Origin of the sequence: Enterococcus sp. AZ079, from assembly GCF_050547255.1 — a bacterium.
Lineage (GTDB): Bacteria > Bacillota > Bacilli > Lactobacillales > Enterococcaceae > Enterococcus_D > Enterococcus_D casseliflavus.
In genome coordinates, this window is record NZ_CP172955.1 from 1,108,319 (window position 1) to 1,165,989 (window position 57,671).

At 42.1% G+C, this 57,671-nt stretch carries 46 protein-coding genes (2 of these 46 running past the window's edge); 43 read left to right on the forward strand and 3 right to left on the reverse strand.

Annotated elements, in window-relative coordinates:
• From IGJ15_RS05505 to IGJ15_RS05540, 8 genes are all read left to right on the forward strand, one after another.
• A protein-coding gene (locus IGJ15_RS05505) for an LCP family protein (RefSeq protein WP_074535133.1) crosses the window boundary here: on the forward strand, window positions 1-103 show its 3' portion. The gene continues 923 nt to the left of window position 1, outside the view; the window shows 103 of its 1,026 coding nt (coding positions 924-1,026); its start codon lies off the left edge, out of view; it ends in the stop codon at window positions 101-103.
• Window positions 104-510: 407 nt separating this feature from the next.
• Window positions 511-2,631 carry a peptidoglycan D,D-transpeptidase FtsI family protein gene (locus IGJ15_RS05510; RefSeq protein WP_430599331.1) on the forward strand — a complete coding sequence of 707 codons (2,121 nt, stop codon included), beginning with the start codon at window positions 511-513 and terminating at the stop codon, window positions 2,629-2,631.
• A 188-nt stretch (window positions 2,632-2,819) separates the two neighbouring features.
• Window positions 2,820-3,101, forward strand: a complete 282-nt coding sequence (locus IGJ15_RS05515; RefSeq protein WP_010749375.1) for a hypothetical protein — start codon at window positions 2,820-2,822, stop codon at window positions 3,099-3,101.
• 3 nt (window positions 3,102-3,104) lie between these two features.
• Entirely contained in the window at window positions 3,105-5,141 is a 2,037-nt protein-coding gene (locus IGJ15_RS05520) for a cation:proton antiporter (protein ID WP_005229585.1), read from the forward strand.
• 203 nt (window positions 5,142-5,344) lie between these two features.
• The gene (locus IGJ15_RS05525) at window positions 5,345-7,252 is read left to right on the forward strand and encodes an ABC-F family ATP-binding cassette domain-containing protein (protein WP_121260955.1); all 1,908 of its coding nucleotides are present in this window, start codon (window positions 5,345-5,347) and stop codon (window positions 7,250-7,252) included.
• 16 nt (window positions 7,253-7,268) lie between these two features.
• Window positions 7,269-8,216 (forward strand): thymidylate synthase, encoded by a 948-nt coding sequence (locus IGJ15_RS05530; protein WP_010749378.1) that lies wholly within the window; start codon window positions 7,269-7,271, stop codon window positions 8,214-8,216.
• Between the two features lie 44 nt (window positions 8,217-8,260).
• On the forward strand, window positions 8,261-9,007 hold the full coding sequence (locus IGJ15_RS05535) for a hypothetical protein (protein WP_430599332.1): 747 nt from the start codon (window positions 8,261-8,263) through the stop codon (window positions 9,005-9,007).
• A 5-nt stretch (window positions 9,008-9,012) separates the two neighbouring features.
• Window positions 9,013-9,501, forward strand: coding sequence for a dihydrofolate reductase (locus IGJ15_RS05540; protein WP_005229592.1), 489 nt, complete (start codon window positions 9,013-9,015; stop codon window positions 9,499-9,501).
• 64 nt (window positions 9,502-9,565) lie between these two features.
• Here IGJ15_RS05540 and trhA read toward each other — a convergent pair whose 3' ends face one another.
• Window positions 9,566-10,219, reverse strand: coding sequence for a PAQR family membrane homeostasis protein TrhA (trhA, locus tag IGJ15_RS05545; protein ID WP_005229593.1), 654 nt, complete (start codon window positions 10,217-10,219; stop codon window positions 9,566-9,568).
• A gap of 126 nt (window positions 10,220-10,345) precedes the next feature.
• On the opposite strand from trhA, the gene IGJ15_RS05550 reads away from it, so the two are divergent.
• The 7 genes from IGJ15_RS05550 to lepB all read left to right on the forward strand — a co-directional run bounded on the left by IGJ15_RS05550 (window position 10,346) and on the right by lepB (window position 15,847).
• A complete protein-coding gene (locus IGJ15_RS05550; protein ID WP_231434829.1) occupies window positions 10,346-11,188 on the forward strand; it encodes a DegV family protein in 843 nt (280 codons plus the stop codon).
• 211 nt (window positions 11,189-11,399) lie between these two features.
• Window positions 11,400-12,386: an SGNH/GDSL hydrolase family protein gene (locus IGJ15_RS05555; RefSeq protein WP_121260961.1), complete on the forward strand. Its 987-nt coding sequence runs from the start codon at window positions 11,400-11,402 to the stop codon at window positions 12,384-12,386.
• Window positions 12,383-13,033: a YpmS family protein gene (locus IGJ15_RS05560; protein WP_010749381.1), complete on the forward strand. Its 651-nt coding sequence runs from the start codon at window positions 12,383-12,385 to the stop codon at window positions 13,031-13,033. Before IGJ15_RS05555 ends, IGJ15_RS05560 begins: the two co-directional genes overlap by 4 nt.
• On the forward strand, window positions 13,033-13,554 hold the full coding sequence (gene msrA / locus IGJ15_RS05565) for a peptide-methionine (S)-S-oxide reductase MsrA (RefSeq protein ID WP_231434828.1): 522 nt from the start codon (window positions 13,033-13,035) through the stop codon (window positions 13,552-13,554). Before IGJ15_RS05560 ends, msrA begins: the two co-directional genes overlap by 1 nt.
• Window positions 13,547-13,768, forward strand: coding sequence for a YozE family protein (locus IGJ15_RS05570; RefSeq protein WP_005229600.1), 222 nt, complete (start codon window positions 13,547-13,549; stop codon window positions 13,766-13,768). The genes msrA and IGJ15_RS05570 overlap by 8 nt, the downstream gene beginning before the upstream one ends.
• A 68-nt stretch (window positions 13,769-13,836) precedes the next feature.
• A complete protein-coding gene (locus tag IGJ15_RS05575) occupies window positions 13,837-15,267 on the forward strand; it encodes a S41 family peptidase (RefSeq protein WP_430599333.1) in 1,431 nt (476 codons plus the stop codon).
• Between the two features lie 31 nt (window positions 15,268-15,298).
• The gene (gene lepB, locus IGJ15_RS05580; RefSeq protein WP_005229602.1) at window positions 15,299-15,847 is read left to right on the forward strand and encodes a signal peptidase I; all 549 of its coding nucleotides are present in this window, start codon (window positions 15,299-15,301) and stop codon (window positions 15,845-15,847) included.
• A gap of 129 nt (window positions 15,848-15,976) precedes the next feature.
• On the opposite strand, the gene IGJ15_RS05585 is transcribed toward lepB, so the two are convergent.
• Complete coding sequence (locus IGJ15_RS05585; protein WP_430599334.1) at window positions 15,977-17,470, reverse strand: helix-turn-helix domain-containing protein; 1,494 nt, start codon at window positions 17,468-17,470, stop codon at window positions 15,977-15,979.
• Between the two features lie 343 nt (window positions 17,471-17,813).
• Here IGJ15_RS05585 and IGJ15_RS05590 point away from each other — a divergent pair, with 343 nt between their 5' ends.
• The 15 genes from IGJ15_RS05590 to IGJ15_RS05660 all read left to right on the forward strand — a co-directional run bounded on the left by IGJ15_RS05590 (window position 17,814) and on the right by IGJ15_RS05660 (window position 37,686).
• Window positions 17,814-21,389 (forward strand): SpaA isopeptide-forming pilin-related protein, encoded by a 3,576-nt coding sequence (locus IGJ15_RS05590; protein WP_430599335.1) that lies wholly within the window; start codon window positions 17,814-17,816, stop codon window positions 21,387-21,389.
• 54 nt (window positions 21,390-21,443) lie between these two features.
• Window positions 21,444-23,312, forward strand: coding sequence for a SpaH/EbpB family LPXTG-anchored major pilin (locus IGJ15_RS05595; protein WP_231434826.1), 1,869 nt, complete (start codon window positions 21,444-21,446; stop codon window positions 23,310-23,312).
• 19 nt (window positions 23,313-23,331) lie between these two features.
• A complete protein-coding gene (locus IGJ15_RS05600; protein WP_179190642.1) occupies window positions 23,332-24,231 on the forward strand; it encodes a class C sortase in 900 nt (299 codons plus the stop codon).
• 421 nt (window positions 24,232-24,652) lie between these two features.
• Window positions 24,653-25,519, forward strand: a complete 867-nt coding sequence (gene ylqF / locus IGJ15_RS05605; protein ID WP_231434825.1) for a ribosome biogenesis GTPase YlqF — start codon at window positions 24,653-24,655, stop codon at window positions 25,517-25,519.
• Window positions 25,503-26,267 (forward strand): ribonuclease HII, encoded by a 765-nt coding sequence (locus tag IGJ15_RS05610; protein WP_231434824.1) that lies wholly within the window; start codon window positions 25,503-25,505, stop codon window positions 26,265-26,267. Before ylqF ends, IGJ15_RS05610 begins: the two co-directional genes overlap by 17 nt.
• A gap of 68 nt (window positions 26,268-26,335) precedes the next feature.
• Entirely contained in the window at window positions 26,336-27,214 is an 879-nt protein-coding gene (gene dprA / locus IGJ15_RS05615; protein WP_005229619.1) for a DNA-processing protein DprA, read from the forward strand.
• A 142-nt stretch (window positions 27,215-27,356) separates the two neighbouring features.
• Window positions 27,357-29,435 (forward strand): type I DNA topoisomerase, encoded by a 2,079-nt coding sequence (topA, locus tag IGJ15_RS05620; protein WP_005229621.1) that lies wholly within the window; start codon window positions 27,357-27,359, stop codon window positions 29,433-29,435.
• Between the two features lie 151 nt (window positions 29,436-29,586).
• On the forward strand, window positions 29,587-30,888 hold the full coding sequence (trmFO, locus tag IGJ15_RS05625; protein WP_005229622.1) for an FADH(2)-oxidizing methylenetetrahydrofolate--tRNA-(uracil(54)-C(5))-methyltransferase TrmFO: 1,302 nt from the start codon (window positions 29,587-29,589) through the stop codon (window positions 30,886-30,888).
• A 119-nt stretch (window positions 30,889-31,007) separates the two neighbouring features.
• On the forward strand, window positions 31,008-31,433 hold the full coding sequence (locus IGJ15_RS05630) for a hypothetical protein (protein WP_231434823.1): 426 nt from the start codon (window positions 31,008-31,010) through the stop codon (window positions 31,431-31,433).
• A gap of 13 nt (window positions 31,434-31,446) precedes the next feature.
• Complete coding sequence (locus IGJ15_RS05635) at window positions 31,447-32,883, forward strand: flotillin family protein (RefSeq protein ID WP_010749391.1); 1,437 nt, start codon at window positions 31,447-31,449, stop codon at window positions 32,881-32,883.
• Between the two features lie 195 nt (window positions 32,884-33,078).
• Entirely contained in the window at window positions 33,079-34,017 is a 939-nt protein-coding gene (gene xerC / locus IGJ15_RS05640; protein ID WP_081091721.1) for a tyrosine recombinase XerC, read from the forward strand.
• 22 nt (window positions 34,018-34,039) lie between these two features.
• Window positions 34,040-34,582 (forward strand): ATP-dependent protease subunit HslV, encoded by a 543-nt coding sequence (hslV, locus tag IGJ15_RS05645; RefSeq protein WP_005229630.1) that lies wholly within the window; start codon window positions 34,040-34,042, stop codon window positions 34,580-34,582.
• Between the two features lie 14 nt (window positions 34,583-34,596).
• Window positions 34,597-35,994 (forward strand): ATP-dependent protease ATPase subunit HslU, encoded by a 1,398-nt coding sequence (gene hslU / locus IGJ15_RS05650; RefSeq protein ID WP_010749393.1) that lies wholly within the window; start codon window positions 34,597-34,599, stop codon window positions 35,992-35,994.
• 13 nt (window positions 35,995-36,007) lie between these two features.
• Entirely contained in the window at window positions 36,008-36,799 is a 792-nt protein-coding gene (gene codY, locus IGJ15_RS05655) for a GTP-sensing pleiotropic transcriptional regulator CodY (RefSeq protein ID WP_231434822.1), read from the forward strand.
• Window positions 36,800-36,810: 11 nt separating this feature from the next.
• The gene (locus tag IGJ15_RS05660; RefSeq protein ID WP_231434821.1) at window positions 36,811-37,686 is read left to right on the forward strand and encodes an aldose 1-epimerase family protein; all 876 of its coding nucleotides are present in this window, start codon (window positions 36,811-36,813) and stop codon (window positions 37,684-37,686) included.
• 52 nt (window positions 37,687-37,738) lie between these two features.
• Here IGJ15_RS05660 and plsY read toward each other — a convergent pair whose 3' ends face one another.
• The gene (plsY, locus tag IGJ15_RS05665) at window positions 37,739-38,377 is read right to left on the reverse strand and encodes a glycerol-3-phosphate 1-O-acyltransferase PlsY (protein WP_015510003.1); all 639 of its coding nucleotides are present in this window, start codon (window positions 38,375-38,377) and stop codon (window positions 37,739-37,741) included.
• A 284-nt stretch (window positions 38,378-38,661) separates the two neighbouring features.
• Here plsY and parE point away from each other — a divergent pair, with 284 nt between their 5' ends.
• The 13 genes from parE to IGJ15_RS05730 all read left to right on the forward strand — a co-directional run.
• Window positions 38,662-40,689, forward strand: coding sequence for a DNA topoisomerase IV subunit B (gene parE / locus IGJ15_RS05670; RefSeq protein ID WP_074535153.1), 2,028 nt, complete (start codon window positions 38,662-38,664; stop codon window positions 40,687-40,689).
• Between the two features lie 11 nt (window positions 40,690-40,700).
• Entirely contained in the window at window positions 40,701-43,163 is a 2,463-nt protein-coding gene (gene parC, locus IGJ15_RS05675) for a DNA topoisomerase IV subunit A (protein ID WP_016610800.1), read from the forward strand.
• 269 nt (window positions 43,164-43,432) lie between these two features.
• On the forward strand, window positions 43,433-45,661 hold the full coding sequence (gene pflB, locus IGJ15_RS05680; protein ID WP_010749399.1) for a formate C-acetyltransferase: 2,229 nt from the start codon (window positions 43,433-43,435) through the stop codon (window positions 45,659-45,661).
• A gap of 104 nt (window positions 45,662-45,765) precedes the next feature.
• Window positions 45,766-46,521, forward strand: coding sequence for a pyruvate formate-lyase-activating protein (pflA, locus tag IGJ15_RS05685; RefSeq protein WP_010749400.1), 756 nt, complete (start codon window positions 45,766-45,768; stop codon window positions 46,519-46,521).
• 94 nt (window positions 46,522-46,615) lie between these two features.
• Window positions 46,616-47,545, forward strand: a complete 930-nt coding sequence (locus IGJ15_RS05690) for a manganese-dependent inorganic pyrophosphatase (protein WP_086295537.1) — start codon at window positions 46,616-46,618, stop codon at window positions 47,543-47,545.
• An 88-nt stretch (window positions 47,546-47,633) separates the two neighbouring features.
• Window positions 47,634-48,443, forward strand: a complete 810-nt coding sequence (locus IGJ15_RS05695; protein ID WP_081116407.1) for a DUF1803 domain-containing protein — start codon at window positions 47,634-47,636, stop codon at window positions 48,441-48,443.
• A gap of 196 nt (window positions 48,444-48,639) precedes the next feature.
• Window positions 48,640-49,086 (forward strand): hypothetical protein, encoded by a 447-nt coding sequence (locus IGJ15_RS05700; RefSeq protein ID WP_060792226.1) that lies wholly within the window; start codon window positions 48,640-48,642, stop codon window positions 49,084-49,086.
• A gap of 94 nt (window positions 49,087-49,180) precedes the next feature.
• Entirely contained in the window at window positions 49,181-49,588 is a 408-nt protein-coding gene (locus IGJ15_RS05705; RefSeq protein ID WP_060792227.1) for a hypothetical protein, read from the forward strand.
• A gap of 177 nt (window positions 49,589-49,765) precedes the next feature.
• Window positions 49,766-51,712: a 1,4-alpha-glucan branching protein GlgB gene (gene glgB / locus IGJ15_RS05710; protein ID WP_231434841.1), complete on the forward strand. Its 1,947-nt coding sequence runs from the start codon at window positions 49,766-49,768 to the stop codon at window positions 51,710-51,712.
• Between the two features lie 31 nt (window positions 51,713-51,743).
• Window positions 51,744-52,886: a glucose-1-phosphate adenylyltransferase gene (locus IGJ15_RS05715; RefSeq protein ID WP_016610807.1), complete on the forward strand. Its 1,143-nt coding sequence runs from the start codon at window positions 51,744-51,746 to the stop codon at window positions 52,884-52,886.
• The gene (gene glgD / locus IGJ15_RS05720) at window positions 52,876-54,027 is read left to right on the forward strand and encodes a glucose-1-phosphate adenylyltransferase subunit GlgD (RefSeq protein ID WP_016610808.1); all 1,152 of its coding nucleotides are present in this window, start codon (window positions 52,876-52,878) and stop codon (window positions 54,025-54,027) included. The genes IGJ15_RS05715 and glgD overlap by 11 nt, the downstream gene beginning before the upstream one ends.
• Complete coding sequence (gene glgA / locus IGJ15_RS05725) at window positions 54,024-55,457, forward strand: glycogen synthase GlgA (protein ID WP_231434819.1); 1,434 nt, start codon at window positions 54,024-54,026, stop codon at window positions 55,455-55,457. The genes glgD and glgA overlap by 4 nt, the downstream gene beginning before the upstream one ends.
• A gap of 117 nt (window positions 55,458-55,574) precedes the next feature.
• Window positions 55,575-57,671 carry the 5' portion of a glycogen/starch/alpha-glucan phosphorylase gene (locus IGJ15_RS05730; protein WP_430599339.1) on the forward strand. It continues 357 nt past the right edge of the window, so the window shows 2,097 of its 2,454 coding nt (coding positions 1-2,097); the start codon lies at window positions 55,575-55,577; its stop codon lies beyond the right edge, outside the window.

Consider the following 57,671-nt stretch of genomic DNA (forward strand, 5'->3'; position numbering starts at 1 on the left):
CAATCAGCTTTCACAAGGAGATGAACATACGCAAGGCTATGTGAACTATCAGTTCTATGATGACAGTGCAGTGTTTTCCGATGGTGAGGATGCGAGTGAATAAAACCATATAGCTGTCTTTCGATCATTTGAGGGTGTGTCGCTTTACACATCTCCTTCAACTGTTTGATAGGATAGCGGAATCGATACATGGGCAACTGCTTGTGTGTCGATTTTTCGTTTATATGAAAGATCCCATCGCTTCAATCGATCTAGTTTTCCACAAAAACTGAAATGTATATCTTGTTTCACGAAATCAACAAATGAAAAAACAGAAGAAAGCTTAAAAAAACAATTTTTTCATGAAAGAGTGAAAATGAAACAATCTATCTGTGAAACATTCAGGCAGATATCGTTGAGTTTTTATAGTTTTTTCTAAGGATTAATGGATATTTTTTGTTTTTTCTGTTTCAGATCGAATTTTTTGGTAAAATAGGACAGTAGTCATTATAGATTGGAAGGATAGATGAGATGAAGAATTTGAAAGATAAAGTTGTCCAAGGGATACGTAAGGGGCCAGAAGAACCAAAGGCCAAATCGTATCGCAAATCTCATGTTCCATTTCGATTGAACTTTTTGTTTTTTATTATATTTGCTTTGTTTGTATCATTGATTGTCCAATTAGGCTATCTACAGATCGTCAATGGCGAAAATATTGAGCAGCAATTGAAAGCTTCATCTGTAGTGGAAGTAAAAGGAAGTGCCCCTCGGGGTATGATTTACGATGCTTCTGGGAAAGCTTTAGTGGAAAATCAAGCCAATGCAGCAATCACTTTTACCCGTGGAAACAAAATGACCGCTCAAGATCTTTTAGAAACGGCCAAAAAATTGAGCGAGTTGATCGAAATGCCAGTCGACAAAAACTTGTCTGATCGAGATCTTAAGGACTTTTGGTTGGCAGATGAAGACAATCTTGAAAAAACAACTGAACGATTGAGTGATGAAGAGCGTTCTTTAGGTACTTCTGAACAATATGCGGCAACCGTTGAGAAAGTGACTGAAGAAGAAATCAATTTTTCCGATGCCGAATTAGAAGCAGCCACGATTTTCAAGCGGATGAACAGCGCACAATCCTTGAGTACGGTCTTTATTAAGACGTCGGATGTGTCTGACCAAGAATTGGCAGTTGTTGCTGAAAACATGGTCGATTTACCAGGAATCTCCACCGGGACCGATTGGACACGAAAGATCGTTGAAGGAAGTTCTCTGGCTAGTTTGATCGGAACGGTGACTAGTGAAGAACAAGGAATACCTGAAGAAGTTCTAGACGAATTCTTAGAAAAAGGTTACGCACGTAATGATCGCGTTGGACGTAGTTATTTAGAACAGCAATATGAAGAAGTTTTACAAGGAACAAAATCCATCTCTGAAATATCGCTTGACAACAACAACAATATTGAAAGTCAAAAAGAAACCTTTGCAGGCGCAAAGGGGGATAATCTGGTTTTAACACTCGATGCTGAATTTCAAGCGAAAGTTGACAAGATTTTGCAAGACAATTTTCAAAAACTGATTGATTCTGGTGCTGCAGAGTATTCCCCAGGGGTATACGCAGTGGCGTTAAATCCGAAAACCGGCGGTGTCCTTTCCATGTCCGGGTATCATCATGACACGGGATCAAATGAAATGCAGGAAAATGCCATTGGTACCTTTATTAATTCCTTTGTACCAGGGTCCGTCGTCAAAGCAGGAACCTTGGCTGCCGGTTGGGAAAATGGCGTCTTAAACGGCAACGAAGTGCTGCTGGATCAACCAATCAGAATCGGCTCCGATGTAAAAGCCTCTATTTTCAACCCAACTGGGGCAAATAATCGCAATCTTTCTGCGGAGCAGTCATTGGAAGTTTCTTCTAACTCCTATATGATGCAAGTCGCTTTACGTTTGATGGGCATCAATTATCAGTCAGGCATCTCGATTCCAACAGTGGATCGTCAAGGGGATGTCTACGAAAAACTCCGTTCCTCTTTTGCCTCTTTTGGTATGGGAACTGAAACAGGTATCGATTTACCAGGAGAAGCAACTGGTATCAGCACATCCATTGAGAACATGGATCCTGTCAGTGATGGCGGAAAGATCCTCGACTTAGCATTCGGCCAGTTTGATACTTATACGACACTGCAACTGGCACAATATGCAGCAACTGTTGCTAATGGTGGCAAAAGATTGCAGCCTCACATCGTTGACGGAATCTACGACAATGATGAAACAGGCGGACTAGGTTCGCTGATTGAGGACATCGAACCAACGGTATTGAACGAGGTTGGTTTATCAGATGCGCAAATGCAAATTATCCAAAATGGTTTTTACGATGCGGTTCATGGAACGGATGCTTGGGCAACTGCCAAAGGCTTGGCTTCTGCGAAAATGGAAGTCTCTGCCAAAACAGGTACTGCCGAAACACCCATCGTGGATAGTAATGGCAATACCATCAGCTTAGTTAACTTAAACATCGTTGCCTACGGTCCAAGTAGTGATGCGGATATTGCGATTGCGATCGTGATGCCTCAATTAAAAGGAGACACCGATACGCATCCAAATATTCAAATCGCGAAAGAGATCATGGATGCTTATTACGACTTGTATATGAAATAAACAAAAAATCGCAGTGAAAGCTGCGGTTTTTTTAGTTTATAAGAATGCGGATAGAAAATCATCTTTTAGTGAGAAAGGCTTGCTATTTTTGAATGATTGGCTTAGAATACTAGCGGTCAAGAGATAATTTTGATTTATACGATAAATAAAAAGATAAACTGATAATAAAAGGGGCCCAAAGCACAATCATGAACAAGGAATGTTTAAGCAAACAAGAACTGATGAAACAGTTGGGACAATTTACACCAGCTGAAAAAAAAGAGATTCGTGAGTACTTGCAACGGAAAAATCCATTGCTTTTTCGTAAATTTGAGCGAATGAAACACGATCTTTACCGCTTGGAATCACGGCGTGTCCAATGCGAAATTGAAAATAACGAAAAGGAGTTAGATCTTTTAAACGATAAGATCCTTTTGAAAAAAGAAGATTTTCTTGAGCTGTTATTAGCTATTCGAAAGAAAAGAGGGTAATGGATGGAATTTATTGAACTCGTCATTATCATTGCAATTCTCGTCACGTTATCAAATGTGGCGAGCAAAATATTACCCTCGGTACCGATCTTTTTTATTCAAATCATCTTAGGAATTTTACTAGGTTTAACAGAAATGGGACAGGAAATCGCTTTTGAACCGGAAATGTTTTTAGTAATGATCATTGGACCATTGCTGTTTCGTGAAGGAGAACGAGCAGATGTACCTGAAATCCTCAAAAACAGCAAGATCGTATTGTTTTTGGCTTTTGGCGGCGTTTTAATGACACTGTTTGCTGTCGGCGGAACGCTCCATTGGTTGATGCCCACGATTCCTCTGGCTGCTTGTTTCGCTTTTGGTGCTGCGTTAGGACCAACTGATGCAGTGGCAGTCTCCTCATTAGCAAAACGTTTGAAAATTTCCAAAAACATTATGCACATTCTGGAAGGCGAGGGCTTACTGAACGATGCTTCAGGGGTTACCGCATTGCAGTTTGCTATCGTAGCTTTGACCACCGGGAGCTTTTCAGCAGCCAACGCAGGGTTCCAGCTCCTATTCTCTAGTATCGGCGGCGGGCTTGTCGGTTACTTGATCGTGTGGCTGAAACGCCGAATTTTGCGCTTTATTGAAAAAATCTCGGCACAAGATGTCACAGTATACTTATTGATTGAACTGCTCTTGCCATTTGCAGCCTATTTGCTGGCAGAAATGATTGGCGTCTCAGGGATTATCGCAGCAGTTGTGGCAGGTGTAGCCCAAGCCCAAAGAAAACGCCGGATCTCATTGTTTGATGCAGAGCTGGCGAACATTTCAGAAAGTACTTGGTCGACCATTGTCTTTACATTGAATGCATTGGTGTTTCTTTTTCTAGGAATCGAGTTGTCACAAGTATTTTCACCAATCTGGGAGAGCAATAATTATGCAAACTGGCATCTAGTGATTACGATTTTGGTGATCACGGCGGTGATCTTCCTTGTTCGTTTTCTCTTTTTGTTGTTTTACTATTGGTTTTTACAGTCAAAAAAACAAGTATCAATGAATCAAGTCGCCTTGTTGACTTTTGGCGGAGTCAAGGGAACAGTCAGTTTGGCAGCCATCTTTATTTTGCCTGTGATGGTGCATGATGCACCCTTTCATGAAAGAGGCTTGCTTCTGTTTTTGACCGCTTGTGTGATCTTACTGACATTGATCATCAGCGTGATGGTCTTGCCATACTTGGCAGATGGGGAAGCTGCCGAAAGCGTCGACTTCAATCACTTGCTGATCTTAGAAGACGTCATCGAACAATTGGAAGCAGAAGAAAAGCAAGAACTCTCGGATAAAGGCCGTTTAGCGATCGATGCTGTCATCAATTCCTATGAAAATCGGCGCTGGGAGTTGTATCGCAATAGTTTGACTGATTCAGAAAAACAAGAAATCCAAGAAATTCAAGGATTGATCCTATCGATCGAACAAGACGGCTTGGATGAAGCTTATCGAAATGGGAAAGTCAGCTTAAATGGCTACCGTTTTTATTCACGGTTTATTTCTCAGCAACAGCATTCCCTCGCAAAACAAATTCTCTCATTCTTTAGTTTTTGGCTCTTCTTTATTCAGCGATTTATCCGTATTTTGATTCATCCTCGCTTGTTTTTACAGCGACAGCAGCAGCTAAAAGCTGCCTTGAAGCAACGAGACATTTCTGAAGTACAAAAAATTTACTTAAAGAACAGTGAATATATTTTTCATAGTTTGAGCAATTTAGAAGATGTCTATGATTCCTCGCTGATCAATTTCTTTATTCGTCAACGAGAAATGAGCATCAAACGATTTGAACACAGCAATTTCATTGAAACGATCATGATCGAGCAAGACCCGATTTTTGTTAAGAAAGTCCTTTGGGGCTATTACCTTGAGCGCAAGACGATCGATGAATATGAAGTGGCGGAAAAAATCTCAACGATTTCTGCAAATGAATACCGACGCAATGTCAATCTGTTAGAATCGTATGCGATGTCTCGAGCAGAAGAACAGCCGAAGCAGCGAATGTTTCGCCGATAATACGTCTCAAGAGGCGCACAACTTGAGGCACGTTTTATGGAGTGTCTTCGTCAGGTTATTCCTAAAAGATGATCAACAGCGATGATCAGAAGGAGTAGACTGACGAAGGCATTCTTTTTTTACAAAAATTGATTTTTTTCTCTCATCGTTTCCGCTGATGAAATGTGGTACAATGAGCGAAGAAAAAACTCAGGAGGGATTCTGTGAAAGAATTAAAAGTAAGTGAATTAACCAAAACATATGGTGAAAAAACACTGTTTGATCAGCTTTCTTTTCTGATACATGAAAAAGATCGAATCGGTTTGATCGGTGTCAATGGCACGGGTAAATCGAGTTTGTTACGGATCTTGGCCGGTTTGGATCGCGGTGATGGCGATCGCCAAACGGTATTTGCCGCCCAAGATTATCGCATCGGTTTCTTGACTCAAGACAATCAGTTACAAGAAGAATTATCTGTTGTAGATGCTGTTTTTCAAGGCACCAGTCCGCTGATTCGCGTTGTTCGTGACTATGAAAAAGCGCTGATTGCCTTAGAGAATAATGGCTTGGATCAACAAACGCAACGGAATTATCAGTTGGCAGAAGAAGCGATGAATAAAGCCGATGCTTGGAATACAGATACAACTGCCAAGATCATTTTACAAAAACTTGGGATCAATGAGTTAGAAAAAAAGGTCAGTGAATTATCTGGAGGTCAAAAGAAACGAGTAGCTATGGCTCAAGTATTGATCGATGAACCAGACCTGTTGTTATTGGATGAACCGACTAACCACTTAGATTATGATGCGATTCAATGGTTGGAAGGCTATCTAAAAAATTATCGGGGTGCATTATTGATGGTGACCCATGATCGCTACTTTTTGGATCGAGTCGTTAATCGGATCTTTGAATTGTCCTTTGGTAAGCTACATGAATATCAGGGCAATTACGAGACGTATCTTCATGCTCGAGCAGAAAGAGAACGTGTGGAGGAGACGCAAGAAGACAAGCGCAAGCAGTTGTACAAACATGAGTTGGCTTGGATTCGCACTGGTGCGAAGGCCCGTACAACGAAACAACAGGCCCGGATCGATCGTTTCGATGATTTAAAAGAAAACCTACATCAAGTAAAACGGAACGGCGAAGTGGCCATCGATGTTGCTACGACACGCTTAGGCAAACAAGTCTTAGAGCTAAAAGATGCGAGTTATCAGATTGAAAACAAAACGATTTTGTCTCACTTTGATTTGTTGATTCAATCAAGAGAACGCTTAGGGATCACAGGAGAAAACGGAGCGGGTAAATCAACGTTGCTCAATATTTTAGCTGGACGCCTGCCTTTAGAAGAAGGAGAGCGTACGATGGGCGTGACTGTGAAAATGGCTTATTATACGCAAACGATTGAAGCGATGAACCCTGATCAGCGAATGATTGCTTATTTGCAAGAAGCGGCCGAGGAAGTGCAAAAAGTGGATGGCTCCCAAGTCAGTGTCGCAGAAATGCTGGAACAGTTTTTGTTTCCGCGATCCATGCATGGCACCAAGATCGGCAAGCTGTCTGGCGGGGAAAAACGACGACTATTTTTACTCAAGCTATTGATTGGACAGCCAAATGTTCTCTTGTTAGATGAACCGACCAACGATTTGGATATTGATACCTTGACGATTTTGGAAAGTTATTTGGAAACATTTCCAGGTGCAGTCATCACGGTTTCCCATGACCGCTACTTTTTAGATAAAGTTGCCCAAAAATTGCTGATCTTCGAAGGAAATGGCAGGATTACGTCCTACTTTGGTTCCATCAATGAATATCTAGCAGCCAACACCAATAAAGCTAGTTCGAGTGTACTAGAGGCAAAAGAAACAAAAACCGATTCACTTTCTGCTGAAAGTGAGGCGTCTGCTGCAGCGCCTGTCAAAAAGAAACTGAGTTATATGGAACAAAAAGAGTGGGCGACGATTGAAGATGATATCGCGGCATTAGAAGAAAAAGCAGCCGCTTTGACCGAAGAAATGAATCATCAAGGCGCGGACTTTACTAAGCTGCAAAAATTACAGCAAGAAATCAGCGAGGTTGAAACGCAACTGGCAGAAAAAATGGATCGTTGGGAATATTTGAGCGAATTTGTGTAGAGTAAAGGAGAGAACGATGGAACAAGCATATTTAGATCTAGGAAGAAAAATATTAGCAGAAGGCAATGATAAAAGTGATCGTACAGGAACGGGAACACGCAGTGTCTTTGGTCATCAAATGCGTTTTGATCTGTCCCAAGGCTTTCCTTTGCTGACAACAAAAAGAGTTCCTTTTGGCTTGATCAAGAGCGAATTATTGTGGTTTCTAAAGGGAGATACCAATATCCGCTACCTGCTGGAACATAATAACCACATTTGGGATGAATGGGCGTTTGAACGCTACATTAAAAGTGATGCTTATACAGGTCCTGATATGACAGACTTTGGTCGCCGTTCATTAGTGGATGAAGCTTTCAATGAACAGTATCAACATGAGTTGAAACTATTTTGTGAAAAAATCTTAGCCGATGATGCTTTCGCTGAAACTTTCGGCGATTTGGGCCATGTATATGGGTATCAATGGCGGCATTGGGAAAAAAGTACGGGCGGGTTTATCGATCAAATCAAAGAAGTGATCGACATGATCAAAACGACGCCGGATTCTCGCCGTCTGATCGTCTCCGCATGGAATCCTGAAGATGTACCGACGATGGCGTTGCCACCTTGTCACACAATGTTTCAATTTTATGTTCATGAGGGTCGCTTAAGCTGTCAGCTGTATCAACGCAGTGCCGATGTCTTTTTAGGCGTTCCCTTCAATATTGCTAGTTATGCGCTATTAACGCACCTGATTGCTCATGAAACTGGATTAGAAGTCGGGGATTTTGTCCATACATTAGGCGATGCTCATCTGTACAGCAATCATATGGAACAGATGAAGGAACAGTTGACTCGTTCGGTACGTCCGGCGCCAACCTTACAGTTAAATCCTGAAAAACAGTCGATTTTTGATTTTGAAATGGAAGATATTACCTTGGCAGGGTATGATCCGCATCCAACGATCAAAGCACCGATCGCAGTTTAAGTGGTTGTTTGGGTTTCATTTCATAAAGAAAGGAATGAGGCGTAATGGTAAATACCCACAAGCGAGGCTTTGCGGCGACCTTTCATCAGAGACATGCTGGATCGATTAATGCATCGCTCATTGAGCAAGTCATCGATTTCTTGCTTCAGCACTATGATGCAGTTTGGCTATCCGTATCCGAAGAAACAGTGCCAGAGCTAAAGGAAGCCATTCGATCAAATCAGCAGTGTACTGCCATTTTTATACCAGCAAAAGGAGCAGCGGATGCCCGCAGAAGGCTTGTTTTTGCTGCCCAGCACCACCTGCCAGCTCTGGATTCGCTGCATATTTGTGATTTTGATCGCGTAGTGACGTGGATTCAGACCTATCCAGAAGAACTAGTGGCTATAAGCAAAAAGCCTTTACCTGCGAATACGTATTGTATCCTAGGACGAACTGCAAGGGCGTTTGCGAGTCATCCGCAAACGTGGCAAAGAACGGAGCGCTTGATCAACGAGATCGCTGCTGACTTCTTTCAAATAGAAGACATTGATGTCGCAGCTGGCAGTGCTCTCTTTCCTATCTCCCTGATACCGACCTTGCTGAAAAACAACAACGCGCGTTTAAATGATGGGGAATGGCCGCGAAATGTCCAAAGAAGCGGCGGCACAATTGTTTACCAAGCCTGTGATGGCTTGCGCTTTGAGGAGCGCAACAAAGATCCATTTGAGCATGAATCAGCTTTTCAGCTGATGCGGCGGCTGCAGGTTGCTGCTATTATTTCGGAATCATTTTATACAGAAGGGATGTAATTTTTATGTTGATCGCACTTTGGGCACAAGATCAAAAGGGGTTGATCGGAGCGGATGGTACACTGCCGTGGCATTTGCCGAATGATTTGAAATTTTTTAAAGAGCAAACCATCAATAATACGATTATAATGGGGCGCAAAACCTTTGAAGGCATGGGAAAAAGATTACTGCCACAGCGTACGACGATCGTTTTGACGAGTGATCGGGATTATCAAGCCAACGGCGCCTTAGTGATGCATGACCGTGAGGAAATTTTGGCGTATGTGAAGCAGCAAGAGCATCCCGTTTTCTTAACTGGTGGAGCAGGTGTTTTTGAAGCGATGATTGACGATTGCGATCAATTGTACCGTACAGTGATCGCTGCGGAATTTAACGGAGATGTGTATTTCCCAGAGATTGATTGGACGCAATGGAAACTTGATCATGTGATCGATGGGATCGTCGATGAAAAGAACCATTATCCCCATCAATTTGAATTTTATCGTAGAAAATAAAAGAACAGGAAGCTTTCTGCAGCGAAAGTTTCCTGTTCTTTTTTTTGTAAGCAGTGCTTCATTTTTAGGTATACAACAAGACGGAAAAGTACATCAATCCAGCACCTAACATAACGAATAAGTGCCAAACCACATGCATGAACCGAACGGATTTTAAACTATAGAATAGCGCACCTACAGTATAAGAAACACCACCGCTTGCTAGTAAAAATGTTCCCCAGTAGCCTAAATGTTCGATCAGAGGTTTAAAGGCAATAACACATAACCAGCCCATGATGATGTAGATCAGGGTGGAGATTTTTGAGACGGTCTCTTTTTTATGAAGAGTCAGTGACTTATAAACGATGCCGCTAATTGCTAGTAGCCAAATCAAGACAAAGAGTGACCAGCCAAGCCAGCCTTGGATACTAAGCAAGCAAAAAGGTGTATAACTTCCAGCAATCAGCAAGAAAATGGAGGCATGATCAAAGACTTGGAAGACCTTTTTTGCTTTGGTAAAAATCAAACTGTGAAATAAGGTAGAAAAGAGGAAGAGCAAAATCATCATCGATCCATAAATGGCATAGGAAACGATGTGGATAGGTGACCCTAGATTTGCCCCCTTGATTAAGAGAATGACCAGTCCTGCGATACTCAGTCCTAATCCGATCCCGTGGGTTACTGCATTTAATACTTCATTGACGATCAAATATCTGCGACTAAACTTCATGTGCTGCATTCGGCACCGTCCTTTCGAATCGAAATTAGATGAAAAAAAATTTTCTCTCTGTTATACTTAGTATAAATGGTCTGTGGTTATTTTACCACGAAAAAAGACTTGATTTAAAGAGAGAGTGAATATATGATGGCAAATCTTAAAATTGTGACAGATTCTTCCAGTACGATGGAACCAAGTGTCCGTGATGCTTTGGCTATCCATGTCGTGCCTTTATCTGTAATGATCGATGGTGTCGTTTATCCAGATGATGAAACGCTGCCGGGAGAAAAATTTATGCAAATGATGGCGCAAGCCAAAGAATTACCTAAAACTAGCCAGCCGCCGATCGGTCATTTTGTAGAACTGTATGATGAATTAGGCAAAGATGGCAGTGAAATACTATCGATCCATATGACCAAAGGTCTTAGCGGAACCGTGGAAGCGGCTCGTCAAGCCAGTCATTTATCAAAAGCCAAAGTCACCGTGATCGATAGCGATACGACAGACCAAGCGTTGGCTTTTCAAGTGATTCGGGCAGCAGAATTGGCTAAAGCCGGTAAGACACTAGAAGAAGTATTACCAGAAGTGGATTTGGTGCGTGAGCATACGAAATTATTTATCGGCGTTTCAACGTTAGAAAACTTAGTAAAAGGTGGTCGTATCAGTCGTGCCAAAGGTCTTTTATCGAGTTTGCTGAACATGAAAGTGATCATGGATTTTGATCATTCAGAACTGATTCCAGTCGTCAAAGGACGCGGTGTCAAGACCTTCAATAAATGGTTTGAGGAATTAAAAGCAGAATTGAAGAATATGCCAAAAGTGACGAAAATTGGTATTTCTCATGCAGAAGGGTTAGAAATCACGGAACGTTTCCAAAAAGAACTAGCAGAATTGTTCCCTGACTTGGAGTTCCCATTGCTTCATACAACACCGATCATCGCCACTCATACAGGTAGAGGTGCGTTTGCGATCACTTACAGTACGGAATAAAAAGGTGCTTCCTTTCAGCGATTCGTTTGACGACGAATCGCTTTTTGGTGTATGAAAAGCTGAAAGGAAGAATAAGCAGAATGAAGCTGCGATTCTTTGTCTACTCAAAGAGTAGGGAGCTATCTTCTTTCTTAAGTTTGAAGGATTGCGACTAGGAATTTTATGAGAATTTTGTTAAAATAGCAAAGATTACAAAGGAGTTTGAATACCTGTGAAATGGAAGAAATTAGTAACTTATTTGATCGTTGTGGGACTGATAGCCGTTGGAACAGGTGTGCTGTTTCATCTAGCTGTTCCCAAAGCGCAACCACTGCTGACCCCTGTGGACAAGCTAGCAGCCAATGATTCGAAAAAATCCGCCATTGAATACCTCGCGCTTGGGGATTCATTGACAGAAGGTGTTGGGGATGAAACAGCTCGGGGCGGCTTTGTGCCTATTTTGGCAGGAGATCTAGAGGACCGCTATGATCTGAGCAATTTAGTAACCAAAAATTATGGGGTCGCTGGTGAACGAAGCGACCAGATTTTAAAACGAGTCAAAAATGATGAAGACTTGCGCCAAGACCTTAGTCAAGCGGACCTGATTACTTTGACCGTCGGCGGAAATGACGTCTTAAAAGTGATCCAAAGCAATTTCTTCGGGCTGAGTATCGAGACGTTTACGGAACCGATGGCAGAATATAATGAACGCTTAAAAGACTTGTTTGCTCAAATCCGCGATTTGAATAGTGATGCACCAATCTATGTCTTGGGCATCTACAATCCATTTTATCTGAACTTTCCAGAGATCACCGACATGCAGACGATCATTGATAACTGGAATAAACAGACGGAAACGTTCGTCAATCAGCAAGAAAATGCCTTTTTTATTCCTATCAACGATTTGCTCTATAAAGGGTTAAGTGATGAGGTCGGTATTGCGGATACAGAAGAAGACGCAACTGAGGAAACAACACAAACAACCGACACTGGGAGTTTACCTGAGTCATCGGCGCCAAATGCTGATGAGACACAAAGCAGCACGTCGGCGACTACCGACTCATCGCAAGCTGTCGGGAATAATATCACCAACAATGTTTTGTATGAAGGCGATCGCTTCCATCCCAATAATCTTGGGTATCAACTGATGGCAAATGCCGTTCGCGATGAAGTGATCAAAACACAAAACTATTGGTTGCTAGAGGAGGAAGCAAAATGAAACCAAGCGAATCAACGAAGCAGCCGGAAAAAACAGCTGCAAGCACTAAAAAATCGATCAACTACTGGAAAATTGCTTTTCTAGTTCTGGTCGGCATCCTTTTGGGGACAACGGTTTTCTTTGCTTCAAGAATTTTTCAGCAGCGAGAAACTGGCTTAAATGAAAGTGCTGAACTTGTTCAACGGGAGGGCAGTCCTGTTCTGACCGTTAACAGCAACAAAAGCCAAGTCAATCAATTGATTGATTTTTATCTATCTGATTTTCAAAAGGATCAAGAGGTAAAATATAATTTTGAGCTGAGAAACGAAGCACTCTTAACAGGCGAGTTTCAAGTATTAGGGTTTCCTATCACGTTTTATCTCTATTTTGATCCTTATGTGACAGAAGAAGGCAATGTCCAATTAAAAGCCAAAAGTTTATCGATTGGCACCTTGGATTTGCCCACCAGTGAAGTAATGAAAATGATCAAACGTAGTTTTAAATTTCCCGAATGGATCGATGTCAATGCCGATGAACAAATTATACTGATACGATTGGATCAATTCCGCATGCAAAACGGATTGTTCATCAAGGCAAACAAAATCAATCTTGTAGATGATGAAATTCAAATGAGCTTATATTTACCAGCTGAAACGGAGGATGAATAATGGAACGAGCAATTTTTGCAGGTGGGTGTTTCTGGTGTATGATCCAGCCCTTTGATGAACTCGAAGGGGTGCATTCGATTTTTTCTGGCTATACCGCAGGACATACCGAAAATCCAACCTATGAAGAAGTCAAAAGCCATCAAACAGGGCATACTGAAGCAGTAGAAATCATTTTCGACCCAGAAAAAATCAGTTATGAGGAGCTCTTGACGATTTATTGGCAGCAAACAGATCCAACCGATGCTTTTGGCCAATTTGAAGATCGCGGCGACAATTATCGTCCGGCTATCTTCTATTTTAATGAAGAGCAGCGGAAAAAAGCCGAAGCCAGCAAAGAGGCGCTTCAGGCTTCCGGTCGATTTACCGATCCGATCGTGACCACGATCGAACCAGCCCAACCTTTTTATTTAGCGGAAGAAGAGCACCAAGAGTATTATAAAAAGAATCCTGAGAATTTTGCTCGCAATCATGCCCGTAGAGCAGCCTTTTTAGAAAATCATTGGGAGCAAGAACATGCGTAAAAGTTTTTATAGCTATTTAATGGCAGTCAAAGGACCGAGTCATACAGATGAGGCCCAGATCTTTGCTACTCATGCAAGTCATGATATCCAGTTTCCGAAGCACAGCGATGACTATGATGAAGTCTCTTCTTATCTGGAACTAAATGTTGATTATTTGCCATCCATGGATATTTTTGATCGTATCTGGGCAGAGTATCTCGAAAATAACAAATAAAAACGTCCTTCGTTTTGCCTGCACAAATGCTCAGAACGAAGTTGTTTTTTCTCAGAGAGGTGTTGTGAATGAAAAATGTAACGACAAGCCGATATATCGTTTCTCTTGTCTGTGTCGCGATTTTGTCGGGAGGCGGTGTCTATTTATGGCAAACAGCCCAGCAAAATCAGCAGACGACACAGCCGGCGACAGAAACGACGACAGAAGCCAGCGGGATGGAGAAAATCCAGTCGTTGTATGACCAGATCCTTGCGAATTATTACCAAGAAGTCGATGAGGATGCATTGATTGAGGGTGCTCTTCAAGGGATGACCGATGCGCTTGACGATCCTTACACGACGTATCTAAACCAATCAGATGCGGATAACTTGGATCAGTCCCTCTCAGGAAGTTTTGAAGGGATCGGTGCTACTTTGTCGATCGTGGAAGACTATCCCGAGGTCGCACAAGCGCCAATCAAAAACACCCCTGCAGAAAAAAGTGGTCTGCGCATGAATGATCGAATCGTCAAAGTCGATGGGGAAGATACGCAAGGACAGGAATTGTCTGAAGTCGTGAGTAAGATTCGAGGGGAAAAAGGCACGCAGGTGACCTTAACGATTCAGCGTGGAGCAGATACCTTTGATGTGGAAATCACTCGGGACGTGATCCCAATCGAAACGGTCCATGGTGAACTGGTTGAAAATGATGATACGATCGGTCGAATTGATATTACCTCCTTTGCCGAAAACACAGCAGCTGAGTTGAAAGAAACGATCACCGAGTTGCGGGAAGACGGTGCGAAATCGTTTGTTCTTGATCTAAGACAAAATCCTGGTGGATTGCTGGATCAAGTCCAGATCATGGCAAGTATGTTTTTAGAAAATGGTCAAACGATCGTGAAGTTTGCTAACAATCAAGGGGTTGTCAGTGAGACCAAAGCGAGCGAAGCATTGGATGAAGGATTCAAAGTCACAGAGCCAGTCGTTGTTTTAGTCGACGGCGGCAGTGCCTCCGCAGCTGAGATTTTTGCTGCAGCCTTGCAAGAATCAGCGAATATCCCAGTCGTTGGTACGGAAACCTTTGGTAAGGGGACCGTTCAAAATGTGAAAGATCTGGGGGATAATAGTGAATTAAAAATGACGGTCATGAAATGGCTGACACCAAATGAAAATTGGGTCAACGATCAAGGTGTGATGCCGGACTATGAAGAGGATTATCCAGAATATGCGTATTTCCCGCCATTACCTCGTGATAATGCCTTAAAAGCTGGACAATCGTCAACGGCTGTCAACAATTTGAATCAATTTCTTAAAGCGTTAGGGTATGCCACGAGCAGCGATACCTTCAATGACGAGACGACTGCAGCTGTGAAAGCCTTCCAAGAAGCTCATGACCTAAAGGCAACTAGTGAAGTCGATGCCGATACTGCCCAAGCAATTGAAAAAGAAGTAGCAGAAAAACTCAAAGCAGAGGACCCAGCGTACTTAAAAGCACTGTCCTTGCTTTCAGAAAAATAAGTAAGGAAAAAATCGGAGAGGAGGTAGATTTGTGAATGCCAAGAAACAGTGGATCGATCGTTTTTGGCTAGTTGTGAAATATGCCTTGATCGCCTTTGCAACAGCCTTCTTGATTCGGGCATTTTTACTGATTCCGGTTCCTGTTGAAGGGAACTCCATGGAAGGAACGTTGCAACAAGGAGATATGGTAGTCATCGAAAAGATTTCACCGATCCAGCGTTTTGATGTCGTTGTTTTCCAGCTGCCAGATGGTTCGACCTATATCAAGCGGGTGATTGGCTTGCCGGGTGAGTCGGTGAAATATGTCAATGATCAGCTTTACATTGATGATGAACCGGTAGATGAAGATTTTCTAGTGAAAAACCGCAGCAACGATCATGAGTCTGCCTCTTATACCAATGATTTTGATTTGGAATCTTTATTGGGCGTTGAGAAATTAGGCAAAGACAGTTATTTTGTCATTGGTGATAATCGACGTGCCTCTAAAGATAGCCGCTCCTTTGGTCCTATATCAGGCGATGCGATTTTAGGCAATGCCCGCTTTGTTTATTATCCATTGACTCATATTCGGCTGATTTAGACTGAGAAAAATAGAATGTTCCTAACTAAACATCCCCCCTTGGAATCATCTGTTGATTCCAAGGGGGGATTTTGTATAGCAATGATCCTTTTTCAAAAGGATGTGGTTTGTATCGAGAAAAGGGTGGACTTAGGCGCTATTGGCAGTTATTCTTTTTATTTTTTCATTAAAAGCAGCCAAAAGTTTCTGACACAAATTCGTTTCAAAATCACGGTAACGGCAAAAATCAATGATCGCCGTGTTTTCCTCAGTTGTAAAAGGAGGTAAAAGCTGTGGGGAACTCAGAATATAAAAGTCAAAAGGTTCCTCTGTTGGCAGCGTGATCCGTTCAATTTCAACATAGGGCAATCGTTCACATATATTAAACACTTCCATTGAGACCAAGTAATTGGATACATAGACAAAAGCAACTTTAAGCTTATATTTCTGTTCCTTTTCGATGTAAATGGGGTAAAGCAAACACGCTTGATAAAAAGCAAGATCCGTATAACAGGCTTTTAACCACTCGTAGCCTTTGCGGTTTGCTATTTTACGCCAAAAGCTCTGAATCGTATTTGTCAAAATCGTATGTAATGGGTACTTATCTTTGATTATAGTAGCTTCAAAAAAATTTAAAAGAGGAACTTTTTGCTTGAATATGCAGAACTTCAGCAATGTAAGATATGTATTCATATAAAGAAACGATTGATGGTCGAAATCAAAATCACAGAGAAATTTTTGGCAGTGTGCTTCAAATTCAGCCATCAGTTCCTTTAACTCCGATTTTTCATGCTTGTAACAGTCTTGAATGATCGGAAGGCGCACGTCTGCCGCTGAAGTTAGCATTGGCCAGTAATAAAAAAGGAAAAACAAAGCATTGATCTCAAGAATATCTATAGCTGAATCAATGATTTCAAAAAACGCTGAAAAGAAATCAAGATTTTCACCACTGGGAATAAAGGACTGGTTCGTTAACTGATAAAGATTTGTCGCGTGGCCATTCTTGATACGAAATAGACAGATTTTGCAATGAAGCAAGGCTTCTTTTTTGCCAATCTCATACTTGCTTTTGTACTTAGTTCCTTCGTAAGTCACAAAAAGTTCTTCGATCTCTTGATCAAATGCCTTCGCAAAACTATCTCCTAAAGAAATGTGCCAGATAAAATTAAACAATAAGATGCGAATCACCATCTCCGAACCTGTAAGTGCCATAGCGGACTGATTTAACGTCACGTTGAATTCTTTCAAATGGTCTTGCAGCTTCTTTGTTTGCCGAAAGCAAGTCGAACGACTGATATAGTTTCTTTGGCAAAATGCCAGTAAACTTTCATCTTGATTGGTCAAGATGCTTAACAATAATTTGTAAGAAATACTTTCTTGCGCTAAAAATTGCTGATATTGGTTGTATTCAATCAAATTTTTAGGAAGATTCAGGGTGTTTTTATGTAATGAAAGATTCACTGGGGAGAGATTTTGCAAGTCGATTTGGATCGAGGAAAGTAAACTTTTCAATCGTGTTGCACTTAAGTGGGTCAGATTTTTCACGAACTCTAGGTTGTATTCACCCGGAGCAATTGATAATAGTTTTCCGTAGAGTCCGATTTTGTCTAACGCTCGGGTATCTAAGAGTATTTTTTCAATCAAATGATCACCTTCTTGTTTTATTAATAACGTATTTATATAACGGTGTAAAGACACGTCTCAAAACTTTTGCTTTTTTTTAGAAAAATTGAGACAAATTTTTCATAGAACTGTCTCATAAAGAACAAAAATAGAAATCGCAGGTGAAAAACGATAGTTTTTTTACATTATTAAATAACATATCGATAATGAATTAACTTTAAAATAACCAACTTTTTTTTCTTATGAATAACTACAGGTGTGCCAATTAGTTCTATTTTTCAGAAAATAAAAAAAAGAGGTGTCTTTTGCTTCTTTCTTGTATGATCAGCTTGTAATTTTTGATTCTTTGAAAGGAGGTCTTTTTATGTTTTTGACAAAGAGACACCACGGGTTCTCTTTCATTTTCTGTATGTTAGGGGGGATACTATTTTTCATTTATTCGAGTTTGCAAACAAACGGGACTGCAAGTGCACAAGAAGAACATACGATCACTATTGCTGAAACGAAGCAGATCAAACTGACTGGTCACCAAGAGGGCACTCAATTTTCTTTATGCTATCAGCTACCACAAAAAAACAAACAGCAGCGTCTCTGGATACAACTATACGCGATCGATGAAACGAAGGAACAGTTGTTACTAAAAACAAGCAATGAAGAGATGACTCAAGTCAAGGATGATTCCGCACAGTCTTGGCTTACAACCCAAGATTTCTTGCAAACACCAACGGAACAAGAACTAATCTTTCAGCTGCCTGAAGAAACGAAAAAGCTAAAATTGATGATTCAGATCGAAGAATATGACAAGGAAGGTGAAGAATCGTACAACCTACTGTCTTCGAATGAATCAGTTTTTGAAATCCCACTTGCCACAAATTCTGCTTCTTCAGAAACATCAGAAGTCAATTCTGGCACTGGATCCTCTTCAGAAGCCGTGAGTGAGTCGACCTCGGAGCAAGCGGCGACTGAAAGTTCAAAAGAAGTTTCGAACGAAGAAACGAAGGAAGAGACAAACGAGACAGGAACGGCGACAAGTGCTTCTGAAGAGGAAACGCTCATTGAACCATTTAAACAAGAACGTCTTTATCAAAAAACGACTGTTTCACAAACTTTTGCTTCGATTGAACCAGATTATACGACAGACCAAAGCGGGACGTATCCTGCGGCGAACTGGAAAACTGATGAGAACAGTAACGTCTTAAATCATCAGGGGAACAAGGATGCAGGCGAAACGTGGGACGGCATAACTACATGGAATGGCGATCCAGCAAATTTGACCCATTCATATATTGAATATGGTGGTGTAGGAGACGAAGCAGATTTCGGGCTACGAAAATTTGCCAAAGAGACGAATACCCCAGGACTATTTGATGTCTACCTAAATGTACGAGGGAATGTTCAACGTCAAATTGATCCCATCGATGTCGTGTTGGTAGTGGATTGGTCAGGCAGTATGAATGAGATGGGACGGATCGCAGAAGTGAAAAAAGGCGTGGATCGCTTTTTGAATCAAATTGAAGGAAGCGGCATTCAGGATAGTGTCTACATGGGCTATGTCGGTTATTCCAGTGATGGCAGCAATTATCAAAACAAAACCTGCCAATTAGGAAAATTTTCTGAAGTCAAAGAGACGATCCGATCGATGACGCCAGAAACAGCAGCTGGGGGAACCTTTACACAAAGGGGGCTACGTCAAGCAGGGGATATGCTATCGACGCAAAATGGACATAAGAAAGTCATCGTTTTGCTAACGGATGGCGTTCCTACTTACAGTTATCATGTGTCTAAAGTGCATACCCAGGCAGACGGCAGTTATTATGGAACCGCCTTTTCTCTTACTCAAGACCAGCCGATGAATACATCGTTTCTCTACAATGGCTATTTTGCGTTTGATCAACAGAACAATTATAAATGGATCAACAATACCTTTATCGCCACGATTGGTGAAGCGATGGCGTTAAAAGAACGTGGTATCGAGATTCATGGGTTGGGGATTCAACTGCAAGGAGATCAAACCGCTGGGTATACAAAGGCCGATGTCGAGAAAAAAATGAGACAGATGGTTTCTGCTGATGAAGATGGCCATCTTTATTATGAGTCAGCCAATGAAGCAGCGGATATTGCCGACTATCTCGAGAAAAAAGCCCTTCACATTTCGGCAACAGTCACCGATGGCGAGATTACTGACCCCATTTCGCAGCCATTTGTCTACGAAGAAAATAGCTTGTCCGTCAAAAGTGTCGGGTCTGCTGCTCTAACGGTGCAGCCTGACATTTCGATGTCTGACAATACAATCCATGCTTCAGGTCTTTATTTAGGCGAAGGGCAAGAACTGCAAATTCATTATCAAGTGCGGATTCAAACAGAAGCAGCGGATTTTAAACCAGATACTTGGTATCAAATGAATGGCGAAACGGTATTTTATCCGAATCATCAGTCCGATCAAAAGGCATTGTTTGGTGTGCCATCCGCCAAAGCACCTGGGAAGGAGGTGACGATCAAAAAGCACTGGGAAGAATACGATGGCGATACCTCCAGTCGTCCTGAAACGATCTATATTGAAATAAGCAGGAGTCCTGTCAGCAATGAGAAAAGCTGGCAAACAGGGTATCTCAAACTTACTGAGACCGATGCCCAAGATCAGACAACTTGGGAACGAAGCAAAGTTTACGCGCTTTCTGAAAAGGATGGGACGGAGTACGAAGAAACCCGTCTACTGCCGCTGTATAACAATCAGGGAGAAACTTTTGATTATCAAGTCACAAATGAACGAGCAGTGGCAGGTTATGAAGCAACAAAAGTGGACGCTTATACTTGGAAAAATACAAAGGCGTTTATACCCCTGGCATTAAACCTGATCAAAAAATCCGCTGTAGGAGAGGTGAAGCTGACAGGTGCCGTTTTTGAATTGACGGGGGCAGGAGAGACAGTGACCCTTGTGGATCAAGGGGATGGAACGTATGGACTGCCAGCAGATACTGCGTTGCAAAAAGAGCAGACCTATCGTTTGGAGGAAGTCACTGCACCGGCGGGACACCATTTAGCTGAGCAAACCCAGTGGCTAATTCATATTGATACGCAAGGGAATACGACGATCGATGGGCAACCCGTCACAGTGGACGATCATACGATTACGCTGGAGATCACCAATCCGTTTACAGAAATTCCAGTTGCTATTCGAAAATATACGGTACAAAAAGAGCAGCAAGTACTGTTAGCTGGGGCTGTCTTTTCTCTGCAACAAAAAACAGCAGCGGGGGATTATCAAGAAATTGCCTCAGAAACATCGAATGACGTGGGGATGGCTGAATTTACGATCCTTGAGCCGGGCGCTTATCGCATCTCAGAAACAGCTGGTCCGCTTGGATACGATACGATTGTTGGTGATTATGAGTTTGTCGTTGGTTCAGACGGAAAGATCCAGTATCAAGGGGAAAACGTCGCTGCAGATGCCAACTGTTGGACTCTTACCCATGGCAATCAGTTAAAACCTTTTGATTTGGTGGTCAATAAACAGGATGAAGTGGGACAAGCGCTTGAGGGAGCCAAATTCCGCTTAAGCGGAAACGGTCAGACGATAGAATTACCAGAATCCCAAGAATCGCTAGCGGTATTTCATTTCCATGATCTAACACCGGGTAGCTATACCTTAGAAGAAATTGTTACGCCTGCAGGCTATGCTGGTTTAACAGCACCTGTGAAAATCAGGATCGAAGAGGATGGCAGTGTCTTGATTGACGAAAAATTGCAGCCGAATCTTCTTGTTTCTGGAGAAAAGAACAATCAAATAGAATTGATCGTCACCAATCAAGTAAAAGTGTCTCTTCCTGAAACAGGAGGGAATTGGCATGGGTGGCTGGCGATTCTTTCAGCAGGTCTACTAGTCCTTTTAACAGGTAGCTATCTGTACGTTACGCGCAAAGATAAGCCTTCATTAAAGTAATTTGACCATTCGTGAAAAAACGAAAATATCAAACATAGAAGAGAGGAAAGAACAATGAAAAAGATTTTTAATCATACGAAAATGGTTTGTCTCCTATTTTTACTTCTGCCATTTGTCTTTTTTGGAACGAAAAATCAGCAAGTATCCGCAGAGAGCAATTTGGCTCAGGTCCATCTGCATAAAAAGAAAATGGTCAATTTGCCAGGTTCATTGATTCAAAATAGTGGGACTGAGATGGCAGAGTTTGATCAATACCAAGGCTTAGCCGATGTCACTTTTTCTGTCTATGATGTGACCACAGCATTTTATGAAAAACGATCTGCAGGGGCATCCGTTGAAGAAGCGAAGCGTCAAGTCCAAACCTTGACGCCTGGTTCCCCTGTAGCTAGCGGGAAAACAGATGCAGCCGGTGATTTGGTTTTTGAATTGCCGAAAAAACAAGCCGATCGGGATGCAGTTTACACCATTGTAGAAGACCCTAAAGCCGGTGTTACCACTGCTGAGAACATGGTGATCGCCTTTCCTGTTTACGAAATGATCCAACAAGCAGACGGGTCGTATGCTTACGGGGAAGAAGAATTAGACACGATTCATCTTTATCCTAAAAATACTGTCACAAATGAAGGAACGCTCCTTGTGAATAAACGAGGAACGGGGGAAAACGAACCACTGAATGATGCGGAATTTGTCATCTCAAAGCAAGAAGGAAACGCACAGACCAAGAAATATATTTTAAGTGCAGCCGATGGACTTTATACGTGGACGACTGACAAACAAGCAGCGTACCGCTTTTTAACAGGTAAACAATATGCTGCTGGAGAAACGACCATCGATGTTGATGAAAACCAAAAAGGACAGTTAAAAGTTGAGCAGTTAGAAACAGGCACCTATCAATTAGAGGAAACGAAAGCCCCAAGTCAAGCCGCTTTGATCGAACAAGAAACCATCAAGGATTTTTCGATCGCAGCAGGCAATGACGTCACGGTTGAGCTAACAGTCAAGAATGACACGACAAATGTTACCAAAACAACACCACAATTAGACGGCAAAGACGTGGAAATCGGCGAAAGAATCCAATATCACCTAACGGTTAATATCCCATTAGGTATCCAAGACAAAGTAGGAGCAGAAAACAAATACAAACATTTCCAATTGATCGATGCCCATGATCCAGCATTGACTTTTGAAAATACAGCAGAAGGAGAAACGGGTTATGCGTTGTATGATGGAGAAAAGAAAATCGACGCGACGAATTACCAAGTAACGGAAAAAGAGCATGGCTTTACGGTAACCATCAATCCAGAATTTGTACCGCAATTAACGCCGGGAAATCAATTGCGCTTTGTGTATTATATGTATTTAAATGAACAGGCTATGCCTATCAATGGCTTTAAGAATGAAGCAAATGTAGAAACAGATTTCATGACGGATCAAACGCCGCCAAGCGTGGAAGTTTTGACAGGGGGCAAACGCTTCTTAAAAGTCGATGGGGCTGTGACCGCTACCGAAGCGCTGGCAGATGCAGTTTTTGTTGTACGAGATCAAGACCGTGATGATGCCAACTACTTGAAAATCGAAGAGGGAACCAAACAGGTATCTTGGGTACAAACAGCGGATGAAGCGACGAAATTTACCACAGGTACAGATGGATTGGTTGATATCATCGGGTTGAAATTTGGCGCGTACTATTTGGAAGAAGTAAAAGCACCGAAAAATTACGTGCTGCTAACAAATCGCATCGCTTTTGAAGTCCATGAAACGTCTTATGGAACGAAAGAGCAATTGGGAGAGCCCGAAAAAGTTCCTAACCGCCGCAAAGGAACCTTACCAGCAACTGGTGGTGTCGGCACGTATTTAATGGGCGCAATCGGAGTGGTGATCGTTGGTTTAGCAGGGGGTTATTTTGTAAAACGGAAAGGGTAAGTAAATGAGATGAAAAAGCATGATGAGTATCAGACGAAGAAATGGCGTAAAAGCACCAACTAGAAAAGTAACTTTATTGGATTTTTTGATGGGTGTTCTGCTGCTGCTAGGGGTTTTGATCATCAGTTATCCTTTTGTAAGTAATCAGCTCAACACGTTTTTGGATAAACAGTTGATCAGTTACTACCAAAGCCAAGCCAAAAAAATGAGTGAAATAGAAAAACAACAAAAAAGGAACCAGTTGGAACGAGCAAATCAAGAGCTGGCCCAGCAGCCCAGCAATCCTGGAATCAAAGAAACGCAAGATTCACCCGAAACAAGGGACTCAGAATCAGGCGATACACCTGATTACTATGAACGACATACGATCGGCGTTTTAAAGATCCCGGTGATTGGTGTCGTTCTCCCGATTTTTGATCAAACCACCGATACGCTGTTAAAAAGAGGCGCAACATTATTGGAGGGCGCTTCGTATCCAATTGGTGGTGAAGATACCCATGCAGTTCTGTGCGGACACCGTGGGTTAACGAGTGCAACGCTCTTTACTGATCTGCCTAAGCTGCAGATCGGTGATGAGTTTTATATTGAAACGTTTGATGATACATTGGCGTATCAAGTAGATCAGATAAAAACGGTCGACCCTGATGATACTCAGGCATTAAAAATTGTGAAAGGCAGCGATTACGTCACGCTGTTGACCTGTACCCCCTATATGGTCAATAGCCATCGTTTATTGGTACGGGGCAAAAGAATTCCTTATGTTGAAGAAAAAGAAACAGCCGCCGCCAAAAAAGCACAGCAGCAAAAAGTAGGATTGATGCTAGGCGTGATCACTGTTCTTATCCTCCTCTTGTTGATTAGTAACAGGATTCAGCGGAAAAAACGTCTTCATTCGAATACTTCCATTGATGAAAAGTAAGGATCGTTCGTTTTTCTCAATAAGTAGAAGAAAATGACTTTTTAACCTTAGTCAGAATGAAACATGTCGTGTGAAATATGGTACAATAACTAAGATAAAAGATAGCAAAAAAGCAGTCAGTCTATCGCGAGTGTGTTAGGAAAAACCAAAACAAAGCGGTAAGGATGCTTCATTCAACCACTTCCCCAAAATCAAAAAGTCAAGGTGCGTTGAAACAAACGCGCTCGAAGCTTTTCCTATGCATCAGGTTGGAAAAAGAACATTGATCCGCAAACAGTTCAGCTAGTTTGCTGCACTGATGGGTTTCTCTGACTCAAAAAAAGCAAGCGATCCTCGTTCTTGTCACCCATATATTACACGGATATCGAAACGACTGTCTTTTTTATCAATTCGAAGAAGTACCAAGGAGGAAAACGTTCAAATGACCATTCAATGGTTTCCAGGCCATATGGCGAAAGCCAGACGTGAAGTAAGTGAAAAATTAAAGTTCGTGGATATCGTTTTTGAACTCGTGGATGCACGCTTGCCGATTTCATCCCGCAATCCCATGTTAGATCAATTATTACAACAAAAACCACGATTGATCTTAATCAATAAAACGGATCTAGCAGATCCCGTTCAAACCAAAAAATGGGAGCAATATTTCCAAGCACAAGGCTATCTAGCACTGGCAATCAACGCCCAAGACAACCAAGGGGTCAAAGCCATTGTTCCTACAGCGAAACAAGTCTTGAAGGAAAAAATTGCTCGCGACAAAGCGAGAGGCTTGAAGCCTCGTGCGATTCGAGCAATGGTGATCGGCATCCCGAATGTCGGAAAATCGACCTTGATGAACCGCTTAGTAGGGAAGAAAATCGCTCAGACGGGCAATAAACCCGGCGTGACGAAAGGGCAGCAATGGCTGCGTTTTGGGACTGATCTAGAGCTTCTAGATACGCCTGGGATCTTATGGCCAAAATTTGAAGATCCTGAGATCGGCAAGAAGTTGGCATTGACCGGAGCGATCAAAGACCAGCTGATCCATTTGGATGATATCGCATTGTATGGTCTTGATTTTTTTGCCCGCTATTATCCTGAAAGAATCGCGAATCGTTACCAACTAAAAGCGGAAGAAGAGGCGTTGTTAGCGCCCGATCTGTTGATGAAAATCACGGAAAAACGTGGCTATAAAGACAATTACGATCGAGGAAGCGAACTCGTTGTCTTCGACATTCGGCAAGGGAAATTGGGCCGATATACACTAGATCGAGTGGAGGAAATGGAAAGCCAAGATGAAACAACCGATTAAGACAATCAAAGAGCGATTATTTGATCCAGCTTTCAATGACCAAGCGTATTTGCAGGCGCTGCAAGCAGATGAACGAGCGGGGGTCCAAAAGCTGCTGCAACAATATGAGAAACAGCGAGTGAAACACCAGCTATTGCAGGAAAAATACGAAGAAATGATGCGTTTTGAAAACGAAGCATTTCAGCAAGGCGCCCGTTTTATTGCTGGTTTAGATGAAGTGGGGCGCGGACCATTAGCAGGACCCGTTGTGTCAGCTGCGGTCATCTTGCCTAAGGAATGTCAGATCTTAGGTCTAAATGATTCCAAACAGCTTTCTGCCAAGAAAAGAGAAGAGCTGTTTATCGAAATTCAAAACAAAGCCGTTGCTGTCGGTATCGGCGTGGTCAGTCCAGAAGAGATCGATCGGATCAATATCTATCAAGCCAGTCGTCTAGCAATGAAAGAAGCCTTGATCGACTTAGCAGTCAAGCCCGAGTATTTACTGATCGATGCGATGACGATCGATACGGAAATCCCTCAACAAAGCTTGATCAAAGGAGATGCCCGTTCCATTTCCATTGCCGCAGCAAGTATCATCGCCAAGGTATATCGAGACAACTTAATGAAAGATTTTCATGAAGTCTATCCTTTTTATGGGTTTGATCAAAATGCTGGGTATGGAACCAAAGTCCATTTAGAAGGGCTAGCTGCCCGCGGAATCTGTCCTATTCATCGAAAAACATTTGCGCCAGTAAAACAATATCTATAAATTTCATCCATCCCTCTTTTTTTAGCGAATCTTATAAGTAAGATTACTAAGAAAAGAGGGCTTTGTTTATGAAGTATCAACAAGCAACAGATTTTGAAAAACAGTTGATAAAACTGTACTACTGTCAGGGAATTGGTCTGCAAGGTTGTTGGAAGATCATTTGGCATTGGTTGGAAACAAAAGAGATGAATTGTTCGCTGGAAGAGATGATTGCCATCGGGGTCCTTCCACAGCACCGTGCGGTTTTTCGGCGATCATGGGAGCGATTGACAGACGAACACATCGCACAAAAGATGGGCGCACAAAACTACCTCACTTTCTTCTCGGCGGAGTATCCGATGCTTTTACGACAAATCGCGGACCCGCCATTGATGCTTTTTTATGAAGGGAATCTGCAATTGCTACAAACGACCATGATTGGCTTTGTTGGTGCAAGAACGGCGTCCTTATACGCACGAAAAGTTTGCGAAAAGCTGATTCCACCTCTAGTGACGGAAAATTATACCATCGTTAGCGGATTGGCCAATGGTGTCGACAGCTTTGCCCATGAATCAGCCATCAGAAATCGTGGACAAACCATTGCTGTGATTGCTTCTGGGATGGACCATTGTTATCCGTCATCTTCCTACCGTTTGTTCCAGCAGATCCGTCAAGAACATCTGGTGCTAAGCGAATATCCGCACGATACCAAACCGCAAAGATACCACTTTCCGCTGCGCAATCGCATTATTGCGGGGATCTCAAAAGGGGTCTGCGTAATTGAAGCCAAGGAAAGAAGCGGTTCTTTGATTACGGCACAGTTAGCGATGGAAAATGGACGAGAAGTTTTTGCAGTGCCTGGTGAAATGATTTCGGATCAGTCAAAAGGTTGTCACCGCTTGATTCAAGATGGTGCAAAATGTACGATTAGCGTGTCGGATATTTTACAAGAGTTAGCCTTTTTTTGATTTTTCCAATCAACCTTCCTTGACAAACCTTTTCTTGAAAGCTATGATAAGCTACGATTTGTATGTTTCATCTGCATACGATAGGTTCACTGATTGATAGAATATAATAGTAGGAAAAATTCAGGAAGGAGCCATTCTTTATATGGCATATAAATATTTAGTAATCGTGGAATCGCCCGCAAAGGCGAAAACCATTGAAAAATACCTTGGACGAAATTACAAAGTCGTCGCAAGTGTCGGTCATATTCGTGATCTCCCTAAAAGTAAGATGGGGATCGATGTCGAAAATGATTATGAGCCTCATTACATTTCGATCCGTGGAAAAGGTGACGTGATCAAAAGTCTCCGTTCTGCTGCGAAAAAAGCTGAAAAAGTCTACCTCGCAAGTGACCCGGATAGAGAAGGAGAAGCTATTGCTTGGCATTTAGCTTTTCTACTTGGACTAGATTTAAAAGATAAAAATCGTGTCGTCTTTAATGAAATCACTAAAGATGCGGTCAAAGCAGCCTTCAAAGAGCCAAGAACGATCGATGTGGATCTCGTCGATGCTCAACAAGCACGGCGGATCTTAGACCGTTTAGTCGGGTATTCATTGAGTCCGATCCTTTGGCGCAAAGTCAAAAAAGGGTTAAGTGCTGGACGTGTTCAATCGGTGGCGCTTAAGATCATTATTGATCGTGAAAAAGAGATCCGTGATTTTGTTCCTGAAGAATATTGGAGCATTGATGGAAACTTTAAAAAAGCCACGAAGAAATTCAAAGCCAATTTTTGGGGCTTAGATGGCAAAAAGAAAAAATTACCGAATGCTGAAAGTATTAAAGAAGTCACCGATCGCCTTTCTGGTAAAGACTTTCAAGTGACAAAGGTTGAAAAGAAAGAACGCAAACGGAATCCATCTGCACCATTTACCACCAGTAGTTTGCAACAAGAAGCAGCCCGCAAACTGAATTTTCGAACACGGAAAACCATGATGGTCGCACAGCAGCTCTATGAAGGGATCGCCCTTGGCAAACAAGGGACTGTCGGTTTGATTACCTATATGCGTACCGACTCGACGCGAATTGCTGACACAGCCAAAGGGGAAGCAGCCGAATTTATCGAAAACACCTATGGTTCAGAGTTCTCCGCTCACGGTGGCAAAAAACGCGCCAATGCACAAGGGGCGCAGGATGCCCATGAAGCAGTAAGACCGACCAGTGTTTTGCGTACGCCAGAAGCCATGGAGAAATTCTTAGACAAAGACCAATTAAAATTGTATCGCTTGATCTGGTCTCGCTTTGTGGCTAGTCAAATGACGCCTGCCATTTTGGATACGATGAAAGTTACTTTGGATCAAAATGGTGTCATCTTTATTGCTAATGGTTCAAAGATCAAATTCAAAGGATTTATGCAGGTCTATGTGGAAGGACGCGATGATGGCAAAGAAGACAAAGAGAACATCTTGCCAGAGTTAGTCGAAGGAGATGTCGTTCAATCCGTATCGATCGAACCGAAACAGCATTTCACCCAACCACCTGCTCGTTACAGCGAAGCAACGTTGATCAAAACCCTTGAGGAAAACGGTGTGGGTCGTCCTTCAACCTATGCACCGACGTTAGAAACCATTCAGCGGCGTTATTATGTGAAATTGACGCAAAAACGTTTTGAGCCAACTGAACTTGGTGAGATCGTCAATTCGTTGATCGAGGAATTCTTCCCGCAAATTGTTGATATGCATTTTACTGCTGAAATGGAAAATAGCTTGGATAGCATTGAAGCTGGGAAAGAAGAATGGGTCAAAGTTGTCGATCAGTTTTATCGCCCATTTGAAAAAGAATTGACGACTGCAGAAGAAAGTATCGAAAAAATTCAAATCAAAGATGAACCCGCAGGCTTTGATTGCGATCTTTGTGGTCATCCGATGGTGATCAAATTAGGCCGCTACGGAAAGTTTTATGCTTGCAGTAATTTCCCAGATTGCCGCAACACAAAACCAATCGTGAAAGAAATCGGCGTTGAGTGCCCGGTCTGTCATCAAGGGCAAGTCGTTGAACGCAAATCGAAGAAAAACCGGTTGTTTTATGGTTGTACCCGCTACCCTGAATGTGACTTTACTTCTTGGGACAAACCAGTGGGGCGTAATTGTCCGAAGTGTGATAATTATTTAGTCGAAAAGAAAGTCAAAGGTGGGAAACAAGTCGTTTGTATCAAAGGCGACTATGAAGAAAATGTGCAAAAATAACTAGCAGGATATCCTGTTAAAAAAGAATCGGCGTATTCTCTTGAACGGTCAGCCTCATTATTGGCTGACAAAAGAAAGCGCCGGTCCTTTTGATTAATACAAGCTGTTTCTTATGAAAAGAGACGAGCTTTTGAAATAAAAGGAGAGCACTATGAAAGAAATCAATGTTATTGGTGCCGGTTTAGCCGGAAGCGAGGCTGCGTGGCAAGCAGCGCAAGCAGGTGTCGCAGTAAATCTTTATGAAATGCGTCCTAAGAAGTCGACAGAAGCCCATCACACAAATAATTTTGCCGAGCTTGTTTGTACCAATTCACTACGAGGCAACAATTTAACGAATGCGGTCGGTGTCTTGAAAGAAGAAATGCGTCGCTTGGATTCAGTGATTATCACTTCTGCAGACAAAACAGCGGTTCCAGCAGGTGGTGCCTTAGCTGTGGATCGCGATGATTTTTCAGAGTTGGTCACCAAACGTGTCAAGGAGCATCCTTTAGTTACAGTCATCGAAGAGGAGATCACTGAAATTCCAGAAGGCATCACTGTGATCGCAACAGGTCCATTGACTTCTGAACCGCTCTCAAAAGCGATCCAAGCGTTTAACGGATCTGAAGGATTTTATTTCTATGATGCCGCAGCTCCAATCGTTGACAAATCAACCATCAATATGGATAAAGTTTATTTGAAATCTCGTTACGATAAAGGTGAAGCAGCCTATCTGAACTGTCCGATGAATGAAGAGGAGTTTTATGCGTTTCGTGAGGCCTTGGTCAATGCAGAGGTGGCTCCTTTGAAAGAATTCGAAAAAGAAAAATTCTTTGAAGGGTGTATGCCGATCGAAGTCATGGCTGGTCGTGGTCCGAAAACCATGTTGTTTGGTCCGATGAAACCAGTTGGGTTAGAAGATCCGAAAACTGGCAAGCGTCCTTACGCAGTGATTCAGCTGCGTCAAGACAATGCGGCGGCTTCTCTTTACAACATCGTTGGCTTTCAAACACATTTGAAATGGGGCGAACAAAAACGGGTATTCCGGATGATCCCTGGCTTGGAAGAGGCTGAATTTGTGCGCTATGGCGTGATGCATCGGAATAGTTTTATGAATTCACCTGAGCTTTTGCAACAAACCTATCAATCGAAAAAACGTGAGGACCTCTTTTTTGCTGGACAAATGACAGGGGTCGAAGGGTATGTGGAAAGTGCAGCCAGCGGGTTGATGGCTGGCATCAACGCTGCCAAACTTGCAAAAGGCGAAGCACCGATCATTATGCCACAAGAAACGACGATTGGTAGTATGGCGTATTATATCACCCATGCTGAAGGCAAACACTTCCAACCAATGAATGCAAACTTTGGGTTGTTGCCAGAACTTCCAGAGCGAATCAGAGACAAGAAATCCCGTTATGAAGCATTGGCAAATCGAGCGTTAGCTGCTTTAGAAAAAGCCAAGGAACAATTATAAGCACGATGATCGAAAACTTTCTTACTGATAATTGGTGAGAGAGTTTTTTTTTAATTTGTCTTGAAACTTTAATCAAGGTGACTTATGATAGACAGTAACAATGACAGAAGGTGGTGAAGATGGTGATCGGAGAATGGATTCATTTGATTCAAAACTATTTACAGCGTTTTCCTACAGTGATCCAATTTTTAGGTTTGCTGATCCTCTTGGTCGGGGGCATTTTCGTTGTCTTTGTTGCATTTAGTTTGCTGTTGGGCCCCTTTATGTGGCTCTACAATCGCATCACAGACAAAAACCGCAGCAATGTCATTAGCCGCAATGATTTTGTGATCGGCGAACTGACGGAAAAGATTGTCGGAGACACAATCGGCGAAGTCATGGAAATAGGGAGTCAAGGTGCACGTTCTGTTTATCCTGCTCGTTTTTTTCGGGAAGAAGATCGTGAAAACAATGTTCGATTGCCAGTCGGCACCAAAGTCATCATTGTCGATTTTGATAAAAAAGGGATCGCGTTGGTGGTTGAAAGTAAAAATTTTATAGAATAGGAAGTGTTAGGTTATGGTGGATACAGGATCAGCAGTCGATTTTTTAAGTAATCCGATCTTATGGGGCGTCGTCCTCGTTGTTTTATTGATCGCCTTTTTGATGATACGCTACCGAATCGGAAAACCCGATGAAGCGTTGATCGTCACGGGGTCGTTTTTAGGAAAAGAAGGCATCAAGATTTTAAAAAACAGTGGGACGTTTGTGATTCCTATTGTTCAAAAGGCACATAAATTAAGTTTACTGACCCACAAGTTAGAGATTGGGACACCAGAAGTTTATACAGAACAAGGCGTACCGATCAAAGCCAGTGCCACGGTGTTAGTGAAAGTCGGCAACAGTACCGAGTCGATCAAGACAGCCGCTGAACAATACTTGGGTAAATCCACTGGTGAACTGGAAGATGAAGCGCAAGAAGTCTTAGAAGGTCACTTACGGGCAATTCTAGGAACGATGACGGTGGAAGCCATCTACAAAAATCGCGATGATTTTGCGGAACAAGTACAAGAAGTTGCCTCTACGGATTTGAAAAAAATGGGGCTGGAGATCGTATCATTTACGATCAAAGACGTTAGCGACAGCAATGGTTACCTGGATGCTTTAGGGCGTCCCCAGATTGCTGAAGTGAAGAAGAACGCTGAAGTAGCAGAATCCAATGCCTTAAGAGAAACGCGGATCAAGCAAGCTGAGAATGAGCAATTGGCACAGCATGAAGAGATCCGTCGCCAAACAGAAATCGCGGAAGCGACAAAAGATATGGCGTTGAAACAAGCGCAGTACAAACAAGAACGTGAAGTTGCGGATGCGAAAGCGGAGCAAATCGCGGTCGGTGAACAAATGAAAGTGCAATTGATCGAGCAAGAAAAAAATATTGAGATTCAAGAGAAACAAGCGGAATTGACAGAAAAAGAATTGAATGCAACTGTCCGTAAAAAAGCCGAAGCAGATAAATATGTCGTTGAACAAAACGCATTAGCAGACAAAGCCCGTGAAATCGCCCGAGCACAAGCCGAAGCGGAAAAAGTCAAATTGGCTGCACAAGCGGAAGCGGAACGAATTGAAAAATTAGGTAGTGCCGATGCGGAACGAATCGCAAAAGTCGGTCAAGCCGAAGCGGAAAGCCGTGAAAAGATGGCGATTGCTTTGACCAAACTGAACGAAGCTGGTATTTTGATGGAGTTCATCAAAGTGCTGCCTGAAATCGCAAAAGAAGTCAATGCGCCCCTTAGCAATATCGATAAAGTGGTCAGCTTTGGCGGCAACGATGGGCTTCAATCAATGGGGGAAGCTGGTTTAGCGCGAACCTTTGATACGATCAAAGAAACCACCGGATTAGACTTAGTGGCGTTGATCAATGACACGATGTCCACAAAACAAGGAAACAAAGAGCTAGTTCAAGCTGTTTCAAAAAGCAATGGTTCGCCTCAGCCAACAACTGGTCCAATCGAATAAAAGCAAATAAGTGGAAACGTATCAGTCCCTCTCTATTTTGAGAAAGGGATTGGTACGTTTTTATGGCTCTTTTGAGTGATCTTTCTGAAGAATGATAAGAATCTTACGAAGATTCTTAGAAAGTTTTCACAATTATGTCTAAACTTTGAAATATTGATTAAATTCTGACAATTCATTTGTTTTTTTTTGTGGTCTATGCTAAAGTTATTTCGAATCATGAAAAGGGGGGTTACTTTGCAAACGGATCAATTACAAGAAGAGTTTTTTCGTTATCTTATTGTTGAAAGAGGGTATTCGGAAAAGACAAAAAAAGCGTATCAAGAAGATATGAGCGATTTTTTTCACTTCTTGAAAGAGTCTGGCAATGAAGACCCGTTAGCGGTGGAGTATCGTGATGTTCGTGTCTATTTGAGCTATTTGACGGAACGAGGGTATAGCCGTAATTCCATCAGTCGGAAAATGGCTAGCTTGCGTTCATTCTACCAATTTCTAACCAAGCATGAGATCGTCAAAGAGAATCCCTTCGCCTACATTCATTTAAAAAAGAAAAACGCTAAATTGCCGCGTTTTTTTTATGAAAAGGAAATGGATGCTCTTTTTCAAAGTGTCGCTGGTGATGAGCCATTACAACAGCGCAATCAAGCATTGTTAGAAGTCCTTTACGGTTCAGGTCTGCGGGTCAGCGAGTGTAGCAGTCTGACGCTGGGCGCGATCGATTGGGAAAGCGGCGTTTTGCTGATCCACGGAAAAGGCAACAAAGATCGCTATGTTCCTTTCGGCAGTTACGCACAAGCGGCAGTCAAGCGCTATCTTACCTCAGGACGCAAGCAGCTGATGGCAAAGCAGAACAAGGAACACGAGGTTCTCTTCGTGAATCATCTTGGTGATGGGATCACTGCAACTGGGATCGAGTATGTATTGAATCAAATCATCCGAAAAAGCAGTTTAGACAGTAAAATCCATCCTCATATGCTGCGGCATACGTTTGCGACCCATCTATTAAACAACGGCGCCGATATGCGGACCGTTCAAGAATTGTTGGGGCATGCCAATCTATCGACGACACAGATTTATGCGCATGTCACCAAAGACAGTTTACAAAAAAATTATCGCCAATTTCATCCACGTGCGTAAAATTGGTACAGGAGGAACGTAAATGAAGTCAGAATTTCATTCAACCACCATCTGTGCGGTTGAAAAAGATGGCAAGTTTGCCATGGCCGGTGACGGACAAGTAACGATGGGAGAACAGGTCGTTATGAAAGGAACCGCTCGGAAAGTCCGTCGAATATACAACGGTGAAGTGATCGTTGGCTTTGCCGGTAGTGTGGCAGATGCCTTTACCTTGGAAGAAAAATTTGAAGGAAAACTAAATGAATACAACGGAAACTTGCAACGAGCTGCAGTAGAGTTGGCACAAGAATGGCGGACGCAGCAATCGATGCAAAAATTAGAGGCGATGCTGATCGTCATGAATGACAAGGAGATGCTCTTAGTCTCTGGGACAGGTGAGGTCATTTCGCCAGATGAAGGGATTTTAGCTATCGGTTCAGGTGGAAACTATGCCTTGGCGGCAGCCCGTGCGATGAAACGTTATGGCGGTGAACTATCTGCCAAAGAAATCGCTGAAGGTGCCTTGAATATCGCAGCAGACATTTGTGTCTTTACAAATCACAATATCATTGTAGAAGAGTTTTAAAGAGGGATGACGATATGACAAATCAAAACAAATCACCACGAGAGATCGTGAAAGAATTAGATGAATACATCGTTGGACAAACCAATGCCAAAAAATCAGTGGCGGTTGCTTTAAGAAATCGTTACCGCCGTCTGCAATTAGATGAAAAAATGCAGCAAGATGTCACACCAAAAAATATTTTGATGATTGGACCAACGGGCGTTGGGAAAACGGAAATTGCGCGACGGCTAGCGAAAATCGTTGATGCGCCTTTTGTTAAGCTAGAAGCAACGAAATTCACAGAAGTCGGTTATGTCGGTCGAGACGTAGAATCGATGGTTCGTGACCTTGTAGAAAACGCGATCCAAATCGTGAAAAAAGAACAATATAAAAACGTACGCATCCAAGCGGAGAAAAAAGCCAATCGTCGTTTAGTAAAAGTCTTAGTTCCTGGTATTAAAAAGGAACAGAAAAAGAACACCAATCCTTATGAACAAATGATGAATATGTTCAACGCCGCACAACAACCAGAAGAACCAAAAGAAGAATTGACAGATGAGATTCGCAGCAATCGCCAAGCGATTTTTGAACAATTAGAAAAAGGCCTTTTGGATAACCGAGAAGTGACGATCCAAGTCGATGAACCGAAAAATCAAGCGCCAATGATGAACAATGGCTTAGAACAAATGGGCATTGATTTGAATGAAACATTAGGTGCATTGAAACCGCAAAAGAAAATTGAACGCACAGTAACCGTGAAAGAAGCGCGGGAATTGTTGATTCAAGAAGAATCCTCCAAACTGGTCAACGACGCGGATATTCATAGCGAAGCATTACGTTTGGCGGAATCTAGCGGCATCATTTTTCTTGATGAAATCGACAAAGTTTCTTCGAAATCACAGCAATCAGGAGAAGTTTCTCGTGAAGGGGTGCAAAGAGATATCTTGCCGATCGTTGAAGGCTCACAAGTCAATACGAAATATGGAACGTTACAAACCGACCATATTCTCTTTATCGCTTCAGGCGCATTCCATCTATCAAAACCAAGCGATTTGATCCCTGAGTTGCAAGGGCGTTTCCCAATCCGCGTGGAGCTGGATGACTTGACGAAGGAAGACTTTGTTAAAATTTTAACGGAACCAAACAATGCCTTAGTCAAACAATACGTTGCCTTGTTAGGAACCGAGAATGTCAAAGTGGTCTTTACGATGGAAGCCATCGAAAAAATTGCCGAAATCGCGTATCAAGTGAATCGCGATACCGACAATATCGGAGCCCGTCGTTTGCATACGATCCTGGAGAAACTACTTGAAGATCTATTGTTTGAAGCATCTGAGATGCAAATGGGTGAAATCACGATCACAGAAGCGTATGTGGAAGAAAAACTTGCGTCAATCGCAAAAGATGAAGACTTAAGCCGGTATATTTTATAAAGGGAGCGGACCAATGAAAACATTATTAGAAAAGACAAGACAAATCAATGAATTATTGCAGCAAAAAAACACCTTTAATTTAGCTTCTGATTTGCCTTACGACAAAATGGCTGTCATTTTAGGAAACATCCTAGACAGCAATGCGTATATTATTAGCGTCGACGGCAGCGTGTTAGGTTTTGTTGAGAACCATGATGTCAATAATGAGCGCATCAAAAAAATGTTTGTCGAAAAACAGTTTCCTAAAAATTATACAGATTTAGTCGATCACCTGACTTCCACAGAAGCCAATGTGCCGATCAGTAACGATATGACGGCTTTTCCTGTGGAAGGCCGCGAGCTGTATCCCAACGGACTAACAACCATCGTACCAATCTACGGTGCAGGAGAACGCTTAGGGACGATCATTCTTTCCAGAATCGATAAGTCCTTTGATGATGATGATTTGGTATTAGCAGAATACAGTGCGACAGTTGTTGGTATGCAATTCTTGTACCAAAAATCCCGAAGTATCGAAGAAGATGTTCGCAGTACCACAGCTGTTCAAATGGCGATCAACACGCTTTCTTATAGTGAGCTAAAAGCTGTTCAAGCAATTTTTGAGGCATTAGAAGGAGACGAAGGTCGTTTGACCGCATCAAGTATCGCTGACCGTATCGGTATCACCCGTTCGGTGATCGTGAACGCTTTGCGTAAATTAGAGTCTGCCGGTATTATTGAATCCCGCTCTTTGGGGATGAAAGGCACCTACTTAAAAGTGCTTAACAGCCGCTTTAAAGAGGAATTGACGAAACATCAATATTAGGAGATGAGACCATGACAGTTACCATCACGGCCGGTCATCTGCAAGCAAAGATTGCAGAAAAAGGGGCTGAGCTGCAAAGCTTAGTCGATACGAGCAATGACCTTGAATATATTTGGCAAGCTGATCCAAACCACTGGGGAAAGCATGCACCGATCTTATTTCCGATCGTGGGTGCGTTAAAAGAGGACACCTATCAACATGAGGGCAAGAGTTATCATTTGCCTCGTCATGGATTTGCCAGAGACATGTTATTTACTGTCGTTGAACAACGCACAGATTACGCTTTGTTTTTACTAGAAAGTTCGACTGAAACCAAAGCAAAGTATCCGTTTGATTTTCAGCTGTATGTCAGTTATGAATTAGGCGGTGATGGTTTAGTCGTCAAATACCAAGTGAAGAATAGCGGTCAAAAAGAACTATTCTTCTCCATTGGTGGACACCCTGCATTCAACGTCCCACTTGAAAAAGGGCTGACTTTTGAAGACTATTATCTTTCTTTTTCTCCAAAGAAATCACGAGTGAAATTGCCGTTAAAAGGCAACTATATTGATTATGAGCAACGCACACTCGGTCAAACGAATACGGATCTACGCTTGACCCATGACATGTTTGCAAATGATGCGCTAGTTTATGAAACGAAAGGATTACATTCCTACTCGATTCGCAGTGAAAAATCGCCTCATAGTATCACGTTAAGCTACAATAATATGCCGTATGTCGGTTTTTGGTCCACATATCCAGTGAAATCGCCATTTCTATGTATTGAACCATGGTGCGGCATCGCAGATACGCTAGAAGCCTCCGGTGAGCTGTCAGAGAAGCTGGGGATTCAAGCACTTCCACCTGAAGAATTATTTGAAACAAAGTACTCCATCACAGTTAAATAAACGTATGAAAAAAGAAGCTGGGAAAAGCGCAATGACTTTTCTCAGCTTCTGCTTATTTGTTCGTTTGACCCTTATTCAGTCCAAAGGGTACCCGACTTTCGGTCCCATCTTTGATGCGGGTAATGTTTTCACGATGGCGAATAAAGATAAAAATCGTTACGCCGATCGCAATGAAGGTCAGCAGCCAATTTTGCTCAGGCAAGATCGCAGGAGCGATAAAAGGCAAGACGATCGTCGATAAGGTGATCAAACACGCCGCGATCATACTGGTCAGGCTCACCATACTTGTCACATAAAGACAGATAACGAAAATCAATGAAGAATAAATGAAAAAGAGCGGATTGTATCCTAAGAGCATCCCAGCACTTGTCGCCACTGCTTTGCCGCCTTTAAATTTGGCAAAGATCGGGAAGGTGTGACCTAAGATCGCACAGACCCCAAACCAGAGCGGATTGACAGTATGGAGACCAAAGATGACTGGCAAGCTGGTCGCCAAAGTTCCTTTTAAGATATCCATCAATAAAACAACGATGCCGGCTTTTTTTCCTAAGACGCGAAATGTATTGGTCGTTCCCGTATTGCCGCTGCCGAATTGGCGAATATCTTTTTTGAAAAACAGTTGGCCAATCCAAACACCAGAGGGGATCGAACCTAAAAGGTAAGCAACAATAAATAAAAGAATCGTATTCATAATAACCAACTTTCTTTGCAAGGCTAGGGCAATTTTAGCATGAAAACGCCTTTCCAACAATAAGAAAATCTTTCGCTGGTCAGACAAAGAATAAAAACAGCTTTTCTCAGAGCTGTGAAACACAAACAAGCCATTTTGCGACTCTAGCTTGTGCAAACAAAGGAAAAAGGATAAGATAGTTTAGAAAAATGTTCGCTTGAAAAAAGCGTATTTTGTGTTAAGATTTTTTTTGCAGTCCTTTCAGCATTAGAAAAGGACTGATCAAGATTAAAGGAGCGGTGGGTTTGGCAAAGAAAACCACAGAATATAATGATGCTTCCATTCAGGTCTTAGAGGGTCTGGAAGCAGTAAGAAAACGGCCAGGAATGTATATCGGCTCGACCGATAGCCGCGGCTTGCACCACTTAGTGTATGAAATCGTCGATAATGCGGTTGATGAGGCACTCTCAGGATACGGCAATGAAATCGATGTTACGATCCATAAAGACAATAGTATCAGTGTTCGAGACAATGGTCGGGGAATGCCGGTCGGGACACATGCATCTGGAATCCCAACTGTTGAAGTGATCTTCACCGTGTTACATGCTGGCGGAAAGTTTGGCCAAGGCGGCTACAAAACTTCTGGCGGCCTTCATGGGGTTGGTGCCAGTGTTGTAAATGCCTTATCCAGCTGGCTAGAAGTGGTCATCGTTCGAGACGGTATCGAATACAAACAGAGCTTCAAAGACGGCGGGAAACCAGCAGGTACTTTGAAAAAAATCGGCAAAACCCGTAAACCAACGGGAACAACCGTTACGTTCAAACCAGACGATACAATCTTTTCGGCAACCAAATTCTCCTATGAGATTCTCGCTGAACGTTTGAGAGAATCAGCGTTCTTGTTGAAAGGGGTCAAAATCTCCCTGACGGACGAACGTGGGGAAGAACCGATTCATGAAGTCTTTTTATATGAGGAAGGCATCAAAGAATTTGTTGATTATTTAAATGAAGAAAAAGATACCTTGACCCAAGTGGTTTATTTTTCTGGCACGAAAGAAGCCATCGAAGTAGAGCTTGCCTTTCAATACAATGATGGGTATTCAGAAAACGTCTTGTCCTTTGTCAACAATGTACGTACCAAAGATGGCGGTACCCATGAAGTTGGGATGAAGACGTCAATGACCAAAGCCTTCAATGAGTATGCCCGCAAGGTCAATTTGTTGAAGGAAAAAGATAAGAACCTTGAAGGCAGTGATTTCCGTGAAGGGTTAGCGGCAGTTCTGTCGATCCGCGTGCCAGAAAATCTTTTGCAATTTGAAGGACAGACCAAAGGGAAATTAGGGACACCCTTAGCAAGAAATGCGGTAGACAATGTGATTGGTGAGCAGCTAGGCTATTATCTACAAGAAAACAGTGAAATGAGTCAAATGCTGGTTCGTAAAGCGATCAAGGCAAGAGAGGCCCGTGAAGCTGCCAGAAAGGCGAGAGAAGAAAGCCGTACTGGAAAGAAACGCAAAAAAGGCGAGTCACTGCTTTCTGGTAAATTAACACCTGCGCAATCTCGTAATCCTAAGAAAAATGAATTGTATTTGGTGGAGGGGGATTCTGCGGGTGGTTCAGCAAAGCAAGGACGAGACCGCAAGTTCCAAGCCATCTTGCCATTGCGAGGCAAAGTCATCAATACTGAAAAAGCCAAGATGCAGGATATTTTGAAAAATGAAGAAATCAATACGATGATCTATACTATCGGTGCCGGTGTTGGCCCAGAGTTTTCAATTGAAGACTGCAACTATGATAAAGTGATCATCATGACCGATGCGGATACCGATGGGGCGCACATCCAAGTGCTGCTTTTAACCTTTTTCTACCGGTATATGAAACCTTTGATCGAAGCGGGGAAAGTATACATTGCTTTGCCGCCTCTGTACAAAGTGTCAAAAGGGTTAGGGAAAAAAGCAGTAGTCGAATACGCTTGGACCGATGATGAACTAAGCAAACTGACCCAAAAAATCGGCAAAGGCTATCTCCTACAGCGCTACAAAGGGTTAGGAGAAATGAATGCCGACCAATTGTGGGAAACGACCATGGACCCAGAAACGCGGACACTGATTCGGGTACGGATCGATGATGCTGCCCAAGCAGAACGTCGCGTCACCACTTTGATGGGGGACAAGGTAGAGCCTCGTCGGAAGTGGATCGAAAGTCATGTTCAATTTAGTTTAGAAGAAGATGGCAGTATTTTGGATAAAAAAGAAGATACGGTACCTGAATTAGTTGATGAAAAATTAATGGATACCGAACAAGCAGACAGCAAACAGTTAGTTAAGGAATAGGAGGTGGTCTCTTGGAACACAAAAGCAATATACAAGAATTGACATTGGAAGAAGTGATGGGAGATCGCTTCGGTCGATATTCCAAATACATTATTCAAGAACGGGCATTGCCAGATATTCGTGATGGGTTAAAACCGGTTCAGCGGCGGATTTTATTTGCTATGAACCAAGACGGCAATACCTATGACAAAGGCTTCCGCAAATCAGCAAAATCTGTCGGAAATATCATGGGGAATTTTCACCCCCATGGGGACTCGAGTATCTATGAAGCAATGGTCCGCATGAGTCAAGACTGGAAGCTACGTCAGATTTTGATTGAAATGCACGGGAACAACGGGAGTATGGATGGTGATCCGCCAGCTGCCATGCGTTATACGGAAGCACGGCTTTCGGAATTAAGTGGTGAGCTATTAAAAGATATTGAAAAAAACACCGTGGAATTGGTTTGGAACTTTGATGATACTGAAAAAGAACCAACTGTTCTACCAGCAAAATACCCGAATCTGTTAGTCAATGGCTCAACTGGGATCTCAGCTGGCTATGCAACGGAGATCCCTACCCACAATTTAGGGGAAATCATCGATGGAACGATCTATTTGATCGACCATCCGCAAGCTTCTTTGGATCAGCTGATGAAGTACATTCCTGGCCCTGATTTTCCAACAGGGGGCATTTTACAAGGGAAAGAAGAAATCAAAAAAGCGTATGAAACAGGCAAAGGCAAAGTGATCCTGCGTTCGAAAACCAAGATCGAAGACATCAAAGGCGGCAAACAGCAAATCGTCATCAATGAGATCCCGTATGAGGTCAATAAAGCCAACTTAGTTAAAAAAATGGATGAGATCCGTTTGAATAAACGCATTGATGGGATTGCTGAAGTACGAGATGAAACAGATCGTACTGGACTGCAGATCGTTGTCGAGCTGAAAAAAGAAGCAAATGCGCAAGGGATTTTAAATTATTTATTTAAGAATACCGAATTGCAGATCAACTACAACTTCAACATGGTGGCAATCGACAATATGCGTCCTCAGCAAGTCGGATTAAAGCGGATTTTAGAAAGCTACATCAAACATCGCCGTGAAGTGATCGAAAAACGCAGTCGTTTTGAGCTGCAAAAAGCGCAAAAAAGACAGCATATCGTTGATGGGCTGATCAAAGCTTTGTCGATCCTTGATGAGGTGATCGCTACCATTCGCGGTAGTAAAGACAAAAAAGATGCCAAAAATAATCTGGTGGTTCAACATGGTTTTACCGAAGAACAAGCAGAAGCCATTGTGAACTTACAGTTGTATCGCTTGACCAATACGGACATTACACAATTGCAAGCAGAAGCAAAAGAACTTGCAGAAACGATCGCTGAATTGACAACAATTTTGAATGAAGAAAATGAATTGCTGAAAGTGATCAAGAAAGAACTGCGAGAGATCAAGAAAAAATATACGACGCCGCGGTTGACTGAGATCGAAGCAGAAATTCAAGAAATCAAGATCGAAACACAAGTCTTGGTCGCCCAAGAAGAAGTCGTCGTGACGGTCACAAGAGACGGCTATGTCAAACGCAGCAGCTTGCGTTCTTACGGTGCTTCAAAACCAGAAGAGATCGGCATGAAAGAAGGCGACTCTTTACTTTACAGTAATCAAATGAACACGTTGGATCACCTGTTGTTGGTTACTAATAAAGGGAACACGATCTATCGACCGGTCCATGAATTACCTGATTTAAAATGGAAAGATTTAGGGGAACATATTTCGCAAACAGTCATGACACTGGCGCAAGATGAAATGATCATTGGGGTCTTTGCCTACAAAGAGATCGATCCATTGAAAAATTTCGTGCTGATTAGTAAAAACGGTATGATCAAACAGACACGAATGACGGAATTTGAACCTTGGCGCACCTATAAAACACGGCCGATGACGATCATGAAGCTGAAAGATGAATCAGATGAATTGGTCAACGTCTTTTTGACGGATCAAACGGAAGAAATGGATGTATTCTTAGTCAGTCATCTTGCCTTTGGCTTACGCTACCCGCTTAATGAAGTGCCTGTTGTGGGACCAAAAGCAGCTGGGGTCAAAGCGATGAACCTTAAAGCGGATGATTATCTTATCAATGGGTTGCTCGTTTATTCAGAAGGGGATACACCGATCGTTTTGATCACCCAACGTGGCGCAGCAAAACGAATGTTGGCTCAAGAAATCAACCAATTAGGTCGGGCGAAGCGCGGATTGATGGTCTTGCGGGAATTGAAGAAAAATCCTCATCGCGTCGTCTATATGGGCAGTGGGGAAAATCAGCAACTGCTAGTGACGAATCAAAAAGGACAATCCTTTGAAGTGATCACCAACCAAATCCCGATCAATGATCGGACCTCCAACGGCTCATTTATCATGGATGAGAAAACAGGGGGACAAATCTACGAAGTGAAAACTCAAATCAGTCCTGCAATCGCAGAGGATTCTGTACTATAAATTATAACAAAACAACCCTTCTGTACCAGTACAGAAGGGTTGTTTTTTTTCTCATAATTAATCTTTCACATTAACGAAAAAGGTACTTTAATAAAAGTTTCACATTTAATAAATACCTATAAATCAACATTTTTAGTAATTAATATCTTAAAAAAAAATAAATTGTTAAAAATAATTCTTGAAAATGCTTGCAATCATTAAGGTGTGTGTTATACTGTTCACGTAAAGCTGTTACATTAGTGAACAGAAAATTTAAGGAGGTCCATCAAATGGAACAATGGAATGGATTTAAAGGAAAAACTTGGAAAGAAGAAGTAAACGTACGCGACTTCATCCAAGAAAACTACACACCTTATGACGGAACAGATGAATTCCTAGCAGATGCTACTGAAGCAACGACGAAGCTATGGGATCAAGTCATGGAACTGAACAAGCAAGAGCGTGAAGCTGGCGGCGTATTGGATATGGATACAAAAGTCGTTTCAACGATCACTTCTCATGGACCTGGCTACTTAGACAAAGACTTAGAAACAGTTGTTGGTTTCCAAACGGAAAAACCATTTAAACGCAGCTTGCAACCATTTGGCGGCATCCGCATGTCAGAACAAGCAGCAGAATCTTACGGCTATGAAATTGATGCGGAAGTCTCACATATTTTCCGTGACTACCGTAAAACACATAACCAAGGAGTTTTTGATGCTTATACACCTGAAATCAGAGCAGCGCGCCGTTCTGGTGTAATCACAGGTCTTCCTGATGCTTATGGCCGTGGCCGAATCATTGGTGACTACCGTCGTGTGGCATTATACGGTGTGGACTTCTTGATCAAAGAAAAACAACAAGACCTATTGTATTGCGGAAACGGAACGATGTCTGAAGACATTATCCGCCAACGTGAAGAATTGAGTGAACAAATTCGTGCTTTAAGCGAATTGAAAGAATTAGGAAACATTTACGGATTTGATATCTCTAAACCTGCTCAAACGGCGAAAGAAGCATTCCAATGGTTATATCTTGGTTACTTAGCAGCTATCAAAGAGCAAAATGGTGCAGCAATGTCATTGGGACGTACGTCAACTTTCCTTGATATTTATGTTGAACGCGATTTGAAAAATGGCGTGATCACTGAAGAAGAAGCACAAGAAATCGTTGACCATTTCGTCATGAAACTACGTCTTGTGAAATTTGCTCGGACGCCTGATTACAACGCACTGTTCTCTGGTGACCCAACTTGGGTAACTGAATCAATCGCTGGTATGGGTGAAGACGGACGTCACATGGTAACGAAAAACAGCTTCCGTTTCTTACACACTTTAGCAAACTTAGGTCCAGCGCCAGAACCAAACTTGACTGTTTTATGGTCAACACGTTTGCCTCATAACTTCAAAACATTCTGTGCGAAAATGTCGATCCAAACATCAGCGATTCAATATGAAAATGATGATGTGATGCGTGGACATTGGGGCGACGACTACGGAATCGCTTGTTGTGTATCCGCAATGCGCATCGGGAAACAAATGCAATTCTTTGGTGCTCGTGCCAACTTAGCGAAAACATTGTTGTATGCAATCAACGGTGGGGTCGATGAAAAATCAAAAGCACAAGTTGGACCAAAATTCCAACCAATTACTTCTGAATACTTGGATTACAACGAAGTAATGGAAAAATATGACACAATGATGGACTGGATTTGTGATCTGTATGTGAACACATTGAACATCATTCATTACATGCACGACAAATATTCTTATGAACGCATTGAAATGGCGCTACAAGATACAGACATTTTACGTACGATGGCTACTGGTATCGCTGGTTTCTCTGTTGCAGTTGACTCATTATCAGCGATCAAATATGCCAAAGTTCGTACGATCCGTGATGAAAACGGCATTGTTGAAGATTACGAAATCGAAGGCGATTATCCGAAATACGGAAACAATGATGACCGCGTAGATGATATCGCAGTCAACTTGTTGAAAGCCTTCATGAAAAAAGTAAAACGCACGAAAACATACCGTGATTCAAAACACACAACGTCGATCCTTACTATCACTTCTAACGTGGTTTATGGTAAGAAAACAGGGAACACTCCTGATGGACGTCGTGCAGGCGCACCATTTGCTCCAGGTGCAAACCCAATGCATGGTCGCGATACGCATGGTGCTTTGGCAAGTCTTTCATCAGTTGCGAAATTACCATATGATTACTCATTAGATGGTATTTCAAACACCTTCTCAATCGTACCTAAAGCATTAGGACGTGACGACGAAACACAACAAGAAAACCTAGCAACAATGCTAGATGGCTATGCAGCAAAAGGTGGTCACCACTTAAATATCAACGTATTTAACCGTGACACATTGCTTGATGCGCAAGCTCACCCAGAAAAATACCCACAATTAACGATTCGGGTATCTGGCTATGCAGTAAACTTCATTAAATTAACAAAAGAACAACAAGATGACGTGATTGCTCGTACAATGCACGAAGCAATGTAATAAGCAACAACTTCAGGCGGCGGACGGGAAAATCCGCCGCCTCTTGTTTTGAAAGTATCAGACGGAGCGTGGTCATCCGTCGTTTCGAAGAAAGGAAGAGCATTATGGCAGTAACAGGACAAGTACATTCAACAGAAAGTTTTGGATCAGTAGATGGACCAGGTATCCGTTTTATTGTATTCATGCAAGGATGCCGCATGCGTTGCCAGTTTTGTCATAATCCAGATACATGGAAGATTGGCACCGGTGTCGAACGAACGACTGATGATGTCTTAGAAGAGGCATTGAAATATCGCGAATTCTGGGGACAAAAAGGTGGGATCACCGTCAGTGGTGGGGAACCATTGCTTCAGATGGACTTTCTGATCGATCTGTTTCGTAAAGCCAAAGCAGAAGGTGTCAGCACGACATTAGATACTTGTGGAAAACCATTTACACGGGAAGAACCATTTTTTAGCAAGTTTCAAGAGCTGATGACCGTTACTGACTTGTTATTGTTTGATATCAAGCACATCGATAACAAAGCCCATAAAGAGCTAACTACTCAATCCAATGATAATATTTTGGATATGGCGAATTATCTTTCAGAGATCAATCAACCTGTCTGGATTCGTCACGTGCTGGTTCCTTTTAGAAGCGACTATGATGAATTTTTGATCCGTTTGGATGAGTTTATCAAAACACTGAAGAATGTCGACAAAGTAGAGATCTTGCCTTATCACACGATGGGGAAATACAAGTGGGATGAGCTTGGTTTGAAATATCCCCTTGAAGGGATCGAACCACCAACAGAAGATCGGGTGAAAAATGCCAAGCGTTTGCTTCATGTAGACGACTATAAAGGTTACTTAACCCGTTGATCAAAACAGGAAAGAAGAGATTGCTATTGCTTCTTTCCTGTTTTTTTACTATGATTAGAAAGTGAATATCAATTGAAATAGGAGCGATGAAGAAATGTCGAAAATATTAGTATTCGGTCATCAAAATCCTGATACCGACGCCATTGGTGCAGCAATTGCCTTTGCAAATTTACAAAATCAACTTGGAAAAGATTGTGAAGCAGTAGCGCTTGGTACACCGAATGAAGAGACACAATTTGCGTTAGATACCTTTGGCCTAACTGCCCCTCGGGTGATCGATTCAGTGGCAAAGGAAACCCAAGAAGTAATGTTAGTGGATCATAATGAATTTCAACAAAGTGCAGCGGATATTACGGATGTCACTGTATTGGCAGTAGTTGATCATCATCGTATCGCTAACTTTGAAACGGCAAATCCACTGTATTATCGTGCAGAGCCGGTCGGTTGTACAAGTACGATCGTGTTGAAATTATACAAAGAAAATCAAGTGGAAATTCCAAAAGCGATCGCAGGAATCATGCTCTCAGCGATCATCTCTGATACATTGTTGTTTAAATCACCAACATGTACCGACGAAGACGTAACAGCAGCCAAAGAACTAGCCGTTATAGCAGATGTAGAACTGGAAGTCTATGGATTAGATATGTTAAAAGCTGGTACGAATCTTGGAACGAAATCAGCAGCAGAATTGCTGGACCTAGATGCCAAAAGCTTCCCAATGGGTGCTAAAAACATCCGTATCGGACAAGTCAACACGGTTGATCTAAAAGAAGTCTTTGACCGTCAAGCAGAGTTGGAAGCGGCTATGAAGGATTCAATGGCAGCAAATGGCTATGATCTGTTCTTGCTGGTTGCCACTGATATCTTAGATAGTAATTCTGAGCTGCTAGTCGTTGGTGAACCAACTGCCCCAGTAGAAGCAGCCTTTAAAACGACATTAACCAACAATCGTGCGTTTTTACCTGGTGTCGTTTCTCGTAAAAAACAAATCGTACCTCAATTAACAGAGGTTTTTGAAGGATAATTAAGCTAACTGTCTGAATGCTGGTGAGATCTGTTTTGGTAGATCAAGCCAGCATTTTTCATGATTGTTTGGATAAGGAGTACACGCAGTGAAATTTTTTTATAGTCCCCACTTTCGCTCATTGCAACCGATACTGGAATCTTCGAAATTCCATGAATTGGTAGAGGAGCTATTAAATAGCCAAGAGCCGCCGACACTACGAGCGTTAAAAGCGAAGTTTACAGATGGTTCATTTGATAAAATTCTTGACCGCTTGATCGCAGAAAAGTTGATCATCCGTCAAGAACGACGCTATTATTTAGGCTTTCCCATCTATACTGAACATGATCAACAGCAGATACAAGTAAGTGATGATTTCTATCAAGCTGCGCGCAATTGGTCAACACAAGAAATCGCTGGGTTTATCAAAAGCTTTGCTTCGTCAAGTGTTGAAAATAAATACTTTTATGGTTGTCTGCAAGGGGTTGAACAAGGAGCGGTCTATGCATTGAGCCATGAACAGTTTCAGTTGATCTCTTACTCAGAAACACAGTGGCCACCGACACTGCCGGCTTTTTTTGAAGCGAATGAACAGTTGCGTACTCTTGCGATCTATGATGAATTAATGGATTTGATCGGTGATGTCGATCCAGTCTATTACTTAGACCAAGTGAGTGTGATCCTTGAACGCATTCGTAAAAACAAAAAAGTCCGTCCGAGTATTTTTCTGGAATCACTTCAACAGTTGAAAATCGTTAGTTCCGAGGTAGATTTCTTGCTGGAAGAAATAAATTGTGATAATCTAAAAAACGGTCGTTATCAGACTTCTGAAAAGGATCTGTTCGTCCAACGGCTTGTGATTGCTCACTTGGCAAAAAAATCAGGTTCATACAATACGCTTTATTTCAATAATAATTAGAATTTCTAATAATTATGTTATTTGTTTTAAATTTTCTAACTATTTAAAAGCTGCTAGATTCGATTCTAGCAGCTTTTTTTTTATTTCTTCAAATGATAATTTGATGAATAAAAATTAAAAAACAACAATCGTTTTGTTTGGAGTTTTGATTTCTTGATGATATGATGATTCTAGAACTTTGAAAGGGGATATAAAAATGGAAGGATATAAAACGGTTGATTTTGAACAGTTGGAACAAAACAAAACGAAAGCAGAAATGATTACGTTCGTATCAATGTCAGAAATAGAAGCTGCTCGACAAGCAATTACAAAAGCGGGGATCGATGAAACGCGTTTTTCTGATGGCGATCTCATTCTTGCGTTAAAACAAAAGGAACGGTTTGGGGCAAATACGATCGTTTCCGTGATCATTGATTGGCTAGTCAAGCAAAACTATCTAGTGAATCCAGCTCATGCCATGCGTTACTTAGCAAAGAAAATGGCTGATGGTCCTGTAACGAGTTATAAACTATTGAGTGAGACTGAGTTTGACTGTGATGGGAATTATTACTTGATTGGTCACACTGGTAAATCATTTGCTGTAAATAAAGCCTATAAAGTTTACACTGACGGACAAGTAAAAGTGCTTTGGCAGGCAAAATAATAGAAGATGATTTCGGCTCTAGCGAAGAAAGAAAACGGCTGTTGAAGCAGTTGTTTTCATAAAAGGATCGAAGATTGAAGGTTGTGAAGGACGCGTGAAACTAAACATTCGAATCAGCTTAGCTGGCAGTCATCTTTTGATTGGTGCATTCAGTTTGATCGGTGCATTGCTGACGCTTTATAAAGTACCAACTAGTTTTGGTACGATCCAAGTCATGTTAGGTGAAATTTATTATACCGACACGGTATTTGACCGGTTTACTCAGTTTTTCTTACTGGGGATCATTAGTCTTTATACCGTAGTGACGAGTTTTTATGGGTTTCGATTCTGGTGTTTTTGCTCCGCCTCTTCTGCATTTGGGACACTGCTGGCATATGTTGAATTAACTGAGACACTTCCGGTGATGGTTGTTTTCATCCTGTTTTTGGCAAGTTTGTTTCAGTTAAGTGTAGTCACATACTTCATTTTCCAAAAGCTAAAAAGTAGAGCTGAAACAGGTTGAACAGATACGTTCAAGCTGTTTTTTTCTGTCAAAGATTATTTGTTGGCAACTAGGGTTATTGCGTTACTAGCGCAGTGTTTTATGCTATGCTAGATAGAGAGATGTAGTTGATTTGAAACGATTTCTAAAAGATGAAAGAGCGTAACAAGGTCGTTGGCATTTCAGTCAGCGATCAAAATGAATTTGAGGAGGACTGATGAGAGAGTGGTTACCAAACAACAGGTACTGACTGCGGAAAAAGACTTTCTGAGTGGTGAAAATTTTTATGTACAGCATTTCTTAGGCGCCCATCAAGTAGATGATGGCTACGTGTTTCGCGTTTGGGCACCAAATGCTCAGCAAGTTTGGCTTGTTGGCGACTTCAACCAATGGACGGATACCTTGCCGATGAACAAAAGGACGGAATCCGGTGTTTGGGAAATTGAGACCAACCAAGTAAAAGAAGGACAGCTTTACAAATACAAAGTAAAACAATCAAATGGACGAGAAGTATTGAAGATCGATCCTTTTGCTGTCCATTTTGAAGCTCGACCAGGAACTGCTGCCGTGTTGCATTCGATCCCACAAAAAAGATGGCGGGATGGGTTATGGCAAGGACGGAAAAAAAGACAAAAAACATTTAATCGACCTCTTAATATTTATGAAGTTCATGCCAGCTCCTGGAAGCACCACGAAGATGGCACCCCTTATCGCTTCTCCGAATTAAAAGATGAACTTATTCCTTACGTGAAAAAAATGGGCTACACCCATATCGAATTTATGCCTTTGATGGAACATCCCTTAGGAACCTCCTGGGGCTATCAATTGACTGGTTACTTTGCACTTAGCTCCTATTATGGGACACCAGAAGAATTTCAAGACTTTGTAGAGGCTTGTCATTTGGAAAATATAGGTGTCTTCGTTGATTGGGTGCCAGGACATTTTTGTGTCAATGATGACAGTCTTGCCTATTATGATGGCACGCCGACCTTTGAATACATGGATGAAAACCGTGCGAAAAATGTTCGCTGGGGTGCGATCAACTTTGATCTAGGCAAACCGCAAGTCCAAAGCTTTCTGATCTCAAGTGCATTGTTCTGGATCGAATTTTACCACATTGATGGTATTCGGGTAGATGCCGTTTCCAACATGATCTATCGCGATTATGATGAAGGTCCATGGGAACCGAATCACGAAGGGGGCAATCGGAATTTTGAAGGGTACTATTTCTTACAAAAGCTCAATTCAGTCATCAAGTTAGCCCATCCTGCAGTTGTCATGATTGCAGAGGAAAGTACTTCCGAGACCAAAATAACAGGAATGGTCGAAGGAGGCGCTCTCGGGTTTGACTACAAATGGAATATGGGCTGGATGAATGATGTCCTGCGTTTTTACGAAATGGACCCGATTTTCCGTAAAGATCATCTAAGCCTTTTATCTTTTTCTTTCATGTATCGGATGCAAGAAAATTATATCTTGCCACTCTCCCATGACGAAGTGGTTCATGGCAAAAAAAGTTTGATGCACAAAATGTGGGGAGACCGCTACAAACAGTTTTCACAACTACGAAATCTCTATACGTACATGATGATGCATCCAGGGAAAAAACTGTTATTCATGGGTAGTGAATGGGGACAGTTTTTAGAATGGAAATATGATCATGGTCTTGAATGGGTCGATTTAAACGACGCATTCAATGCAAAAATGCAGTTCTTCACCCGGACCTTGAATGAATTATACAAAGAAGAACGAGCCCTTTGGGAATTGGATGATCAAGAAGATTCATTGATGGTGATCGATGCAGACAACTTAGATGAAACGACATTGACTTTCTTACGACAAGGAAAAACGAAAAAAGATTTCTTGATCGTGGTTGTCAATCTGACACCAGTGGAGCGTCACGATTTTGCGATCGGCGTGCCATACGAAGGAACGTATCGCGAGATTTTAAACACGGAACGGGATGTATTTGGTGGAACTTGGGTGGCGAATAACCCAGACTGCCAGACCAGTAATACCCCTTTTAAGCAATACGACTATCAAATCAAAACAATTTTGCCTGCACTTGGGGCTTTAATCATCAAACCAGAAAAAATCAAAATGACTCGAAAAAAAGCAGTAAAGAAAGTACAAAAAAAAGAGTAGAGGGGGAACGGTGAGTAGATCACCAAACGAAATGAAAACAGAGATGTTAGCAATGATCCTCGCAGGGGGACAAGGGACTCGATTAGGGAAATTAACAAAGAATATTGCTAAACCAGCGGTTCCATTTGGTGGCAGATATCGGATCATCGATTTCACGTTGAGTAATTGTGTCAATTCAGGAATCAAAAATGTGGGTGTTGTCACTCAGTACCAGCCATTAGCACTAAACAACCATATCGGAAATGGTGCAAGCTGGGGATTGGATGGAATTAGTACCGGTGTGACGATCTTACAGCCATATTCAAATTCAGAAGGCGAAAAATGGTTTGAAGGAACCGCCCATGCGATCTATCAAAACATCGCTTATATCGATGAGATGGACCCGCAATATGTCTTGATTTTATCAGGGGACCATATCTACAAAATGGATTATGAAGAAATGCTGGAAAAACACAAAGAAAATGATGCTTCATTGACGGTTGCAGTTCTCGAAGTACCGATGAAAGATGCCTCGCGTTTCGGAATCATGAACACCGATAAAAATGACCGTATCATCGAATTTGATGAAAAACCAGCCGAACCAAAAAGCAATCTCGCTTCAATGGGGATCTATATTTTCGATTGGAGTCGTCTGCGCAGTATGCTGTTGAGTAACTATACAAAAGATGGCGAAATGGTCGATTTTGGGAAACATGTCATTCCTTCTTATCTCGAAAGCGGCGACAACGTTTTTGCCTATCGCTTCTCTGGCTATTGGAAAGACGTAGGAACGATCGATTCATTGTGGGAAGCCAATATGGAATTTATTGATCCAGCAATGGAGTTGAATATTCGGGATAAAAGTTGGCAAGTATTTTCTAAAAACCCAATCGCACCACCACATTTTGTGACTGAGACCGGGGCTGCGAGAAACTCTCTCGTGATGGATGGCTGTTATGTTGCAGGGGAAATCGAGCACAGTATTTTATCAGAAAATGTGCAGGTGAAAGAAGGATCGACGATCAAGGACAGCGTGATCATGCCTGGAGCGGTGATCGGTAGAAATGTTAAATTAAACCGAGTGATCGTTGGGGAAAATGCAGTGATTGGTGACGATGCAGAGATCGATGGAACAGACGAAATTGCCGTAGTCGGCTATTCTGAAATTTTAGGGGTGACGATTGATGAGAACTAATAAAATGTGTGCGATTTTAGGGAATCTGCAACGATACCAAGACTTGATGCCATTAACAGAAAACCGTCCGCTGTCGACTTTATTGTTTGACTGCAAATATCGCTTGTTAGATTTTAATCTTTCAAGTATCGAAAATGCCAATATCAAACAAGTCTATATGATTTTCAATGAAGGAGAAACGCAGTCGGTCTTCGATCATATCGGTGGCGGAAAAGAGTGGAACTTGGACGGCGTACAAAATCGTTTCTTTATTCACCTGTTCCAAGACTCATTGAAAAAGCAAGCAGAAGGACAAGAGTATTATTATAATGTCATCGACTATTTGGAAAAATCCAAATCGGATCATACCGTATTTATGGGCAGCAAAGTCTTATGCAACATTGATTTGCGTGCCTTGCTGAAAATCCATCAGCTACAAGGCAATGAAATGACCGTCGTATACAAACGCATCAGCAGTGACAATGTTTGCGAAAGTGATCTGTTGTTCAATGTAGACAGTGAAGGTCACTTAGAAGAAGCGATCCAAGCGAAAAAAGGTGAGGTCAGTGACCTTGTCAACTTATGTACGGATATTTTTATCATTCAAACAGATCGTCTGATCGCTGCGCTAAAAGAGGGGCAAAAAGTTGGCGCAACGGCAGACCTCGGTCAATTTTTACGAGAAATGATCGCTGTTGAAAATACAGGTCTATATGAGTACACAGGTTACTTAAGTAACATTTATGACATCTCTTCTTACTATCAAACAAATATGGATATGCTCGATGTGCATAAATTTACGTCGTTGCTTTATTCGAATCAAAAGATCTATACCAAACTGAAAAACGAAGTGCCAACGTATTATTCAGAAACATCTGACGTGAAAAATAGCCACTTTGCTTCTGGCTGCATCGTGGAAGGAACGGTCGAACAGTCACTCGTTGCCCGCCGCACGAAGATCCATCCTGAAGCAAAAGTCAAAGGAGCGATCATCTTCGGAAATAATGAGATCAAAGCAGGTGCCGAAGTCTCTTATGCGATCCTAGATAAAAATGTGACCATCGCAGAAGGTGTCAAAGTGCAAGGAACCAAAGAAACGCCAATCGTCATTAAGAAAAATTCTCATGTGACCCAAGACGTTATTGGAGGGGCAAGCGCATGAAGGTTCTGTTTACAGCAGCGGAATGCGCCCCATTTTTTAAAACAGGCGGATTAGGGGATGTTGCAGGGGCATTACCAAAAGAATTGGTCAAAAAAGGCGTCGAGACGATTGTGGTCTTACCCTATTTCACGAAAATGCCTGCTGAATACCAGGAGCAAATGGAAGATTGTTTTTCCTTTGAAGTGGCGGTCGGCTGGCGCAAGCAATATTGTGGGATCAAAAAATTAGTTCTAGGCTCTGTGACCTATTATTTCATAGACAATCTCTACTATTTTGGCCGCGAACGGCTCTATGATTTTTATGATGATGGGGAACGCTTTGCTTTCTTCCAATTAGCCGTGATCGAAATGATGGAACGCATTGAATTTATTCCAGACATCGTGCATGTCAATGATTACCATACGGCGATGATTCCCTTCTTGATCAAAGAAAAATATCATTGGATTCAAGCGTATCAAAACATACGCACCGTTTTGACGATCCATAACATTGGGTTTCAAGGGTGGTATAGTCGCGATATTTTACCAGATCTTTTTGGTATGGGGACTGAGAGATACGATGATGGCACACTACGTTTAAACGATTGCTTGAACTTTATGAAAGCAGGAATCTTGTATGCGGACCGCATCACGACGGTCAGTCCTTCCTATAGTGAAGAAATCAAAACCTCTGAGTTTGGCTGTGGGCTTGAAGTGATTTTACGTATGGAAAGCGGCAAACTCAGCGGCATTTTAAACGGAATTGATTACGAAATGAACGATCCAGAAACCGATCCTCATTTGGACTATCCTTTCAGTGTCGAAGATTTATCAGGAAAAGCTAAAAACAAGCGAGCGCTACAAGAACAATTTGGTTTGCCTACCCGTAAAGATGTCCCATTGATTTCTGTTGTTAGCCGTTTGACCACTCAAAAAGGGTTCCATTTGGTCCTTGAAGAAATGGAAAATCTCTTGCAATTTGATGTTCAGTTCATCTTACTAGGGACTGGCGAACATGATTTTGAAGAAGGCTTTCGCTATTTTGCTCAGAGATATCCTGACAAATGTGCTGCCGCGATTTCTTTTGATATTGCATTGGCGCAAAAGTTATACGCAGCAGCGGATCTTTTCTTGATGCCTTCCGCCTTCGAACCATGCGGACTGTCACAGATGATCGCGATGCGTTATGGTACATTACCGGTCGTTCACGAAATCGGTGGCTTGAAAGATACGGTAGATTCCTATAATCCGATCACGAAACAAGGTACCGGCTTTGGCTTTCAAGAGTTTTCACCATTTTACTTGATGAATGCCTTGAAGCAAGGGATCGAATTGTATCAATCTGATCAGGCAACGTGGAACGTATTGGTCAAGCAAGCAATGGAAAAAGATTTCAGCTGGAATCAAAGTTCCGATCTTTATATCCAGTTGTATAATACTATCAAAGTTTGATTGTTTTAAGACAGAAGAATCCTTGTCTGCAACAGAACTGCTAGTTGTAAGACTAGCAATTTTGGCGGCAAGGATTCTTCTTTTTTATAAATTGAATGCAAAAAGGAGTGTAACCCTATGACAAAAGAACGATTGCGTGAACTGCTAGAAATCAGTGTTCATGAACTCTTTGCGATTGAAGTGGATGAAGCTTCACCACAGGAATTGTTTCAAGCACTAGCCAATGTGGTGAAGCAAATGTATTCAGAAGACTGGCGTCAAACCAGAAAAAATCTCTTGCTGGAGGATCAAAAACAAGCGTACTATTTTTCAATCGAATTTTTGCCTGGCAAAATGCTAAAAAGCAATTTGTTGAATATGCAGCTGTTGGAGCAAGCGGAAGCCGTTTTTGAAGAGTTAGGCGTTTCCCTTGATGACGTTGCGGATACAGAAAAAGACATGGCTTTAGGAAACGGGGGCCTCGGTCGTTTGGCCTCTTGTTTTATGGACTCGCTGGCTTCATTAAGCTTGCCGGGAAATGGGAACGGGATTCGCTATCGCTATGGATTATTTAAACAAAAATTTATTGACGGCCATCAAGTAGAATTACCAGATGATTGGTTACGTTCTGGGAATGTCTGGGAAGTCCGCAAAGAAAGCAAAGCGGTGCCTATTCGATTTGGTGGGCAGGTCTATCTCGTTACGGGAGAGGACGGAAAACTAGCGCCAGTCTATGAAGGCGGCTTTACCTGGCGGGCAGTTCCGTATGACACCGCGATGGTTGGCTATCAGAATCAACACATCAACACACTGCGCTTGTGGAGTGTCGAAGTTCCTGCTGAAGATGAGGCGCATTATGCGACATTGGAATCACGGCAAGCCTTAGAAAATTTGACTGCTGTTTTATATCCAGATGACTCAAACGAGATTGGCAAACGCACACGATTGATGCAAGAATACTTTTTTGTTTCTGCAGGCATTCAAAGTATCATTCGCTATTATAAAAAATCGAATCTGCCTTTAGCGATGCTCAGTGAACGAGTAGCAATCCATATCAACGACACGCACCCAGCGCTTTGTGTCCCAGAACTGATGCGTATTTTAGTTGATGAAGACGGCCTTGCTTGGGAACAAGCGTGGGCGATCACCGTGAAAGTCATGAGTTATACGAACCATACGATCATGGCGGAAGCCTTAGAAAAATGGCCAGTTCGCATGATTGAAGAAGTGTTGCCGAGAATGGATCAGATCATCAAAGAAATTGATCGGCGCTTTGTCGAAGGAATGCAAGGGGTCCATCCGCAAGCCTTACTGGATCGGACGCGAATCATTATTGATGATCAAGTCCATATGGCACATCTAGCCATCATCGGCAGCCATAGTGTCAATGGGGTAGCCAAGCTCCATTCTGATTTACTAAAATCAGTGGTACTCCATGACTTCTATCTCATTTATCCTGCCCGTTTCAACAATAAGACCAACGGCATCGCACAACGGCGTTGGCTTCAGCTAGCCAATCAACCATTAGCCAAAGTGCTGGATCAGTCGATCGGTACGAGTTGGCGCAATGACCCCTTGGATCTGCAGCTGCTCAAAAATTATTATGAGGACGAAAACGTTCTGCAACAAATTGCCGACGCAAAAATGAGTAACAAGCGTGCACTGGCAAAGTACATTCAAAAAGCAACGGGCATTACAGTAGATCCAACGGCAATTTTTGATGTGCAGATCAAACGCCTGCATGCGTACAAACGACAACTGCTGAATCTAATGCATATCTTGAAGCTCTACTTTGAGGTCAAAGACGATCCGACTGCAGCGTTTCATCCAAGAGTCTTTATTTTTGGTGCCAAAGCAGCACCAAGCTATCACTACGCAAAATCGATCATTAAAGTCATCAATGAAGTGGCGAATCTGATCAATCATGATGAAACCATCAATGATAAAATCAAGGTTATATTTTTAGAAAATTACAACGTTTCATTAGCAGAAAAAATCATTCCAGCAGCGGATGTCAGTGAACAAATCTCATTGGCCTCTAAAGAAGCGTCAGGGACAAGCAATATGAAGTTGATGCTAAATGGGGCAGTAACGATCGCGACTTTAGATGGTGCCAATATTGAGATTCGAGATGCGATCGGTGATGAAAACATTGCGATCTTTGGGTTGACGGAAGAAGAAGTGTATCAGTATTACGCCCAGCATAATTATTCTGCTTACACCTACTATGAGTCA

Bases quoted from the DNA above. Each gene is read 5' to 3' on its own strand.
- IGJ15_RS05510 (WP_430599331.1), top strand. From the start codon at position 511: ATGAAGAATTTGAAAGATAAAGTTGTCCAAGGGATACGTAAGGGGCCA.
- IGJ15_RS05515 (WP_010749375.1), top strand. From the start codon at position 2,820: ATGAACAAGGAATGTTTAAGCAAACAAGAACTGATGAAACAGTTGGGA.
- IGJ15_RS05520 (WP_005229585.1), top strand. From the start codon at position 3,105: ATGGAATTTATTGAACTCGTCATTATCATTGCAATTCTCGTCACGTTA.
- IGJ15_RS05530 (WP_010749378.1), top strand. From the start codon at position 7,269: ATGGAACAAGCATATTTAGATCTAGGAAGAAAAATATTAGCAGAAGGC.
- IGJ15_RS05535 (WP_430599332.1), top strand. From the start codon at position 8,261: ATGGTAAATACCCACAAGCGAGGCTTTGCGGCGACCTTTCATCAGAGA.
- IGJ15_RS05540 (WP_005229592.1), top strand. From the start codon at position 9,013: ATGTTGATCGCACTTTGGGCACAAGATCAAAAGGGGTTGATCGGAGCG.
- trhA (WP_005229593.1), bottom strand. From the start codon at position 10,219: ATGCAGCACATGAAGTTTAGTCGCAGATATTTGATCGTCAATGAAGTA.
- IGJ15_RS05550 (WP_231434829.1), top strand. From the start codon at position 10,346: ATGGCAAATCTTAAAATTGTGACAGATTCTTCCAGTACGATGGAACCA.
- IGJ15_RS05560 (WP_010749381.1), top strand. From the start codon at position 12,383: ATGAAACCAAGCGAATCAACGAAGCAGCCGGAAAAAACAGCTGCAAGC.
- msrA (WP_231434828.1), top strand. From the start codon at position 13,033: ATGGAACGAGCAATTTTTGCAGGTGGGTGTTTCTGGTGTATGATCCAG.
- IGJ15_RS05570 (WP_005229600.1), top strand. From the start codon at position 13,547: ATGCGTAAAAGTTTTTATAGCTATTTAATGGCAGTCAAAGGACCGAGT.
- IGJ15_RS05575 (WP_430599333.1), top strand. From the start codon at position 13,837: ATGAAAAATGTAACGACAAGCCGATATATCGTTTCTCTTGTCTGTGTC.
- IGJ15_RS05590 (WP_430599335.1), top strand. From the start codon at position 17,814: ATGTTTTTGACAAAGAGACACCACGGGTTCTCTTTCATTTTCTGTATG.
- IGJ15_RS05595 (WP_231434826.1), top strand. From the start codon at position 21,444: ATGAAAAAGATTTTTAATCATACGAAAATGGTTTGTCTCCTATTTTTA.
- IGJ15_RS05600 (WP_179190642.1), top strand. From the start codon at position 23,332: ATGATGAGTATCAGACGAAGAAATGGCGTAAAAGCACCAACTAGAAAA.
- ylqF (WP_231434825.1), top strand. From the start codon at position 24,653: ATGACCATTCAATGGTTTCCAGGCCATATGGCGAAAGCCAGACGTGAA.
- IGJ15_RS05610 (WP_231434824.1), top strand. From the start codon at position 25,503: ATGAAACAACCGATTAAGACAATCAAAGAGCGATTATTTGATCCAGCT.
- dprA (WP_005229619.1), top strand. From the start codon at position 26,336: ATGAAGTATCAACAAGCAACAGATTTTGAAAAACAGTTGATAAAACTG.
- topA (WP_005229621.1), top strand. From the start codon at position 27,357: ATGGCATATAAATATTTAGTAATCGTGGAATCGCCCGCAAAGGCGAAA.
- trmFO (WP_005229622.1), top strand. From the start codon at position 29,587: ATGAAAGAAATCAATGTTATTGGTGCCGGTTTAGCCGGAAGCGAGGCT.
- IGJ15_RS05630 (WP_231434823.1), top strand. From the start codon at position 31,008: ATGGTGATCGGAGAATGGATTCATTTGATTCAAAACTATTTACAGCGT.
- IGJ15_RS05635 (WP_010749391.1), top strand. From the start codon at position 31,447: ATGGTGGATACAGGATCAGCAGTCGATTTTTTAAGTAATCCGATCTTA.
- xerC (WP_081091721.1), top strand. From the start codon at position 33,079: ATGCTAAAGTTATTTCGAATCATGAAAAGGGGGGTTACTTTGCAAACG.
- hslV (WP_005229630.1), top strand. From the start codon at position 34,040: ATGAAGTCAGAATTTCATTCAACCACCATCTGTGCGGTTGAAAAAGAT.
- hslU (WP_010749393.1), top strand. From the start codon at position 34,597: ATGACAAATCAAAACAAATCACCACGAGAGATCGTGAAAGAATTAGAT.
- codY (WP_231434822.1), top strand. From the start codon at position 36,008: ATGAAAACATTATTAGAAAAGACAAGACAAATCAATGAATTATTGCAG.
- IGJ15_RS05660 (WP_231434821.1), top strand. From the start codon at position 36,811: ATGACAGTTACCATCACGGCCGGTCATCTGCAAGCAAAGATTGCAGAA.
- plsY (WP_015510003.1), bottom strand. From the start codon at position 38,377: ATGAATACGATTCTTTTATTTATTGTTGCTTACCTTTTAGGTTCGATC.
- pflB (WP_010749399.1), top strand. From the start codon at position 43,433: ATGGAACAATGGAATGGATTTAAAGGAAAAACTTGGAAAGAAGAAGTA.
- pflA (WP_010749400.1), top strand. From the start codon at position 45,766: ATGGCAGTAACAGGACAAGTACATTCAACAGAAAGTTTTGGATCAGTA.
- IGJ15_RS05690 (WP_086295537.1), top strand. From the start codon at position 46,616: ATGTCGAAAATATTAGTATTCGGTCATCAAAATCCTGATACCGACGCC.
- IGJ15_RS05700 (WP_060792226.1), top strand. From the start codon at position 48,640: ATGGAAGGATATAAAACGGTTGATTTTGAACAGTTGGAACAAAACAAA.
- glgB (WP_231434841.1), top strand. From the start codon at position 49,766: ATGAATTTGAGGAGGACTGATGAGAGAGTGGTTACCAAACAACAGGTA.
- IGJ15_RS05715 (WP_016610807.1), top strand. From the start codon at position 51,744: ATGAAAACAGAGATGTTAGCAATGATCCTCGCAGGGGGACAAGGGACT.
- glgD (WP_016610808.1), top strand. From the start codon at position 52,876: ATGAGAACTAATAAAATGTGTGCGATTTTAGGGAATCTGCAACGATAC.
- glgA (WP_231434819.1), top strand. From the start codon at position 54,024: ATGAAGGTTCTGTTTACAGCAGCGGAATGCGCCCCATTTTTTAAAACA.